The 51,498-nt window shown below is 59.6% G+C and carries 50 protein-coding genes, 2 tRNA genes and 2 pseudogenes; 21 read left to right on the top strand and 33 right to left on the bottom strand.

Annotated elements, in window-relative coordinates:
• Positions 1-520: 520 nt before the first annotated feature.
• The 7 genes from ACYASU_RS17235 to rfbB form a co-directional block, all read right to left on the bottom strand.
• A complete protein-coding gene (locus ACYASU_RS17235; protein WP_463583477.1) occupies positions 521-988 on the bottom strand; it encodes a YiiD C-terminal domain-containing protein in 468 nt (155 codons plus the stop codon).
• Entirely contained in the window at positions 981-2,357 is a 1,377-nt protein-coding gene (locus ACYASU_RS17230; RefSeq protein ID WP_346628076.1) for a sigma-54-dependent transcriptional regulator, read from the bottom strand. The genes ACYASU_RS17235 and ACYASU_RS17230 overlap by 8 nt, the downstream gene beginning before the upstream one ends.
• The gene (locus tag ACYASU_RS17225) at positions 2,354-4,168 is read right to left on the bottom strand and encodes a sensor histidine kinase (RefSeq protein WP_192171326.1); all 1,815 of its coding nucleotides are present in this window, start codon (positions 4,166-4,168) and stop codon (positions 2,354-2,356) included. Before ACYASU_RS17225 ends, ACYASU_RS17230 begins: the two co-directional genes overlap by 4 nt.
• Before the next feature lie 89 nt (positions 4,169-4,257).
• Positions 4,258-5,139 (bottom strand): dTDP-4-dehydrorhamnose reductase, encoded by an 882-nt coding sequence (rfbD, locus tag ACYASU_RS17220; RefSeq protein ID WP_463583476.1) that lies wholly within the window; start codon positions 5,137-5,139, stop codon positions 4,258-4,260.
• A complete protein-coding gene (rfbC, locus tag ACYASU_RS17215) occupies positions 5,136-5,681 on the bottom strand; it encodes a dTDP-4-dehydrorhamnose 3,5-epimerase (RefSeq protein WP_463583475.1) in 546 nt (181 codons plus the stop codon). Before rfbC ends, rfbD begins: the two co-directional genes overlap by 4 nt.
• On the bottom strand, positions 5,678-6,553 hold the full coding sequence (rfbA, locus tag ACYASU_RS17210; RefSeq protein ID WP_282365720.1) for a glucose-1-phosphate thymidylyltransferase RfbA: 876 nt from the start codon (positions 6,551-6,553) through the stop codon (positions 5,678-5,680). The genes rfbC and rfbA overlap by 4 nt, the downstream gene beginning before the upstream one ends.
• On the bottom strand, positions 6,550-7,629 hold the full coding sequence (rfbB, locus tag ACYASU_RS17205) for a dTDP-glucose 4,6-dehydratase (protein ID WP_346628074.1): 1,080 nt from the start codon (positions 7,627-7,629) through the stop codon (positions 6,550-6,552). The genes rfbA and rfbB overlap by 4 nt, the downstream gene beginning before the upstream one ends.
• A gap of 294 nt (positions 7,630-7,923) precedes the next feature.
• Here rfbB and ACYASU_RS17200 point away from each other — a divergent pair, with 294 nt between their 5' ends.
• From ACYASU_RS17200 to ACYASU_RS17170, 7 genes are all read left to right on the top strand, one after another.
• Positions 7,924-10,842: an aminotransferase gene (locus tag ACYASU_RS17200; RefSeq protein WP_463583474.1), complete on the top strand. Its 2,919-nt coding sequence runs from the start codon at positions 7,924-7,926 to the stop codon at positions 10,840-10,842.
• 162 nt (positions 10,843-11,004) lie between these two features.
• On the top strand, positions 11,005-12,111 hold the full coding sequence (gene aguA / locus ACYASU_RS17195; RefSeq protein WP_463583473.1) for an agmatine deiminase: 1,107 nt from the start codon (positions 11,005-11,007) through the stop codon (positions 12,109-12,111).
• 180 nt (positions 12,112-12,291) lie between these two features.
• Positions 12,292-12,522, top strand: a complete 231-nt coding sequence (locus tag ACYASU_RS17190) for a hypothetical protein (RefSeq protein ID WP_192171319.1) — start codon at positions 12,292-12,294, stop codon at positions 12,520-12,522.
• A gap of 243 nt (positions 12,523-12,765) precedes the next feature.
• Positions 12,766-14,034, top strand: a complete 1,269-nt coding sequence (locus ACYASU_RS17185) for an OprD family porin (protein WP_463583472.1) — start codon at positions 12,766-12,768, stop codon at positions 14,032-14,034.
• 143 nt (positions 14,035-14,177) lie between these two features.
• Entirely contained in the window at positions 14,178-14,954 is a 777-nt protein-coding gene (locus ACYASU_RS17180) for an AraC family transcriptional regulator (protein ID WP_463583471.1), read from the top strand.
• Between the two features lie 136 nt (positions 14,955-15,090).
• A complete protein-coding gene (locus ACYASU_RS17175; RefSeq protein ID WP_133773621.1) occupies positions 15,091-15,264 on the top strand; it encodes a DUF1427 family protein in 174 nt (57 codons plus the stop codon).
• A 39-nt stretch (positions 15,265-15,303) separates the two neighbouring features.
• Entirely contained in the window at positions 15,304-16,263 is a 960-nt protein-coding gene (locus ACYASU_RS17170) for a quinone oxidoreductase family protein (RefSeq protein WP_463583470.1), read from the top strand.
• 36 nt (positions 16,264-16,299) lie between these two features.
• Here the strand turns inward: ACYASU_RS17170 and ACYASU_RS17165 are convergent, their stop codons facing one another.
• The 14 genes and pseudogenes from ACYASU_RS17165 to ACYASU_RS17100 form a co-directional block, all read right to left on the bottom strand.
• Positions 16,300-17,049 carry a substrate-binding periplasmic protein gene (locus ACYASU_RS17165; protein ID WP_463583469.1) on the bottom strand — a complete coding sequence of 250 codons (750 nt, stop codon included), beginning with the start codon at positions 17,047-17,049 and terminating at the stop codon, positions 16,300-16,302.
• 142 nt (positions 17,050-17,191) lie between these two features.
• Positions 17,192-17,512 (bottom strand): hypothetical protein, encoded by a 321-nt coding sequence (locus ACYASU_RS17160; RefSeq protein WP_037016364.1) that lies wholly within the window; start codon positions 17,510-17,512, stop codon positions 17,192-17,194.
• Positions 17,513-17,684: 172 nt separating this feature from the next.
• Positions 17,685-18,176 carry a P-loop nucleotide/nucleoside kinase family protein gene (locus ACYASU_RS17155; RefSeq protein ID WP_463583468.1) on the bottom strand — a complete coding sequence of 164 codons (492 nt, stop codon included), beginning with the start codon at positions 18,174-18,176 and terminating at the stop codon, positions 17,685-17,687.
• A 469-nt stretch (positions 18,177-18,645) separates the two neighbouring features.
• Positions 18,646-20,040: a nucleotide-binding domain-containing protein gene (locus ACYASU_RS17150; RefSeq protein ID WP_463583467.1), complete on the bottom strand. Its 1,395-nt coding sequence runs from the start codon at positions 20,038-20,040 to the stop codon at positions 18,646-18,648.
• An 11-nt stretch (positions 20,041-20,051) separates the two neighbouring features.
• Complete coding sequence (locus tag ACYASU_RS17145; RefSeq protein WP_463583466.1) at positions 20,052-20,618, bottom strand: Pycsar system effector family protein; 567 nt, start codon at positions 20,616-20,618, stop codon at positions 20,052-20,054.
• Between the two features lie 144 nt (positions 20,619-20,762).
• A pseudogene (locus tag ACYASU_RS17140) lies at positions 20,763-21,037 on the bottom strand (hypothetical protein).
• Positions 21,034-21,369 (bottom strand): annotated as a pseudogene (locus tag ACYASU_RS17135) (integrase domain-containing protein); the annotation flags it as partial. The pseudogenes ACYASU_RS17140 and ACYASU_RS17135, both read right to left, overlap by 4 nt.
• Before the next feature lie 97 nt (positions 21,370-21,466).
• The gene (locus tag ACYASU_RS17130; RefSeq protein WP_463583465.1) at positions 21,467-21,757 is read right to left on the bottom strand and encodes a DUF6124 family protein; all 291 of its coding nucleotides are present in this window, start codon (positions 21,755-21,757) and stop codon (positions 21,467-21,469) included.
• Between the two features lie 466 nt (positions 21,758-22,223).
• A tRNA-Thr gene (locus tag ACYASU_RS17125) sits at positions 22,224-22,299 on the bottom strand.
• Positions 22,300-22,594: 295 nt separating this feature from the next.
• Complete coding sequence (locus ACYASU_RS17120; RefSeq protein WP_463583464.1) at positions 22,595-23,800, bottom strand: methyltransferase; 1,206 nt, start codon at positions 23,798-23,800, stop codon at positions 22,595-22,597.
• A gap of 195 nt (positions 23,801-23,995) precedes the next feature.
• Positions 23,996-24,685 carry an ABC transporter permease gene (locus ACYASU_RS17115; protein ID WP_463583463.1) on the bottom strand — a complete coding sequence of 230 codons (690 nt, stop codon included), beginning with the start codon at positions 24,683-24,685 and terminating at the stop codon, positions 23,996-23,998.
• The gene (locus tag ACYASU_RS17110) at positions 24,682-25,377 is read right to left on the bottom strand and encodes an ABC transporter permease (protein ID WP_463583462.1); all 696 of its coding nucleotides are present in this window, start codon (positions 25,375-25,377) and stop codon (positions 24,682-24,684) included. The genes ACYASU_RS17115 and ACYASU_RS17110 overlap by 4 nt, the downstream gene beginning before the upstream one ends.
• A gap of 67 nt (positions 25,378-25,444) precedes the next feature.
• Positions 25,445-26,209, bottom strand: coding sequence for an ABC transporter substrate-binding protein (locus ACYASU_RS17105; RefSeq protein ID WP_192171305.1), 765 nt, complete (start codon positions 26,207-26,209; stop codon positions 25,445-25,447).
• A gap of 13 nt (positions 26,210-26,222) precedes the next feature.
• Positions 26,223-26,996, bottom strand: a complete 774-nt coding sequence (locus ACYASU_RS17100; protein WP_282365670.1) for an ABC transporter ATP-binding protein — start codon at positions 26,994-26,996, stop codon at positions 26,223-26,225.
• Between the two features lie 495 nt (positions 26,997-27,491).
• Here ACYASU_RS17100 and gabP point away from each other — a divergent pair, with 495 nt between their 5' ends.
• Positions 27,492-28,883: a GABA permease gene (gabP, locus tag ACYASU_RS17095; protein ID WP_282365668.1), complete on the top strand. Its 1,392-nt coding sequence runs from the start codon at positions 27,492-27,494 to the stop codon at positions 28,881-28,883.
• Positions 28,884-28,990: 107 nt separating this feature from the next.
• Here gabP and ACYASU_RS17090 read toward each other — a convergent pair whose 3' ends face one another.
• The 3 genes from ACYASU_RS17090 to ACYASU_RS17080 form a co-directional block, all read right to left on the bottom strand.
• Positions 28,991-29,512: a cytochrome b gene (locus tag ACYASU_RS17090; protein ID WP_463583479.1), complete on the bottom strand. Its 522-nt coding sequence runs from the start codon at positions 29,510-29,512 to the stop codon at positions 28,991-28,993.
• A 111-nt stretch (positions 29,513-29,623) separates the two neighbouring features.
• Positions 29,624-30,118, bottom strand: a complete 495-nt coding sequence (locus tag ACYASU_RS17085) for a hypothetical protein (protein ID WP_463583461.1) — start codon at positions 30,116-30,118, stop codon at positions 29,624-29,626.
• A 64-nt stretch (positions 30,119-30,182) separates the two neighbouring features.
• Positions 30,183-30,842 (bottom strand): hypothetical protein, encoded by a 660-nt coding sequence (locus ACYASU_RS17080; RefSeq protein ID WP_463583460.1) that lies wholly within the window; start codon positions 30,840-30,842, stop codon positions 30,183-30,185.
• Between the two features lie 332 nt (positions 30,843-31,174).
• Here ACYASU_RS17080 and ACYASU_RS17075 point away from each other — a divergent pair, with 332 nt between their 5' ends.
• Positions 31,175-31,594, top strand: a complete 420-nt coding sequence (locus ACYASU_RS17075) for a glycine zipper domain-containing protein (RefSeq protein ID WP_463583459.1) — start codon at positions 31,175-31,177, stop codon at positions 31,592-31,594.
• Positions 31,595-31,835: 241 nt separating this feature from the next.
• On the opposite strand, the gene ACYASU_RS17070 is transcribed toward ACYASU_RS17075, so the two are convergent.
• The 4 genes from ACYASU_RS17070 to ACYASU_RS17055 form a co-directional block, all read right to left on the bottom strand.
• Positions 31,836-31,911, bottom strand: a tRNA-Phe gene (locus ACYASU_RS17070).
• Positions 31,912-32,013: 102 nt separating this feature from the next.
• Positions 32,014-32,286, bottom strand: coding sequence for an oxidative damage protection protein (locus tag ACYASU_RS17065; protein ID WP_192130801.1), 273 nt, complete (start codon positions 32,284-32,286; stop codon positions 32,014-32,016).
• Positions 32,283-33,350, bottom strand: coding sequence for an A/G-specific adenine glycosylase (mutY, locus tag ACYASU_RS17060; protein ID WP_463583458.1), 1,068 nt, complete (start codon positions 33,348-33,350; stop codon positions 32,283-32,285). Before mutY ends, ACYASU_RS17065 begins: the two co-directional genes overlap by 4 nt.
• Before the next feature lie 136 nt (positions 33,351-33,486).
• Positions 33,487-35,715: an AsmA family protein gene (locus tag ACYASU_RS17055; protein WP_463583457.1), complete on the bottom strand. Its 2,229-nt coding sequence runs from the start codon at positions 35,713-35,715 to the stop codon at positions 33,487-33,489.
• Positions 35,716-36,045: 330 nt separating this feature from the next.
• On the opposite strand from ACYASU_RS17055, the gene ACYASU_RS17050 reads away from it, so the two are divergent.
• From ACYASU_RS17050 to ACYASU_RS17020, 7 genes are all read left to right on the top strand, one after another.
• Positions 36,046-37,707 carry an OFA family MFS transporter gene (locus ACYASU_RS17050; RefSeq protein ID WP_346628011.1) on the top strand — a complete coding sequence of 554 codons (1,662 nt, stop codon included), beginning with the start codon at positions 36,046-36,048 and terminating at the stop codon, positions 37,705-37,707.
• A gap of 292 nt (positions 37,708-37,999) precedes the next feature.
• Complete coding sequence (gene hisB / locus ACYASU_RS17045) at positions 38,000-38,593, top strand: imidazoleglycerol-phosphate dehydratase HisB (protein ID WP_065987388.1); 594 nt, start codon at positions 38,000-38,002, stop codon at positions 38,591-38,593.
• On the top strand, positions 38,593-39,231 hold the full coding sequence (gene hisH, locus ACYASU_RS17040) for an imidazole glycerol phosphate synthase subunit HisH (protein ID WP_122534019.1): 639 nt from the start codon (positions 38,593-38,595) through the stop codon (positions 39,229-39,231). The genes hisB and hisH overlap by 1 nt, the downstream gene beginning before the upstream one ends.
• The gene (locus tag ACYASU_RS17035) at positions 39,231-39,491 is read left to right on the top strand and encodes a DUF2164 domain-containing protein (RefSeq protein WP_463583456.1); all 261 of its coding nucleotides are present in this window, start codon (positions 39,231-39,233) and stop codon (positions 39,489-39,491) included. Before hisH ends, ACYASU_RS17035 begins: the two co-directional genes overlap by 1 nt.
• 92 nt (positions 39,492-39,583) lie before the next feature.
• Complete coding sequence (hisA, locus tag ACYASU_RS17030) at positions 39,584-40,321, top strand: 1-(5-phosphoribosyl)-5-[(5-phosphoribosylamino)methylideneamino]imidazole-4-carboxamide isomerase (RefSeq protein ID WP_282365563.1); 738 nt, start codon at positions 39,584-39,586, stop codon at positions 40,319-40,321.
• Positions 40,322-40,491: 170 nt separating this feature from the next.
• Positions 40,492-41,262, top strand: a complete 771-nt coding sequence (hisF, locus tag ACYASU_RS17025) for an imidazole glycerol phosphate synthase subunit HisF (protein WP_282365561.1) — start codon at positions 40,492-40,494, stop codon at positions 41,260-41,262.
• 202 nt (positions 41,263-41,464) lie between these two features.
• Positions 41,465-42,220 carry a substrate-binding periplasmic protein gene (locus ACYASU_RS17020; protein ID WP_463583455.1) on the top strand — a complete coding sequence of 252 codons (756 nt, stop codon included), beginning with the start codon at positions 41,465-41,467 and terminating at the stop codon, positions 42,218-42,220.
• 34 nt (positions 42,221-42,254) lie between these two features.
• Here ACYASU_RS17020 and ACYASU_RS17015 read toward each other — a convergent pair whose 3' ends face one another.
• The 4 genes from ACYASU_RS17015 to gpmI form a co-directional block, all read right to left on the bottom strand.
• Entirely contained in the window at positions 42,255-43,016 is a 762-nt protein-coding gene (locus tag ACYASU_RS17015) for a divergent polysaccharide deacetylase family protein (RefSeq protein WP_463583478.1), read from the bottom strand.
• 40 nt (positions 43,017-43,056) lie between these two features.
• Positions 43,057-44,388 (bottom strand): S41 family peptidase, encoded by a 1,332-nt coding sequence (locus ACYASU_RS17010; protein ID WP_192171289.1) that lies wholly within the window; start codon positions 44,386-44,388, stop codon positions 43,057-43,059.
• A 30-nt stretch (positions 44,389-44,418) separates the two neighbouring features.
• Entirely contained in the window at positions 44,419-45,741 is a 1,323-nt protein-coding gene (locus tag ACYASU_RS17005; protein WP_463583454.1) for a murein hydrolase activator EnvC family protein, read from the bottom strand.
• A 138-nt stretch (positions 45,742-45,879) separates the two neighbouring features.
• Entirely contained in the window at positions 45,880-47,415 is a 1,536-nt protein-coding gene (gene gpmI, locus ACYASU_RS17000) for a 2,3-bisphosphoglycerate-independent phosphoglycerate mutase (protein ID WP_346628007.1), read from the bottom strand.
• A gap of 161 nt (positions 47,416-47,576) precedes the next feature.
• Here gpmI and ACYASU_RS16995 point away from each other — a divergent pair, with 161 nt between their 5' ends.
• The 4 genes from ACYASU_RS16995 (at position 47,577) to ACYASU_RS16980 (ending at position 49,860) form a co-directional block, all read left to right on the top strand.
• Positions 47,577-47,990 (top strand): rhodanese-like domain-containing protein, encoded by a 414-nt coding sequence (locus ACYASU_RS16995; RefSeq protein WP_192171481.1) that lies wholly within the window; start codon positions 47,577-47,579, stop codon positions 47,988-47,990.
• 1 nt (position 47,991) lies between these two features.
• On the top strand, positions 47,992-48,246 hold the full coding sequence (gene grxC, locus ACYASU_RS16990; protein ID WP_192171286.1) for a glutaredoxin 3: 255 nt from the start codon (positions 47,992-47,994) through the stop codon (positions 48,244-48,246).
• A 76-nt stretch (positions 48,247-48,322) separates the two neighbouring features.
• Positions 48,323-48,817: a protein-export chaperone SecB gene (gene secB, locus ACYASU_RS16985; protein WP_192171285.1), complete on the top strand. Its 495-nt coding sequence runs from the start codon at positions 48,323-48,325 to the stop codon at positions 48,815-48,817.
• A gap of 278 nt (positions 48,818-49,095) precedes the next feature.
• Positions 49,096-49,860 (top strand): hypothetical protein, encoded by a 765-nt coding sequence (locus ACYASU_RS16980; RefSeq protein WP_463583453.1) that lies wholly within the window; start codon positions 49,096-49,098, stop codon positions 49,858-49,860.
• 52 nt (positions 49,861-49,912) lie between these two features.
• On the opposite strand, the gene trmL is transcribed toward ACYASU_RS16980, so the two are convergent.
• Complete coding sequence (gene trmL / locus ACYASU_RS16975; RefSeq protein ID WP_463583452.1) at positions 49,913-50,368, bottom strand: tRNA (uridine(34)/cytosine(34)/5-carboxymethylaminomethyluridine(34)-2'-O)-methyltransferase TrmL; 456 nt, start codon at positions 50,366-50,368, stop codon at positions 49,913-49,915.
• Between trmL and ACYASU_RS16970 the strand changes: the two genes are divergently transcribed.
• Complete coding sequence (locus ACYASU_RS16970) at positions 50,367-50,807, top strand: hypothetical protein (RefSeq protein WP_192171283.1); 441 nt, start codon at positions 50,367-50,369, stop codon at positions 50,805-50,807. The two genes, trmL and ACYASU_RS16970, sit on opposite strands and share 2 nt — an antisense overlap.
• Positions 50,808-51,498 lie beyond the last annotated feature (691 nt).

Below are 51,498 nucleotides of genomic sequence, written 5' to 3'. Positions count from 1 at the left end.
GCTGTGTCTGCTGCGAGAAAGCGCGGTGTCAGAAGACGCTGCAGATGTCTCTGCTGAATACGGATTGTGGGAGCGAGCTTGCTCGCGAATAGGCCGTTATATCCACGCAATGTTCAGCGGCTGGAATGCCGTCTTCGTGAGCAAGCTCACTCTTACAGGGGCTGTGTCTGCTGCGAGAAAGCGCGGTGTCAGAAGACGCTGCAGATGTCTCTGCTGAATACGGATTGTGGGAGCGAGTTTGCTCGCGAATAGGTCGGTATATCCACGCAATGTTCAGCGGCTGGAATGCCGTCTTCGCGAGCAAGCTCACTCCTACAGGGGCTGGGTCTGCTGCGAGAAAGCGCGGTGTCAGAAGACGCTGCAGATGTCTCTGCTGAATACGGATTGTGGGAGCGAGCTTGCTCGCGAATAGGTCGATATATCCACGCAATTTTCAGCGGCTGGAATGCCTTCTTCGCGAGCAAGGTGGAGCGCCACCCCGGTCACTCCTACATGGGCAAGCCGTGTCGGGCAGCTTTGTTCAGCGATGCAGCACGAACTGCCCGACGAATTCCACTGCCGTTTCTTCTGATCCATCAGCCACGATCCGGGTGTGCAGCGTCAGGCGCGCACGGCCGCGTCGGTGGTAGAGCTTCACGAATCTCTCCCAGCTCGCTTCATCCGGTGCGTCGCAAATGGCGATGCCATCGCGGGTGACTGGCAGGGGATAACTGATCTGGGCGTCCTGAATCACAATGTGCCCGTCGTCGATCCCGGCTTCCTTGAGCCGCAAGTACAGCCAACCCCAGCCCGCCAGCACCGCGCCGCAGTACAGGCTGCCGCCGAACAAGGTGTTCTTGTGATTGACGTTGGGCGCCAACGGCAGGTGCAGGCGCAGTTGATGGTCTCGCCAGCCCAGCACCTTGACGCCCATCTCCCGGGTGAGGGGAATGTCCCGGTGCAACACCGCTTCCAGGCCTTCAGCGGAAAGACAATCCCGATCAGTCATTGTCGTCGGACCCCGCGCCGTTGAAAGTCAGCCCGTGCTTGCGCAGTTTGTCGTGCAGGGTTTTGCGTGGCAGGCCCAAGGCTTCGGCGAGGCTGCGGACCGAGCTGTGCGGACGGGTCAGTTCGGCGGCGATCAATGCTCGCTCGAACGCCTCGACCTGCTCGCTCAGCCCGCCATTGGACGCCACCAGATCCGGCTGCGCCTCGCCTTCCAGTTCCAGCTCAAGGCCCAAGGCAAAACGCTCGGCGGCGTTCTGCAGTTCACGTACGTTGCCGGGCCAAGTGTGACGCAGCAGCAGCGCCCGATGCCCCGGCTGCAATTCATGGCGGGGCAGACCGTGGCGCAAACTGGCGGTGTCGGCGAAATGCTGGAACAGCACCAACGCGTCTTCGCCACGCTCGCGCAGCGGCGGAATGCGCAACGGCGCGACATTGAGGCGGTAATACAAGTCGGGCCTGAAACGCCCTTGGTCCGCCGCCTGGCGCAGGTCTTCTTTGGTCGCTGCGATCACCCGGATGTCCAACGGGATCTGCTGATTCCCGCCCAGCCGCTCAACCACGCGCTCTTGCAGCAAACGCAGCAGCTTGACCTGAACGTCCATGCTCATGCTTTCGATTTCATCCAGAAACAGCGTGCCGCCGTTGGCGAATTCGAACTTGCCGATGCGCCGCTTTTGCGCGCCGGTGAAGGCGCCCGACTCGTGGCCGAACAGCTCGCTTTCCACCACCGACTCGGCCAGCGCCCCGGCGTTGATCGCCACGAACGGACCATTACGGCGGTTGGACAAATCGTGCAGTGCGCGGGCGACCACTTCTTTGCCGGCGCCGGTTTCGCCAAGAATCAACACGTCAGCCTTGGTCGCCGCCAGCGCGCCGATCTGATCGCGCAGGCGCTGGATGGGGGCGGATAACCCCACCAGTCGCGTGCTCAGTTGCTGACGGTCGCTGAGCTCGAGCCGCAAGCTCCGGTTGTCCAGCACAAGCCTGCGCAGCGCCAGGGCGCGCCGAACGCTGTCGAGCAGTGCGTCGCTGGCAAAGGGTTTTTCCAGAAAATCGTAGGCTCCGGCGCGCATGGCCTGCACCGCCAGCGGCACGTCGCCGTGTCCGGTGATCAGCAGCACCGGCAACTCCGGATCCTGGGCGTGCAGATGGTGGAGCAGTTCGAGGCCGTCGATGCCCGGCATGCGGATGTCACTGACGATTACCCCCGGCCAGTCACGCTCGATGCGCGCTTGCAGGCCTTTGGCGTCGCTCAGCGGCAGGATTTTCAGGCCGGCGAGATCGAGCGTCTGGCTCAGCGCCTGACGCAGGTGCGGGTCGTCGTCGATCAGCACCACCTGAATGCGGCTGTCGATGGCGTCGGTGCTCATGCAGATAAGTCCTCAGACGGTTGAAGGTTGACGCCCGAGGCGCCGGTGCGCATCCGCAACGTCAGCAGCGCACCGCCTTCCGGGTGATTGGCGAACAGCAGCTCGCCGCCCAGTGCGCGCATCAGCGTATCGCAGATCGCCAGGCCCAGGCCGAGCCCTTGGGTGCGCGTCTTGGTGGTGAAAAACGGCTCGCGGGCGTGCTCCAGCGCTTCTCTGGAAAACCCCGGGCCGTTGTCGCGGATGTACAGATTAACGCCCTCGGCGTTGTACTCGGCGCTGATCCACAATTTGCGCGGTGGGCCTTTCTCGGTCAGGGCATCCAGCGCATTCGCCAGTAGATTCCCCAGCACCTGACGCAGCCGCGTCTCGCCGGCCTGCACCCACAAGGTCGCGGCGGGTAAATCGCGGATCAATTCCACTTCCATCGCGCGCCGACGCTTGGCGAGCAGGGCCAGCGCATCGTCCAGCGCTGGCTGCAGCGCCACGCTTTCAGGCGCATGCCGGTCACGCCGGGCGAAGGCGCGCAGGTGCGCAATAATCGACGCCATGCGCCCGGTGAGTTCGCTGATCAGCTTGAGGTTGCCGCGGGCGTCTTCGGTGCGCTGATGATCGAGCAGCACTTCGGCGTTCTCGGCGTAACTGCGAATGGCCGCCAGCGGTTGGTTGAGTTCATGGCTGATGCTCGCCGACATCGTGCCCAGCGCTGACAGCTTGCCGGCCTGAACCAGTTCGTCCTGGGCGCGAAACAGTTCCTGCTGCGCCTGCTCGCGTTCGAGAACTTCCTGACGCAGTCGCTGGTTGACGCCTTCCAGATCGCAGGTCCGCTCGGCGACTCGCACTTCCAGCTCCCGGCGCGCCTTGGCCTCGAAGTTGATGCGATCCAGATAATGGCGGCGGCGCTGCATCATCAGCCCCAATAGAAGCATCAGCACCAGCAACGCACCACCGCCAATGGCAACCACCGTCCGCACCGGCCTCGACACCAGCATCTGGGGGGCGAGGATGTTCACGCTCCAGCCGGTCTCGTCGATCTGCTGGGTTTGCTTGAGCCAGCCGTTTTCATCCAGCTGCAGCGGGCGCGGATCGCGGGTCGGGTAGGGCTGGATGGCGACGATGGCCTGCTTTTCTTCCTCACTGAGCGGGCGCGTGGCGCGGAAACGCCAGGCCGGGTTGGAGGTCAGGATCACCACGCCGTTGTGGTCGGTGACGAGCAACTGTTCCGGCGTTTTGCCCCACAAGGTTTCAGTGAGGTCCAGATCGACCTTGACCACCAGCACACCGATCACAGTGTCGCCGTCGCGCACGGCTGCGGCGAAGAAGTAGCCGCGTTTGGCTGACGTTGTGCCCAGGCCGAAAAAGCGGCCGAGATTGCCAGCCATGGCATTGCTGAAATACGGGCGGAAGGCGAAGTTGCGGCCAACGAAGCTGTCGCGTTTGTCCCAGTTCGACGCGGCGAGGGTGTCGCCATTGGGCGCCATCAGGTAGATCACCTCGGCGCCGGTCTGCCGGGCGGTGTTCATCAGCAGCACGTTGGCCTGGGCTTGCGCCTGTTTGTCCTGGGGGTTCGCCAACATGGCACGCAGCCCGGGCAGGTCGCCGAGAATCTGTGGCAGAACTTCATAGCGGTGCAGCGTGCCCAGCAGGTTGGCGACGTACAGGTCGAGGGTCTGGCGATTCTGGCTCAGCAGCTCATTGCGGTAATAGTGTTCGGCCAGGCGTTCGAGCGGCCACAGCAACGGGGCGAGGATCAGCGCCAGCAAGGCAAGGCTGCGCCAGCGAGGGCGGCGGGGAAGGGCGTTAGTGCTGATCATGGAATCGCCGGTGGGTTCGTTGCGGTGTAGAGCGGCTGCGGATGATTCAGTATTCCGCAGCCGCTCAACATCGAGTCGACCCATTATGCCTACCGCTGCTGCGCTAAGCACTCCAGCAACGCATCGTGCCAGTCGGGCTGGCTGACGCCCCACTCGCGCTGCAACAGGCTGCAATCCAGGCGCGAATTGAGCGGGCGTGCAGCCGGCGTCGGGTAAGCGCTGGAAGCAATCGGCTCAAGGGTCGCGCAGGGTTTGCCGCTGTTGATCAACTGCTGACCAATGGCTTCAGCGAACCCGAACCACGACGTCTCGCCGCTGGCCGTCAGGTGATAAACACCCCAGGCGCCTGGCGCACCGTCAAGCCAGCGTTCGATCAGCGCACCGGTGCTGGCGGCGATGGTGCCGGCCCAGGTGGGTGCGCCGATCTGGTCCGCAACGATCGACAGCTTCTCGCGCTCCTGCAACAAGCGCTGCATGGTCAGCAGAAAGTTGCGCCCGGTCAGGGAGTACACCCAGCTAGTGCGCAGAATCAGGTGCTGCCCGCCCGCTGCGGCGATAGCCCGCTCGCCCGCCAGTTTGCTGCTGCCGTAGACGCCCAGCGGATTCGGCGCGTCGGACTCAACCCACGCGCCAGCCTTGCTGCCGTCGAACACGTAATCGGTGGAGTAGTGAATCAGCGGAATGCCCAGTGCCGCAGCTTCTTCAGCGAATACACCGGGGGACGTCGCGTTAATGGCGAAGGCCAGGTCCGGCTCGCTTTCGGCCTGATCCACTGCCGTGTGCGCGGCAGCGTTGATGATCAGGTCCGGCTTGATGTCGCGAACCACCGGGCGGATGGATTCCGGCTGACTCAAATCCAGCTGATCACGGCCCAGCACGATCAGCTCACCCGTGTTCTGCAGGCGTTGCTGCAGCGCATGGGAGACCTGGCCGTGTTGCCCGCTGATCAAAATGCGCAGCGGCGCACTCACGGGAACAGGTCCGCGTCTTTCAGGAGCTTGCCGACCTGATCCTTGGCCGACAATTGAGGTGCTTCGCTCAAGCCCCAGTCAATGCCCAGCTCAGGATCGTCCCAGCGAATGCAGCGCTCGGCCGACGGCGTGTAGTAGTCGGTGGTCTTGTAGAGAAACTCGGCGTAGTCGCTCAACACCACGAAGCCGTGGGCGAAACCCTTGGGAATCCACAGCTGGCGAGCGTTCTCGGCAGACAGCTCCAGACCGAACCACTGGCCGAACTGTGGCGAGCTGCGACGGATGTCGACTGCGATGTCCAGCACGCTGCCGACGGTCACGCGCACCAGTTTGCCCTGTGGGTTGTCGATTTGGTAATGCAACCCGCGCAGGACACCTTTCTGCGAGCGCGAGTGATTGTCCTGAACGAACTGATCGGCGACGCCGGTGGCCTCGGCAAAGGCCCGGGCGTTGAAACTTTCGTAAAAGAAGCCACGCTCATCGCCGAACACCTTGGGTTCGATGATGAGGACTTCAGGCAACTTGCTGGCAACCACTTTCACTGACTTTCCCCTGCGATCTTGAACAGGTACTGACCGTAGCCGGTCTTGCCGAAATAGTCAGCCCTGTTCAACAGGTGGGCGCGGTCGATCCAGCCGTTCTGGTAGGCGATTTCTTCCAGGCACGCGACCTTCAGGCCCTGACGGTGCTCAATGGTTTGCACGTATTGCGACGCGTCCAGCAGGCTGTCGTGAGTACCCGTATCGAGCCAAGCGAAGCCGCGGCCAAAGCGCTCGACGCGCAGGTCGCCGCGCTTGAGGTAGGCGTTGTTGACGTCGGTAATCTCCAGCTCGCCGCGCGGGGACGGCTTGACGTCCTTGGCGATCTGAATGACTTCGTTGTCGTAGAAATACAGACCGGTCACGGCGTAGCTGGACTTCGGCGCCTTGGGCTTCTCTTCGATGGACAGCGCGTGGCCGTGCTCATCAAAGTCGATCACGCCGAAACGCTCTGGATCCTTCACCCAGTAGCCAAACACGGTCGCGCCGGAGGTGTTGGCCGCCGCACGCGTGAGCTGCTCGCTGAAGTGCTGACCGTGGAAGATGTTGTCGCCGAGAATCAGGCACACCGAGTCATCGCCGATGAATTCTTCGCCAATGAGGAATGCCTGCGCGAGGCCGTCCGGCTTGGGCTGCTCCTCGTAATGAAAGCGCACGCCGAACTGACTGCCGTCACCCAGCAGCGCCCGGTACTGCGGCAGGTCCAGCGGCGTCGAGATGACCAGGATGTCCTTGATCCCGGCCAGCATCAGCACCGAGATCGGGTAATAGATCATCGGTTTGTCGTAGATCGGCAACAGCTGTTTTGAGACCCCGAGGGTGATCGGGTGCAGGCGTGTGCCCGAGCCGCCGGCCAGTACAATTCCTTTAGTCATGCGATCAGTTCCTTCACGTTGGTGCCCAGGCGTTCGCCCTTATAGCTGCCGTCTTGCACGTTGCGGCACCATTCAAGATTGTCGAGATACCACTGCACGGTTTTGCGCAGGCCGGATTCGAATGTCTCTTCCGGTGTCCAGCCCAGTTCGCGCTCGATCTTGCTGGCGTCGATGGCGTAACGCATGTCATGGCCCGGGCGGTCGGTCACGTAGGTGATCAGGTCCGCGTAGTGGGCCACGCCTTTGCGCTGTTCCGGTGCCAGCTCTTCGAGCAGCGCGCAGATGCCGCGCACGACGTCGATGTTCTTTTGTTCGTTGTGGCCGCCGATGTTGTAGGTCTCGCCGACCTGGCCCTCGGTTACCACCTTAAGCAATGCGCGGGCGTGGTCTTCGACGAACAGCCAGTCACGCACCTGCAAGCCGTTGCCGTACACCGGCAGCGGCTTCCCGGCCAGGGCGTTGAGAATCACCAGCGGGATGAGCTTCTCGGGGAAGTGGAACGGGCCGTAGTTGTTCGAGCAGTTGGTGACGACCACCGGCAGCCCGTAGGTGCGCTGCCAGGCGCGAACCAGATGGTCCGACGCCGCTTTGCTGGCCGAATACGGCGAGCTTGGCGCGTAGGGCGTGGTTTCAGTGAACAGATCGTCCACGCCGTGCAGGTCGCCATACACTTCGTCCGTAGAGATGTGATGGAAGCGGAAAGCTGCGCGCTCGGCTTCGGGCAAGGTCAGCCAATAGCTGCGGGTCGCTTCCAGCAGGCTGTAGGTGCCGACGATGTTGGTCTGAATGAACTCCGACGGGCCGTCAATCGAACGGTCGACGTGGGACTCAGCCGCCAGGTGCATGATCGCGTCCGGCTTGAAGCGCGCGAGGACTTTGCTCACCGCAGCCTGATCAACGATGTCTTCTTGCACGAACTCATACCGAGTGTTGTTCGCAATGCCCTGCAGCGACTCAAGATTCCCGGCGTAGGTCAGCTTGTCGAAATTGAGGACGTCGTGATCGGTGTTGTTGATCAGATGACGGATCAGCGCAGAGCCGATGAAGCCGGCGCCACCGGTAACAAGTATTCGCATGGATAAACCTTCTTCCCTGGAAAGACGTAAGACGATAAAGGCGTAGGACGATGGAGCATAGCTTGTGGGGCCTTGCTGACTGACGCAAGGAGCAATCCGCCAACAAGCGATGAAATTAATTGATGGCCCATGGCAATCAGCGCCATTAAACCGCCGCGGATGTTTCACGGGCTTAACGCCTGGCCTATCTATCGGTCCGTTAACGCATTTCTTTATTGGCAAATGGCGCGGGGTTGATTAACGGTCGCGCAACTGGCGATATTGTTCGCGCCTTTCTCTCTCAGGACTCCTTTCATGTCGCTCGACACCTTGATTCGCCGTTCCAGCCTGCCATGCCCGGACGTCGACGCCGTGCATGCCGGTGAATGGCTGGCGACGTATTACGGGCTGTCGGGAACATTAAAGGAGTTGGGCAGCCATCAAGACCGAAACTTCCTGCTGGACTGCGGGGACGGACGCCGTTTCGTCCTGAAGATCTGCCATGGCGCTTACTCAACCACCGAGCTTGCGGCCCAGCATGCAGCGTTGCGGCATCTGGGTGCTGAGCCGCAGGTGCGCGTTCCGGCCGTGATGCCAGGGCTGAACGGTGAAGACTTGTTGTCTGTCGATCACAACGGCAACGCCGTGCACCTGCGCGTTCTCGAGTTTATCGACGGACAATCACTGGCCCACGTCGCCCATCTGAACCGGCACGTCGTGACCGGATTGGCGCAGCTCTGCGCCCGTGTTGATGTCGCGCTGGCCGGTTTCGAGCACCCAGGTCTGGACCGTGTGTTGCAGTGGGACCCGCGGCACGCGTTTGCGTTGATTGAGCATCTGCTCCCGGTCATTGCCGATGCCGACAAGCGCGCCTGCATCGCCGAGGCCGCCGAGCAGGCCCAGGCCTATTTGCTGCCGCTGGTGGCGTCGCTGCCGGTGCAAGCCATTCACATGGACATCACCGAGTACAACGTGGTCTGGGCTCGGGACGCCCATCGCCAGTGGCAGCTTCAAGGGCTGATCGACTTTGGCGATCTGGTCCGCACGTGGCGCATCGCCGACCTCTCGGTGACCTGCGCCGCGCTGCTGCACCATGCCGAGGGGGATCCTTTTTTCATCCTGCCCGCCATTCAGGCTTACCACCAAATCAACCCGCTTCAGAGCGAGGAGCTGCTGGCGCTGTGGCCGTTGATCGTCGCGCGCTCGGCTGTTCTGGTCTTGAGCAGCGAGCAACAGGCGAGCATCGAGCCAGACAACGGTTACATCCAGGCCAATCTGGCCAGCGAGTGGAACATCTTCGACGTCGCCACCTCCGTGCCGATTGCGCTGATGGAAGCGGCGATTCTCGACGCGGTGGGTGAGTGGGAAGCGGACGAAGAAGCCGAGGCGTTTTCGCCGCTGTTGCCGAGTTTGAGCGGGCAAGGTTTTACCCTTATCGATCTGGGTGTGCTCAGCGAGCATTTCGTGGCGGGCAACTGGGAACACAGTGGCATCGACGAACAACTGCTGAAAGACGCGGCTCAACACCACGGCCTGGCGGCCAGCCGCTATGGCGAATACCGGCTGTCCCGCACGCTGCCGGACAGCGCGAAAGAGCCGGACACCTTCGCGCTGCACACCGAATTGCAGATCCCCCACGGCACCGCTGTCCATGCGCCATTTGCCGGGAGCCTGCGTCACACCGCCGACGGCGCGTTGCAGTTGGTGGGCGCGGAAGTGAGTCTGCGCCTGTGGGGCGTGCGTTCTGATTTCGACTCCGGCGTCGAGTTCGACGCGGGCGACGTGATCGGGCAGGGCGGCGGCGCGTTGATCGTGCAGCTGTGTTCGGAGCCGGACGTGAGCCCGCCGCTGTTCACCACGCCTTCGCGGGCAGCCGCCTGGCGTGCGTTGTGTCCGTCCCCCAAAGGGCTGCTGGGTTTTGATTGCGATGCGCCCGCACTGGCAGATTCCGCCGCGTTGCTCGCCCGTCGCGACGCCAGTTTTGCCCGTTCGCAAAAGCATTATTACCAAGCCCCGCCGCAGATTGAGCGCGGCTGGCGCAACCACCTGATCGACCTGCAGGGCCGTTCTTATCTGGACATGCTCAACAACGTCGCGGTGCTCGGTCATGGCCATCCACGCATGGCTGAGGTTGCGGCGCGGCAGTGGTCGCTGCTCAACACCAATTCACGCTTCCATTACGCGGCGATCGCCGAGTTTTCCGAGCGGCTGCTGAAGCTGGCGCCCGCTGGCATGGACCGGGTGTTTTTGGTAAACAGCGGCACCGAGGCGAATGATCTGGCGATTCGTCTGGCCTGGGCCTACAGCGGCGGCCGCGACGTCCTGAGCGTGCTGGAGGCTTATCACGGCTGGTCGGTAGCGACAGATGCCATCTCGACATCCATCGCCGACAACCCGCAAGCGCTGAGCACGCGTCCCGACTGGGTCCATCCTGTGGTCGCGCCCAATACCTATCGTGGCGAGTTTCGTGGCGCGGACAGCACGCCGTTCTACCTGCGCAGCGTAGACGCGCACTTGACCGCGCTAAAGGAGCAAGGTCGGCAAGTGGCGGGCTTCATCTGCGAACCGGTATACGGCAACGCCGGCGGGATTTCGTTGCCGCCGGGTTATCTGCAGCAGGTGTACGACAAAGTCCGCGCCCAAGGCGGGGTGTGCATCGCCGATGAAGTGCAAGTGGGTTACGGCCGTCTCGGTCATTACTTCTGGGGCTTCGAAGAGCAGGGCGTGACGCCGGACATCATTACCATGGCCAAAGGCATGGGCAACGGTCATCCCCTCGGCGCCGTCATCACCCGTCGCGAGATCGCGGAGGCGCTAGAGGCCGAGGGCTATTTCTTTTCGTCGTCCGGCGGCAGCCCGGTGAGTTGCCGCATCGGCATGGCAGTGCTCGACGTCATGGAGGAAGAAAAGCTGTGGGAAAACGCCCGCGTGGTGGGCGGCTATTTCAAGGAGCGCCTGCTGGCGCTGATCGACAAACATCCGCTGGCCGGGGCCGTCCATGGTTCAGGGTTCTACCTGGGGCTTGAGCTGGTTCGTGACCAGGAGACGCTGGAGCCTGCAACCGAGGAAACGGCCTACTTGTGTGATCGTCTCCGTGAGCTGGGGATCTTCATGCAGCCTACGGGGGATCATCTGAACATCCTTAAGATCAAACCGCCAATGGTGACCAGCCGCCGGAGCGTGGACTTCTTTGTCGACAGCGTGTCGAAGGTGCTCAGTGAGCTGGAGAGTTGAGTGGGCTGTCCCAGCCTTGAATTGGCCGATATATATCGGTGTAAATTGCCACGGCAAGCGCAGGAAGCTTGATTAATGTTTTTAAATCCGATTTTTATCGTCTATAACGTCTCTCTTATTTTGCTGTAGACGCCCTCGTCGTTTCATGGAGTTCTGATTACTGTGACCACTCTCAACAGCACCCCCCGCGCCGATGGCTTCTACATGCCTGCCGAGTGGGCGCCGCAGACGCAAACCTGGATGATCTGGCCCGAGCGCCCTGACAACTGGCGTCTGGGCGGCAAGCCCGTGCAGAACGATCACGTCGCAGTGGCCAAGGCCATCGCCCGTTTCGAGCCTGTCACCGTTGGCGTCTCGGCCGCACAGTACGACAACGCCCGCGCACGACTGAATGTGCCCAACATTCGCGTCGTCGAGCTGAGCAGTAACGACGCTTGGGTGCGCGATAGCGGCCCTACCTTCGTTATCAACGACGCGGGCGAGGTTCGCGGCGTCAATTGGGGCTTCAATGCCTGGGGCGGTTTCGACGGCGGGCTTTACGCACCGTGGAACCTGGATGAACAGGTCGCCAGCAAAGTGTTGGAAATCGAGCGCTGCCCGCGCTATGTCACCGAAGGTTTCGTGCTGGAAGGCGGTTCGATCCACGTCGATGGCGAGGGCACGCTGATCACCACCGAAGAATGCCTGCTCAATCGCAACCGCAACCCGCACTTGTCCCGCGAAGACATCGAAGCCGTGCTGCGCGATCACCTGTCGGTCGAAAAAATCATCTGGCTGCCGGATGGTTTGTACAACGACGAGACCGACGGGCATGTGGATAACTTCTGCTGCTACGTACGCCCCGGTGAAGTGTTACTCGCCTGGACAGATGATCCGAAAGACCCCAATTTCCCGCGCTGCCAGGCAGCGATGAAGGTGCTGGAAAATGCCCGCGACGCCAAGGGACGTCCGTTTGTCGTACACAAGATGCCGATCCCGGGTCCGCTGTATGCCACCGAAGAAGAGTGCGCCGGGGTGGATCAGGTGCACGGCAGTCAGGAGCGCAACCCATCGGTGCGTCTGGCCGGCTCGTACGTGAATTTTCTGATCGTCAACGGCGGGATCATTGCCCCGTGTTTCGACGATCCGATGGATGACACGGCCCGCCAGATCCTCCAGCAGCTGTTCCCGGAACACGAGGTGGTCATGGTCCCTGGCCGCGAAATGCTACTGGGCGGAGGCAACATTCACTGCCTGACGCAGCAGCAACCGGCCCCCCACCGGGGCTGAGTTGGTTCGCTTCTTGCTGTCATCAAGCCCATCAGACGATGGGCTTTTTTATGGGCGGACGGTTTCCGGTCAGCCGTAGGAAGATGGGATCCCAGCGGTGCGTAAATGCCCCCGCAAGGTCGTCCGTCTGTAACAAAAGCTCCGTAGATTTCGCAGTCCACGACATAAGAGGTTGTCCTTATGAACGCAGGTCATGAGTTGCGAGTGACTCGAGGTTTTTCTGCGAGCAGTGAAGCACGGCAGATGATGGCGGACTGGTTACGGACGACCCGGATCCCGATGGTGCCCATGCACGACGAACAGGCGCTGAAACAACGGGGCGATTTTCGCAAGATGCTAACGAAGCGGTACCCCAGCGGGCTGATCAACGACGCCGAGATCGAAGCGTTGCTGGGCGTGCTCCACAGCTGACGAAGTTAGAGCAACAGGCATTACAGGGCCTCCGTTTGACTCCCATCAAATTGACACCATCGGCAGACGGGGGATAGCATTCGCGCCTCCACCGCCTGTGGCCTAGCGCCATGTACGTGCATCAGTAGTCCACTGCGATGATTTCGTGCGGGCTTCCGGAACGGTTCCAGTCCCGGAAGACGCAACTGCCCACCCGGGGCATTTGCCACAGCGCGCGATTAATCCGCTCACAAGGACAACAAGATGAAACAGCGTATCGGCCTGCTCGCTCTGGGCATCCTCGCCGCCACTCACGCCATGGCGGACGGTCAGGCAGATTCCAAAGGATTTGTTGAAGACAGCAGCCTGAAGATCAATCTGCGCAACGCCTACATCAATCGCGATTACAAAAACGGACCGCAGGACCGCTCGGAATGGGGTCAGGCGTTCATGGCCGGCTACACATCCGGTTTCACCCAAGGCCTGGTGGGCGTTGGCGTTGACGCTTTCGGTCTGTACGCCGCGCGTCTGGACGGTGGCAAGGGCAAGAGCGGCGCGGGCGGCATTGATTTCTTCAAGCAGGGCGACAGCGGCAACGCGGCGGACGACCTGTCGCGCTTTGGCGGCGCGGTCAAATTCCGGGTGTCCAATACCGAACTGAAGTACGGCGACATGATGCCGGAGCTGCCGGTACTCAATTACGACAACTCTCGCCTGCTGCCTGAGTCGTACACCGGCACCATGATCACCTCCAAAGAGATCAAGGGCCTCACGCTGGTGGCCGGCCGCTTTACCGCCGAAACCCGCAAGAGCGCCGAAGGCCGCGACAGCGGTGATCTGAAGAGCATCAACGTCTACGGCGGCAGCTACAAATTCACCGAGGCCCTCAGTGCCGCGTTTTACGCCTCCGACGACGAAGACGTGCTGAAGAAGCAGTACGTGAACCTGAACTACGTCTGGGCGATGCCGAAAGATCAGTCGCTGACCTTCGATTTCAACGGCTACAAGACCAAGCTGGACAAAGACTTCGCCGTCGACGACGCCCGCGACAACAAGATCTGGAGCCTGGCGGCGACGTGGGCGGTGGGCATCCACTCGTTCACGATCGCGCATCAGCGCAGCACCGGCGAGACCGGTTACACCTACGGCGGCTACCGCAACGCAGGCGGCACCGGCGATGGCGGCAATACCATCTACCTGGCGAACTCCTACTGGTCGGACTTCAACGGCAAAGACGAGCGTTCGTGGCAGGTGGGCTATGGCGTAAACCTGGGCACCGTTGTGACTCCAGGCCTGAGCTACCGCGTGGCCTACGTGCGCGGCGACAACATCGACGATGGCAGCGGTCGGGGCCGTGGCGAAGAGCGCGAATTGTTCAGCCAATTGACCTACGTGGTCCAGAGCGGCCCGGTCAAAGACCTCTCGGTACGCCTGCGCAACTCGTTCCTGCGCGTCTCCAACGATGTGGATCAATACAACGTTGGCGGTAACGAAACACGGATCTTCGTCGATTACCCGATCAACGTGTTCTGATGTCGATCGGCTGAAGAGCTGACTGATTTACCCTGACGTCCCAGTCGCAAGATCGGGGCGTTCTGCTATGAGCCTTCACCGCACTGGCGATCCTGCCCGCTCTGCCGCTACCATCGCGGCATCCCACTCCAGCCGGTTTCATCATGGCAATCGCCGCGCCACCCGACCTCTCCAATACCGCCGTCCCCGTGCAGCCTTTGTCACGGACGTATCCGCGCGGCTTGTACATCGAGCCCCATGAGCATGAGTGGGGGCAGGTGCTGTACGCGATGTCGGGCGTGATGTGGGTCGAGACGCCCAACGAAGCGCTGGTCGTGCCACCACAGCGCGCGGTCTGGTTGCCGCCCGGCGTGCCCCATGGCATCCGCGTGGTGTCGGATCTGGAAATGCGCAACATCTACCTGCGCCCGGCGCTCGCCCGAACCCTCGACACCACGGTTCAGGTCCTGGAAGTCGGTCGCTTGTTGCGCGAGCTGATCGTCGGTCTGGTGGCCGAGCAGGACAAGGAATCGGACTACTACGATGCCGTGGTCAATCTGGCGTTGCTCGAACTCAAGCGCGCCCGGCGCTCGCTGCTGAAAGTGCCGATGCCCGATGACAGCGACCGCCGGCTGATGAACGTCTGTCAGGCGGTGATGATCGAGCCGTCCATCGACGTGTCGTTCGAGCAGCACGCGGAAAACGCCGGCGCCAGTGTGCGAACGTTGTCGCGGCTTTTCCAGGCAGTGCTCGGCATGGGCTTCGCCGAATGGCGGCGGCAGGTGCAACTGGCGACCTCGGTGGCGGAGATCATTCAGGGCGTGCCGGTCAATGCCATCGCCCGTTCAATGGGGTATTCACCGAGCAGCTTCAGCGACATGTTCCGCCGCGAACTGGGCATGGCGCCTTCCCAGTACCCGGTCATTGATCCATCCCACTAGCGCCTGCGCCGACTCTGTCCGAAATTCAGAAGCACTTGGCCGGTAGCGCTCGCCGGCCCTCCTTACACTCTGGTCATCGCTTAACGCAGTCGCGCCGCCGCCATCGAGCTGCGCGTCCCACGCACCGGAGTTTGTCATGAGCTACGTCATTTCCCTCGCAATCGGTATCGCCGTCGGGTTGCTGTATGGCCTGCTGGACTTCCGCTCACCGGCACCGCCTCTCGTCGCACTGGTTGGCTTGCTCGGCATGCAGGCCGGTGAATGGCTATGGCCAGTGGGCAAGCAGTTCTTCTCCAACCTGGCCTCCTGAATCGACGACCTCCCTTTCCCCACTTCGGATGAACCCATCATGAAAGCACTGCAATTCTCCCGCACCGGCGACCTGGCTGCGCTGGAAGTCGTCGATCTGCCCACGCCTGTCCCCGCGGCCGGCGAAGTTCTGGTGCAGATCAAAGCCGCAGGCCTGAACCCCAGCGACGTCAAAAACGTCCTTGGCCGCTTCCCCTACACCACGATGCCGCGCATTCCGGGTCGTGACTTCGCGGGCGTGGTCGTTGAAGGACCGCAAGAACTGATCGGCAAGGAGGTGTGGGGCACCGGCAAGGAGATCGGCTTTGTCCGCGACGGCTCCCACGCGGGCTACATCACGCTGTCGGCCAAGGGCGTGGCGATCAAGCCGGCGTCGCTGAGCTTCACTCAGGCCGCCAGTCTGGGCGTCCCGTACACCACGGCGTGGGACGCACTTGAGCGCAGCCTCGTGCAGGCCGGCACTCGGCTGCTGGTCATCGGTGCCAATGGCGCAGTGGGAAGCGCCGCCATCGCACTGGCGAAAGTGCGCGGCGCCCAGGTGCTGGCGGCGGTGCGTAAAACGGACCAACTGCAAGCGCTGCAAGAGCAAGGCTTCAACGCGATCCAGCTCGACAAGCCAGAAGACCTGGGTGCTCAAGTGAACGCTGTTTTTCCAGGCGGCGCCGACGTGATCTTCGACACCACCGGCTTCTGGCTGCCGGCGGCTGTCCCTGCATTGGCGCAATTCGGTCGCATCGCAATCATCGCCGCGCCGGTGGACGGCCACGTGCAATTGCCGGCGCTGGCGCTGTACCGCAAGGGCGGTTCGGTGGTTGGGATCAACTCGCTGCTGTACGGCGTTGAAGCCTGCGCGCGAATGCTTGAACAGTTCGGCAAGCAGTTCGACGACGGCACCTTGCCGCGGCCGACCGGGCTGCTTGAGTCTCCACTGGAAGAGGGCCTGGCGCGTTACGCCGAAGTCAATCAGGGCGGCGCCGACAAGGTGATTCTGCTGCCGTGACAGACGAGCATGGGCGTTAGTGCAGGGCTGACCCGATCACTGGACGGGCAGCCCTTTCAGATAGTCATGCTGAACGCGTTTGATCGACCCGTCTGCCTGAAGCGTGTCGATCGCTGCCTTCAGCTTCTCGACCATCTGGGGGTCGCAGTCCTTCGAGCACGCCAGATACAGATCGGCGGTCATCAACGCTCGGCTCATCATCAGCGGGCGATCGCTGATCTGCTTCCAGATGTAGAGCGTTTCCGGGACGCCGTTAAACCACGCATCTACCCGGCCCTTGAGCAGCATCAGCGCCGGGTTCTCGCCGATCTTCAGCGGATAAATCTGAGCCGCTGAAAAACCTTCCTCACGTAGACGCGTCTCCTGCGCCGAGCCACTGCCGACAGCGATCATCTTGAAGGTCTTGCGCGCCTCTTCAAAACTCTCGACGTGACGATCAAGGCTGAAAAACGCCCGGTCCATCGTCATCAGCGGAGCGATCCAGGTGAAGCTGTCTTCCCGGCTTTGAGTGCGGGTCAGCGGCGCAATAAGCTTGTTCGCCCCAAGCGCCACATCGCGTTGCGCGCGCGGCCACGGCGGCGACAGCAAGTGAGCGGAATACCCCGCCATCGCCATGGCCTGAAGGCTGATGTCGCCCGCGATCCCGTGCCGGTCGCCTTGACTGTCCATCGTCAGTGGCGGCGCTTCGGCCACGAACAAGTCGACGGTCGGCAGCGCAAACGCTGCTGACGAGCACGCCAACAGCGCGCTGGCCGCGCAATGGATACAGCGGGAAATCCATTTCATGGCAGTCATGCTCAAAGGGAATAGGGCGCCGGGACAGTCCTTGTGCCAGGTGTGTTATCCAGTCTGGCATCGGTTTGTCATCTCTGCCGGGCGCAGTGCGCATCCAGCGTCGATTCCGGGGGAATATTTGAGCGAAGGCGAATTAGGTCTTGTTGTGCTCATTGGTGTAGCGCCCGCTCAGCACCCAGCCACATTCCAGCAACGTCTCGATCCAGTCCTCGTACGAGTCGTCCACGTCCAGCAGGTTCATGAACTGGTCCTCGATATGGCACCGAAAGGTCTGCTCCTCGACGTTCCACTCCACATCCCGAATCCGCCAGACGCGTTGCATCGGCAGCTGAATGTTCAAGCCATGAAAGGGGACGAACGGCAGCTCCACTTCGTAGAGCAGCTTGGACCATTCGGACGAAATCTCCGGGGTCTGGTGGGTCCAGACATACTTGATCAATCGGACTTTGTGCACGGTTGGGCCTTCTATCGTGATTCTGATGGCGGGTCGCTGTCCTGACGCAGACGCGAGGGCCCGTTGGATGGGTATACGTTACTCGATGGGGGCGGGATGGGGGAGGGGGCGCTTTGAATCTAACGGACGCCATTTGAAGCTGACGGTTTGGTTCTCTCATGGAGGCAGTCGTTTAGGCGTGATCCCGGTGAACGACTACGTTGAGCCCTTCTTCCATATCTGGGGCGACAAAGTAGCTGGTGATCAAATCGAACTCAGCGTCAGTCGCTGCGAAGTCATGTTCGCCGCGCTCGTTTCTGAGGTGCAGCCGGGCCCGGCAAGTTTCGTCGTCGACGTCGATGAAATGAAGGCTGTGAGAGGCTTGGGCGGTATCCGCCAGACTGCGTAACCATTGGCGGTCTGCGGGAGTGTTGGCGGGGAAATCAAGAACCACATTGATCCCGGCCTTCAGCATGTCGATGACCAGAGGACCTACGACATCTCGGAGTCTTCTTGAGAGCGTTACGTAGTCGGCGACCGAGTGGATCTGGTCTGGGTAGAGCCTTGAGAGCCAACGGTCTTCGGTCAGCAGGATCGCTGCGTGTTCGGTTTTTATAGAATTAGCTAGGGTGGATTTCCCGGATGCGATTTTTCCGCACAGGAGGTGGAGTTTGGGGTTGGCCATGGAGACGCGTCCTTATGTCGAAGCACGATGATGCCCGTGGATTGGGGCCGGGACAATGAGGGGCTGTGTCGACTGAGGCCCTGTCATTTGGTTATGGAACGCGCAAACAAAATAGGCCTACCTTTCGGTGAGTCTCTTTGCTGAATCTGGTGCGGCACCAGGAGTCGAAGTCTGTAATAACTATCTGATTTTCATAGATTTTTTAATAACTTATACTTCATTCTATCCCTAAAACTATCCTTTGGCAGTCGCCTGATGTTTGACATGCGCGGCATAAGACGGACTTTGAACATATGGCCGATAGATGACAGCGTACCCTTCTTAAAGAACCGGACGGTTGCGGGGGGCAGCAGGCTGCCCCCCGCTGAGCTTGGCGTAGGGAACTATCGGTCAAAAACTGCCTTGGATCGTGGTCTCATACCAAGCAAAACCTAATAACAACACTGTCTGGGAAAAGGCTGCTCAAAAGCTATCTGATATATACTCCGATAATATCTTTAAAAATAACAGCCCCCTTAGCATCAGTTACTACAGCTTCCATGGTATGCAACCCGCGATACGCTGTCGAATCCGTATGGATCTGAGGGGCAGCCCTAAAGAAACTTGTCAAATAGTTGTTGTCTTTAATAACTGAAGTTTTTGTAATAGGGAAAGTCCCTCGCTGCCCTTTCAGCTGAGCTTCTGTACCATGATTTCGCTTTGTCAACTTCAGCTCGAGGGGGAAGTCTTGGCTAGCATGAACCGACTTGTCAAATATAACTTTGAATTTAAGGCTGAGGTTTTTGTTGAGCATTCTTGAAATCGACGGGTACTCAACCAAAGTATTTCCATCTGCAATGAAGCACTTAAAAGATATGCCAGGGCATGACACCACCATCGAGTTTGGATGCGATTCTTTTAGCTCAGTTGCAAATGGTAGCAAATCTCTATACTTAGCATGATCCAGCTCCCTTACCTTGTATGTGTGAACCCGTCCTTCTCGATCCGTATATGACTTAGGGAGATTCGGCAGGGGGATAGTTTCTATCTCGCCGTATTTATTTTTTTGGGTGCGAGTTCTGATTTTTGTGTAATCCTCAGGAAGATCAATTTCTTCCATGATACTTCGACCAAGCATCGATTTGTTCTTGCCAGCGATACCTTGAAGCTTCGCCGCAACATCTACAAAGAAGGATGTTGGAGTTACTTCGTAAACTCCTCTAAATCCGTAAGACGCCCACAACACGTCATCGTGAGAGCCGTAGTCCAAGCCAATGCGAAAACCCAAATAATCTGCCTTGGGATTCTGAAAATATTTCTGCTCAAGAACAGGAATGATGGTTCCCGTCATCAAGGACTCAAGAACTGAAACGCAATTAATAGCATTAATTATGCTGTCGTCTTTATCCTGTGCTTTACCTCCAAAGAAAGCTAGCAAGGCGTCTCCCATAAACCGATGAACATGCCCGTCCATGGCTCGCACGGTTTCAGCTGCAGCTTTCAAAATCGTATTCTTGATAGCCACGACTTCATGAAGCTCATATATAAAAGTAAGTCTTGTTGAGTTTTTTATATCTAGAAAAAGCGAGCAGATGTAATGATTCTCCTGGTCATCAGTTTCCGCGAGATGCACAAAGTCAGGATGAGTTCCAATTTTACCTTGGTTAACTCCATCCCTTCTAAACGAAGTGCGAATATCCTGCTGGATTGCTTCCTGATCAAAAGCATCTGATGTCGCTAGTGATTTTTCAACATGTTCATTCAAGCTTTCCATTGATGCGCGCCCCAGCGAAGCATCCATTGCGAAAGACTTATTTTTATTGCTCTTCTTTATTTCCGAATCCAACATCCGGGCAAAAGATTCTCTTGAAATACTTCTCTTCAACACAGATCCCTCTACGAAAAAGCATTAATAACAAAAGCTACAAGAAATACTGAGACACACAAAAAATGAACACACAGAACAACGGACAATTTTTGTATGATCCAAAATTTTCGGTCGACAATTTTTGCCAAAGTAAATACTTGGCCACTCAAATCATTTAGGTAGTCTTCATCAGAGACTTCAATGATTCGTTTTGCGTAACCATCAGAACCGCTTTTAGCGCCTGCTATATCTCCATAAAAAATTAGCGACTCTCCTCTGTTTTTTTTTGGACTACTAAATGTCACAGGGAATATAGTAAAGCATGCCATTAGCATACAGGTAACAGCGGCAATCAAGCTAAAACAACCAAACAAGCCAATGCACACGATAATTTGAGTTGTATTTGCCACTTCCAGCTTACCAAGCAAAGCAAATATTAGTGCAATTACTGCCGCGCAGTAAGACATGATAATTGTACACTTGGTGTTGGTCGTGCCAATGTAAACATCTATCCGTTTAATTACCTCAAACTGATTTTTTATCTTTTGCTCTATAACCTTGCTCAAATCATCACCTTGCTGCTTACAATCAGTCATGGATTTCCCTATGATATAACTGGGAGGTTAGGTCGAAGCGCAATAATACATAGCATATACCGAAGCTGTAGCGACGATAGCTCAGCGCCATCACCACGTCTAGCGATGGTCAATGGGTCTTCTTCTCTTGACTAATTTGCTGCTTTAGAGATTGAAAATCCATGACGCTTCTAAACGTCGAGCAAGCAGCCGGACAGTCAGCAAGTAGTAGTATCGCGTAGCGTCGCTGTGTTGACGCATGCGATGTTCGAGAAACCAAGCCAAATTTTTTCTTTGCCAAGCCCAAGGTGTTTCTCGCTGCCAGCGCTCTGCAATTGCAGCCTGGATGATCTGCGCCTGCCGCAAATGACGTTGCCGTGTAGCGTGGGACCCAGTCAGCACCCCTGCTAGAAACAACCCATATCGAATGGCTTACTCATGCTCGCCCACCAATGTAGGCCGCGACCACGTCGATCCGACAGTGCCCTAGCTCATAGCTGATTTGTCTCCGGGCCTCATGATCAAGATTTCTATCTAGCTGAAAACATCGACCGCCGTTGAGAGGCGCGCGGTGTTGGGTGATTTGCTCATAGCGCTCACATGCGTACGCCGCTCGTAGCTCATGAAAGCCTTTGAGCTTGTGTGCGTGCAGGGTATCCCTCGCATGGCGGATGACTTGTTACAGAAGGTTCACGTAGCTTTCATCAGGCGCAACCAGGTTGCAGCTACCGGGAGGCGACGCCTGCCGTGCAAACCCAAGTGCACCTCGAACACAGCAGCGGTAGGAGCGCCCGTCTCTTTCCGGGAGAACGAGACGGGTGAAGGTTGGCGCAGGGAAATGCCTACGCGAATAGATCGCAGTAGGGCAGCTACAAAGACGAACCGCCCACCTTGGCGATCGACACCTCAATCAACGCCCGCGCTGCATCAAGCTGATGCACCACCAAGCGCGCCAACGGGCGGAATTCCAGCGTGCAGTTATCTGCGACTTCGTAGGCGGTGGCTGCGGCGCAGGCGAGGTATTCGGAGGCGGTGAGCAATGCGTCCTCAGCTCTGACGCCGGGCTTGACCGAGAACAGGCTCAGGTTGCCGAGGTTGGCGTTAGTGCAGGTTGATTGGGGGGCGGGTGTTTCGGGTGGGTGAGGGGTGGATCTGATCATGGTGTCTCTCCTGACTTGGATGAGACCGACACCGTTCGCGACTAAACGAATGGGTGGCGGCTGTACGCGGGTTAGTCGACCGGGAAGTCAGGCACCCGGCGCACCCGAAGGTGCCCCTCGTACAGCCACCATAAAAGGACAGAACCGATGTCGATGACAGCGGCTCAGGTTATGGGGCGTTACGCGCCTGACGTGTTCGGGCGACTAAACCCGGTCGTTGTTCGCAACGACAAGCGGGAAGGTAGTCGCCGGATCAGACACGTTCAAGCGGTCGGGAGGATATCGCTTAATTTCAGAAGCGTCCTACGGGATTTCGGACTTTTTGTGGGGGTTGGGCGGGGAGGTAGGACGGTAGTGCGGCGGAGGGCGCTTTCGCGGGCAAGCGCGCGCCTACGCGGATTGGCAGTGTGGCATTTGGCACAAACAAAAAAGGCCCACCTTTCGGTGAGCCTCTTTCGCTATATCTTGGTGCCGGCACCAGGAGTCGAACCCGGGACCTACTGATTACAAGTCAGTTGCTCTACCAACTGAGCTATACCGGCGTTGTGGGCGCTGATTATAGGGATTTGATCTGGCGAGTAAAGCCCTAATTTCAGTTTTTTCGCGGCCCTTATGCCGGAAGGTGATAACCGTTATTCACATTCCGCACAAACCGAAGGCGACGATCGGTCAGATTCAGGAACCATTCTCAATCGTTCGCAAGCTACTGTTTTAGCGCCAATTTTATGCTGGCCAAAAAATGAACAAATGGTTACATCCCCTCCAAAGCAGGATTTCCGGGCGTTCGCTGGAATTTAATCAACAGACTTATCCACAGGCACGTGCGTCAAAAAATGCTCAAGGCCGTTCTGCAAGAATGAGCAGATTCCGCGGAGTGACTTGGCTGTCGCAGAAGGTGCCGATGCGTACGTCGTACCCGCGTTCAGTCAGATAAAGCGCGCGGTCGAGGATGAGCCACATTTCCAGCGGTCGGCGGAAGAGGTTGCGCAGCAGTTCGAGGTTGCGCACTTCGGCCAAGCGCGCCCATCCCGCTGCTTCAAGGGCGGTCCAGTCCTGACTGCCGGGGGAGGGCAGTTGCTTGAGTTCGGCGAGGTCGCGGCAGTAGTCGGCGTAGGGTTTGTCGAGCCAGGCGCTGGGCAGCGAAGGCGTTGGCAAATAGTCGTCGACGCCGCGTAGCTGTCGCTGCAGCAGGTCGAAGCCGAGGCGTCGGGCCATGGAGGTGTCGCGTTGGCGGCGTACGCGGGCGCCAGCGGTGACGGTTTCGCTGAGGGGCAGGCCGAGGTCATCGACTGAGAGCGTAAGCGCGGACGCTTGGCCCTGCTTGGAGATCGGAACATAGCGCTCACCGGCGATGCGGTTGTAGCAGCAGGGCGCGATGGCCAGTTGTTGGCAGTGGGCGTCGCTGGCAAGGTGCATGAGGCGCACATGAAGATCGCCGCAGGCGTGGAGGGCGACGGGCGTGTGATGGGCTTCCAGGCGCGAGCCGGCATCGTTGGCCATGACGTCTTGATGCAGATGGTCCGCGGTGATGCCCAGTTTGTCGCTGAGTTGCCGTCCTGCTTCAACCAGGTGCGCGTCGTATTCCAGGCAGGTCAGGGCTTGGCCACCATGGGCGAGGCGCCGACCTAGATGGCCTTTGCCCGAGCACCAGTCCAGCCAGTGGGTTGGCTGCCGCTGGAAGCTCAAGCTGCTGGCGAAGGCTTCGATTTGCTGCCATTTGCGGCCGGGCACGTCGACGCTCATGCGCGATGGCACAGGCTCCAGGCTAACGGGGGGCAACGCGTCGATCTCGCTTAACGCCTTCGACAGCGAGGCCAACTGAGCAAAGGGCTGCGGCGCATCGAGCTGTTCGGGATGGTTGTGCGCAGTTTCTGCCTCTTCGAGCGAACGTTGTCGCAGCCAGCGTGATAGCTCCGGGTGCTGCGCTTCCCACGGCAGGTGGCGATGGGTGAAGGGGCGCGGGCGCCACAGGGCCTGATGCTCTAGGAGGAAGGCATCGAGCGCGGTGAATTGGGATTGGAGTTGGGCGGGTGTGAGTGGCATTGGGTTATGGCAGTTGAGCGGTGATGTGCAGCATACGGTGATTCAGGGGCAGGGCAGCGCTCATCAGGCATGGAAATCTATGGCGGCTGAGCTGCCGCCTTCGTGAGCAAGCTCACTCCCACATGGACCGTGTTTAATGCGCGAAACCCCGGCGTCTGAACGACGGGGGATCTCCGCTAGGATGCGCCTCGGTCCTCACCGCCCTTGGCTGGCATCCACCCGCAAATACCGCTCCAGCAGTTTGAAGCCTTGCACCAGCACGAACGACATCACCAGATAGATCAACCCGGCGATGAGGAAGGTCTGCTCCGGCATGTAGGTCCGCGCGTTGATGGTGCGGGCCATGCCGGTGATGTCGAGCAGGGTCACGGTGCTCGCCAGCGCGCTGGCCTTGAGCATCAGAATGACTTCGTTGCTGTACGCGGGCAGGCCGATGCGTGCGGCGCGGGGCAGGATGATGTACAGCAGCGCTTTGCCTTTGGACATGCCCAGTGCGCGCGCCGCTTCGATTTCGCCGGGCGGCACGGCCTGAATGGCGCCGCGCAGGATCTCGGCGATGTAGGCGGTCGTGTGCAGCGTCATGGTCAGCGCCGCGCAGAAGAACGGATCGCGCAGGTACGGCCAAAGCGGACCTTTGGTGACGACCTCGAACTGCGCCAGGCCGTAATAGACCAGAAACAGCTGCACCAGCAGGGGCGTGCCACGGAAAAAGAAGATGTAAGCGTAGGGGAGCGCCCGAACGTAGGGGTTACGGGAAGCGCGGGCGATGCCCAGCGGAATGGCAAGGATGAGGCCGGCAATCACCGCGACGGCGACCAGTTCCAGCGTGACGGTGGCGCCGTGCAGCAGTTTCGGCAGCCATTTGAGGACGAATTCCCAGCTCATGACGCGCTCCTCGCAAAGCCCACCGAAGCGCGTTTTTCCAGCCACGCCAGGCCCATCATCGACAGCGCGGTCATGCACAGGTACATCAGCGCCGCGACCATATAAAAGGTGAAAGGCTGCTTGGTGGACGTAACGGCGATCTGCGCGTGACGCATGACCTCCTCAAGCCCGATGACCGAGACCAGCGCGGTGTCCTTCATCAGGATCATGAACAGATTGCCCAGCCCCGGCAGTGCAATGCGCCACATCTGCGGCATCACCAGCTTGAAGAAGATGCGCGAGCGCGACATGCCCAGCGCCAGCCCGGCCTCGCGATGGCCTTTCGGGATCGACAGCATGGCGCCACGAAACACCTCGGTGGCGTACGCGCCGAAGCACAGGCCCAGGGCAATGACGCCAGCAGCGAAAGCGCTCAGCGACAGGTTCGGAATATCGAACAGCTTGCCGATCGCCCGCATCGAGCTGACCGTGCCGAAGTAGATCAGCAACACCCACAGCAATTCGGGGATGCCGCGCACCAGCGTGGAATAGGTGCCGCCCAGCCACTGCAAGGCACGATTCGGCGACGTTTTTGCCAGCGCCCCGAGCAGGCCGAGGACGAGACCCAGGCAGAGGGCCGACAGCGCAAGTTGGAGGGTCATCAGCATGCCGGCGGCCAGGGCCGGGCCGAATCCATAGAGATCGAAGTTCATGGCGTTGTTTGTCTAAAGGACAGACGCCGCCGTCTGCACGAGCAGGCGGCGGCGATGGTCAGGCAGGTCAGAGGATGCTGAACGGAAAATACTTGTCGTTGATCTTCTTGTAGGTGCCGTCGGCGATGATTTCTTTCAGCGCTTCGTTGAGCTTGTCGCGCAGCGGATCGTCTTTGCGCACGGCGATGCCGATCTTGTCGTCAACCGGCAGCGCGTCACCCTTGAACTCGAAGCTCTGGCCTTCCTTGCCTTTCAGCCACTCGTAGCTGGCGTATTTGTCGCCGAGCAGTGCGTCGAGGCGGCCCGAAGCCAAGTCGAGAAAGGCGTTTTCCTGGGAGTCGTACAGCTTGACGGTCACGTCGTCGCCCCAGTTGTCTTCCAGCCACGTGCCGGACAGGGTTGCGCGTTGGGCACCGATGGTCTTGCCTTTCAACGTCTCCTTGATCGCGGCAAGGTCGCCACTGAGGTTAGTGGTTTTAGGCGCGACAAACTGCAGCTTGTTGGAGTAGTACGGAATGGTGAAGTCGACCGCCTGCTTGCGTTCTTCGGTGATCGACATCGACGAGATCAGGAAGTCGAACTTCTGCGCGTTCAGTGCGGGAATGATGCCGTCCCAATCGGAGGTGACGGTTTCACAGGTCACTTTCATCTTCGCGCACAGCGCGTTGCCGATCTCGACGTCGAAGCCCACGACCTGACCGCTGGCGTCCTTGTTGTTGAACGGCGGATAGGCGCCTTCGATGCCCATTTTCAGGGTGTCGGCAGCAAAGGCGCTGGATGCCATGGCCAGGGTGGCGGCAGCGGCCAACAGAATGTTTCTCAGGGTCTGCATCGATGTTGCTCCGTTAGCGATTGCTGGACATGAATTGTTTGCAGCGCGCCGACCGTGGGTCATCGAAGACCTGGTCTGGCGAACCTTGTTCTTCTACCAGCCCTTGGTGCAGGAAAACCACTTCGCTGGACACCTGCCGGGCGAAATTCATTTCGTGGGTCACCATCAACATGGTTCGGCCTTCTTCGGCCAGGCCACGAATAACACTAAGCACTTCCTGCACCATCTCGGGATCGAGGGCAGACGTGGGCTCATCGAACAGAATGACCCTGGGCTGCATCGCCAGCGTGCGTGCAATGGCGGCACGTTGTTGCTGGCCGCCCGACAATTGCGCCGGATAGGCATGACGCTTGTCGGCAATCCCCACTTTGGCCAGCAGCGCTTCGGCAACTTCAGTGGCCTCGGCCTTGCTCTGCCCCAGCACGCGACGCGGCGCCTCGGTGATGTTATCGAGGACGGTCATGTGCGGCCAGAGATTGAAATTCTGAAAGACGAAGCCGATCTCGCTGCGCAGGCGGTTGATCTGACGGTTGTCGGCAGCGATCAGTTCACCCTTGCGGGTGGCTTTGAGCTTGAGCTCTTCGCCGGCAATGAGAATCTGCCCCTGATGGGGATTCTCCAGCAAATTGATGCAGCGCAGCAGCGTCGACTTGCCTGAGCCGGAGGAACCCAGAATCGAGATCACGTCGCCATCGCGCGCACTCAGCGAGATGCCCTTGAGCACGTCGAGTTCGCCATAGCGCTTGTGCAGATTGCGGATTTCCAGGGCGGGCGTGGCCTCGGCCATGTTCAGTCCTCGTGTGTTCGGTGGGCTCATCGGTTGACCCGTTACACGCTACTTGGCAGTTGCAACTGGCGCATCGCGCGAAGGCTTATGAAGATGAGCTTGATGGGCGCCGGCTCAGAATGCCTTTGCGCAAAAAGGGCGCGATGGTGCCAGCTTTAACCGCCGTGGGGAAGGGTGTTTCGGCCACGGGCGCGATCGGCGGCCGGTCTTGTGCGCTTATTTGGTGCCGTTTCGTTTTAAATGTGTATTTTCGGTGCGGCCAATCGTCTCCCTCCTGTTGCGCTCGGTAACGTTTCCTACACGACTGGCGAATTGCTATTGCATTCATGGACTTGCGGAAATCGTCTGGAACGGCCGTATCCCGCTGCGACGTCGTATCTGAAACATCCTGGCGTAATTCTTGCGTAAAAAATAAATAACAGAGCTGTTGTGTTCTCTTTACGAAGAGCCGCCACACGTCCTGATCCGTACAAAAATCCTTCTAAGGTTGGTTCCATGAGCAGCACACCCAACGCTTCAAACCTTGAACAAGGGCTCAAACCGCGGCACATCACCATGCTGTCGATCGCCGGCGTAATCGGCGCCGGCCTCTTCGTAGGCTCCGGTCACGCGATTGCCGAAGCCGGACCGGCCGTACTTCTGGCCTACGGCGCCGCAGGTACGCTGGTGGTGCTGGTGATGCGCATGCTGGCGGAAATGGCCGTCGCTTCGCCTGACACCGGTTCTTTCTCGACCTACGCCGATCGCGCAATCGGGCACTGGGCCGGCTTCACCATCGGCTGGTTGTACTGGTGGTTCTGGGTATTGGTCATTCCGCTGGAAGCCAACGCCGCCGCGACGATTCTCCACGCGTGGTTCCCGAACGTGGCGATCTGGGCGTTCACGCTGGTGATCACCCTTCTGCTGACCGCGACCAACCTGTTCAGCGTGAAGAACTACGGGGAGTTCGAGTTCTGGTTCGCGCTGATCAAGGTCATTGCGATCATTGGCTTCGTGCTGCTGGGCATTGCGGCGGTGTTTGGTCTGCTGCCGAACAGCCAGGTCAGCGGCGTCAGCCACTTGTACGACACGCAGGGCTTCCTGCCTAACGGCATGGGTGCGGTGCTCGCAGCGATGCTGACCACCATGTTCTCGTTCATGGGGACCGAGATTGTCACCATCGCGGCAGCTGAATCGAAGAATCCCGGTCAGCAAATCACCAAGGCCACTAACTCGGTGATCTGGCGGATCTGCCTGTTCTACCTGCTCTCGATCCTCCTCGTCGTCTCGCTGGTGCCGTGGAACGACAGCCGTCTGGCTGAAGTGGGCTCGTACCAGACCGTGCTTGATCTGATGGGCATTCCGAACGCCAAGCTGATTGTCGACATCGTCGTGCTGGTCGCCGTGACCAGTTGCCTGAACTCGGCGCTGTACACGGCTTCGCGCATGCTGTTTTCCCTCGGCAAACGTGGCGACGCGCCTGCTGTTTCCCAGCGCACCACCAAAGCCGGCACGCCTTACTGGGCAGTGCTGCTGTCGACCGGTGCCGCGTTTGCCGCCGTGTTCGCCAACTACGTCGCACCCGCAGCAGTGTTCGATTTCCTGCTGGCAAGCTCGGGCGCGATCGCGCTGCTGGTGTATCTGGTCATCGCCGTCTCCCAGCTGCGTATGCGCCGCAAGCGTGAAGCAGCAGGCCAGGCCATCGACTTCCGCATGTGGCTGTTCCCGGGCCTGACCTGGGCGGTGATCGTGTTCATCGTCGCCGTACTGACCATCATGCTGTTCCAGGAAGGCCACCGCATGGAAATCATCGCCACCGGGCTGCTGAGCATCCTGGTCGTGGCGGCCGGTTTGATCGTGTCGAACCGTCGCAAGGCGGGGAAGGCAGGGAAGGTTGTGCTGAATTGATGGGGGAGTGAGTCGGTTGTGACCGACCGCTGTCGAGAAGCCGCTATCAGGGATGATGGCGGTTTTTTTTGTCTCGACGGTTGGGTCACGGTGGGAGGTTCAGCGTCTTAGCTCATCCTGGCCAGCACCGATCTCCCCCGCACCTGATGCAGCACCACCGCCGCCAGATGCAGCGCCACCAACCCTGCCAAAACGGCACACAGAACGTGATGCACCTGATGCAGCTCCAGCAGCATGATTTTCGAGTGGATGAGCTGTGGCAGCGGCACCAGCGCCAGCAGCATGACCGGATGGCTCATCATCAGCACCCCGGTAATCAGCACGCCAGCCACCACCGCATAGATCGCCTTGTGCGCAGCGCTCGCCAGTCGCGCCTGGATGTTTTTAGCGGAGTGCCGCGCAGGGGCTTTGATCGCCAGCCACAACCGCCAGACGAAAAACGGAATAAACAGGCTGGTCAGTTGCGGGTTGAACGACTCAACCCACTGCCGAAATGGCTCGTTCTGATCCAGTAATGCCACGCCGAAGCCGCTGAAGGTCGCCCACAGGATGACGGCTGCAGACAGCCAATGCAGGAAAATTCGGGTTCGGGAGTAAGGGCTCGTTTCGCCTGAAGCCGGTTCAGGCAAAGGAGTGTTTGGGAGTGTCAAAACGGCCAGCCTTTAGTTGAGAAGGAGTTGCATTCTCGTAATGGCGCAAAGCTACCGTTTTGACCGGTGTCATGTAAATCAAAAAACGTTTTAAGAACGCCCGCCTGCTGCCTGTGCATTCTTTTTCTGCAGGATCATCGACGCTTCGTTGTAGGCGGTCTGGAAGGCGTCGCTGCCGATCCATTCAACGGCCGAGTCTTCGTCTTCCTCATGGAAGAGCCCGCGGTAGGTGATCAGCAGGCCCATCATGAAGTCGGTCGCCGGCTCTTCATCTTCTTCAGCGATCACCAGCTCAAGCACCGGGTATTGCAGGAAGACTATGCACAGCGCCAGCAAACTTATCGATTCAGCCTGCTTCATCGCTTCGAACAGGTCGTCGAAATCCGCCGGGTCGAAGCCGTTCTCTTCGATGTCTTTGAAATCGAACGTGCTCAGGTCGATCTCGACGTCATCAAAGGGCTCGTTGACGAAGGCATGATTGAGCACCGGGTGAATGACGCTCGGCCGGGCCTTGCCGGAACGGTTCTGCTTGGCCTTGGCCTTTGCCCGTTGGGCGCGTTTTTGCTGTTTGTCGGGGGAGGCCATGACGGCGGTTCCTTGTGCGGTGCAGCCATTCGCATGGCCCAGGATCATCGGGCGGGTATTGTATTCAGTCTTGTGAGGGTTCGTCGTACTTGTTGCGGTCGATCCCCAGCATCTCCATTGTGGATTCCATCTCTATCTCGCCGAGAACGGCGCGGAAGGCTTCATAGAAATCGTCGTCGTGAATGCGCGCCCTGACGGTCGCCTCATCCAGTCCGTGGGCCCACATCATGTAGGCGCCCAGCGTGTTCACCAGGACGTCGAGGTAGTTGTCGAAGTCGATGTCGTAGAAAGCGTGGGCCGCTATCGGACCTCTGGCGAAGGCATCGAGTAGATCGAGGAAACTTTGCTGCTCGGCACGCTTGAGCACTTCGTAATGGGCGAGGCGTTGTTCATGAGACGGCTCTGGCGCAGGGGACTGATAGACCTCCGTCAACAGCATTTCGTCCTCAGTGATCGACATCCCGATGTCCTCGCCCCTGATCACCGCCGCCATCGCCTCCCGCTCTTCCTCGTCCATTGTTTCGAGGATGTCGGGCTCTACGAAATTCTTGAGCAGGGTATCGTCGTCGAGCAGCGATGTGTCGTCGTCCGAGAAGAAATCAGGCATGAAGTAATCCGGGACGATCGGGTTGGGCGTCTGCGGGTGCTGGCGAGCGACTCGCTGCTCTTTGGCTTTGGTCTTGGCGCGCTTGGCTCGTTTCTGTTGCTTGCTGACAGATGCCATCACGAAGTCCTCTAGTCGGCTCAAGCCTGCAATGTTAATAAATCACGCCCAATAAAAAACCCCTGAATATTTCGATGCAGGGGTTTTTCGGTATTTATGGTGCCCGGAGACGGAGTCGCAAGGGGTAGGTCTGAGTGGCTATCCATCCCGGCGCTGGCCACCCGCCAGCAGTTCTACCCTATCAAGATTTAACGACGGCAGCCGATGTGTGGGTATGAGCATCCCGCTGGACATACTCTGAGTTGAATCTCCCTTGCCCAGTCCAGCACCGTTGTTTTAGTCCTGCTCGATGCTTCTCCGAGAGGCTACTTCACCCACTTGAGATTGAATCCATGCGAATCACTGTACCGGTACTACTTTTAGGAATGCTTGGCGCTCAATGCGCGCTGGCGGCTGGGGATGGAACATCCGCAGTGGGCGGAGGCATAGGCGGTGCGCTTGGGAATGTCATTGGACAGCAAATGGGTGGAAGCACCGGCGCGGCGGTTGGTGCTGGTGTCGGCGGAGCCGCTGGCGGGGCTTTGGGCGCCAAAAGAGGAAGCAAGACCGAAGCGGCTATCGGCGGGGGGCTGGGATCAGCGGGTGGGTCTGTCATTGGTAACCAGTTGGGTGGCTCAACAGGGTCAACCATAGGTGCCGGCTTGGGCGGCGCTGCCGGAGGCGCAGTGGGTAGCAACTTGGCAGATGACGGCGGCAACAATCGATCTCACGGCAAGCGACATGGGCACAAGAAAAACAAGCATGATCGATAGACCGGCGATCTGCTCCCATACCTCCAATCGAGCGACTTGAGCGACGACACAGCGCGATTGTCGGAGACGCCGGCCAGCACCTCGGCGTCTTCACGCAGATCCGGCTCTGAGCTCACGAATCCATTCACATCTATCCGGGATTACATGGAAACGGTAGGGAACCGTGAAAAGCAAAAAGCCCACACGAGGCGGGCTTCTTGTGTGTTTTCAGGTGTGCTTGGCATCACCTGAAAACGAAAGGTGGTGCCCAGAGACGGAATCGAACCGCCGACACGGGGATTTTCAATCCCCTGCTCTACCGACTGAGCTATCTGGGCAACGGGGCGCATTAAACGTGTTTTTCAGGAGGTCGTCAAGCATGGTGTCGAAAAAAATCTGAATTATTTCCTCCGCTTACGACGACCACTGTCTGCAAAGGCTTATTCGGCAGGGGGAACGTAGCCGTCGGCCTTGGCGTATTCCTCGCCGGACAGGTATTTGTCCATCTCGGTCTGCAGGAATTTGCGATCTTCGGCGTTCATCATGTTCAGGCGGCGCTCGTTGATCAGCAGGGTCTGGTGTTTCTGCCAGTCGCCCCAGGCTTTCTGCGAGACATGGTTGTAGATGTCTTCACCTTTGGCGCCCGGGTACGGCGGACGGTCCAGGCCAGGCAATTCTTCTTTGTATTTGCGGCACATCACGGTGCGGGTCATGAGGACTCTCCTGCATTCAATACGTCGGCTGCGTGTTTCAGCAGTTTCTTCACCGGGGCGGCAAGGCCCAGGCGCGGCGGGGTGGCGAGGTTATACCAGAGCCAGTCGTCCTCGGCCACGTGATGGGCGGACTCACGGACCCGGACCAGCCAGGGCTCGATGCTTAGCTGAAAGTGGCTGAAGGTGTGGATCAGGCCCGGCAAGGCTTGATGCTCGCCCAGCTCGAGGGCGTGCTGATTGGCCAGATGCTGCATGTCGTTGAAGTCGTCCAGTTCCGGCAGGCTCCACAGTCCGCCCCACAGCCCGGTCGAAGGGCGGCGATAAAGCAGAATCGCGCCTTCGTGGTTGGCGAAGATGGGCATCAAGGTGCGTTTTTGCGGCACGACCTTGCGCGGCTTCGGGATGGGATAGCGGGTTTCCTGGCCGAGCATGTGCGCCTCGCAACCGCGCTCAAGGGGGCAGAGCAGGCAGCTGGGTTTGGTGCGGGTGCAGAGCGTGGCGCCCAGGTCCATCATCGCCTGGGTGTAGTGATTGACCCGGCTGTGCGGCGTGTAGCGCTCGGCCGTGGCCCACATCTGCTTCGCCACCTTGGGCTCGCCGGGATAGCCTTCCTGGGCGGTGAAGCGGGCGAGTACGCGCTTGACGTTGCCATCGAGGATCGGCGCGCGCAGGCCCATGCTGATACTGGCAATCGCGCCTGCCGTCGAGAGGCCGATACCGGGCAGCTCGACGAGCTTTTCCACGTCGCGGGGAAACTCACCGCCGTGCTCGGCCACCACGATTTTCGCGGCTTTCTGCAGGTTGCGCGCGCGGGTGTAGTAGCCCAGCCCGGTCCACAGATGCAGGACCTCATCTTCCGGCGCTTCGGCCAGAGCCTGCACCGTGGGCAGCGCTTCCATGAATGTGCCGAAATAGCCAAGCACCGTGCTGACCTGGGTTTGCTGCAGCATGATTTCCGACACCCACACCCGGTACGGGGTGATGTCGTGTTGCCAAGGAAGATCGTGACGGCCGTGGCGGTCGTACCAGTCGAGAACGGCGGAGGAGAACTGCTCGGGTTGCATCAAGGCTTCCGGTGATCAAAAGATGTTGGGTTGCTATATACGTTGCCAGACGCCGCGCTGTCGGAGGCCAGCCAAAACTGAATGTGGGAGTGAGCTCACTCCCACAACTTAACGGCGCGGCGCCTGTTAGTCAGGGTTAACGCTTGAACAATCCCTTGATCGCATCCTTGAGCTCGGGGCTGACCTTGTCCCCCAGCTTTTCATCGATCTTGTCGCCAATCCGGTCGCCTGCCAGTTTCGCGGCGACTTTGCCCAAGCCGTCGTTATCCAGACGACAGGCCTTGGCGCCCATTTCGAGCGGGCCACGGCAGAGCACCGGCCATTCGATGCCGACAAAACGCGGGTTCACTTCGCAGGCCGGATCCGGCATGTCGCTCTTGTCGCCTTCGATGATCACGCCGACGCGGTAATTCATGCCCATAACACGCAGGTCGATGTCGCCATCGCCGTTGACGGTCAAGCCCGGTGTGCGAACTTTCAGGTCCGGGTTGCTGGCGACGCCGTTGCGGAACACCAGGTTGCCATTCAACTGCTGGAAGGGCGTGTCCTTGCCGCGCGGTTCGCCACGCAAGCTCTTGCGGTTGAGCGTCGAGATGCCACGGCACAGCTGCTGCTCAAGGTTGGCATTGACTAGCACGCCGTCGTTCAGCGCAAAACTGGCGGTGCCGTTAAGGCTCTCGACCAATGCCTTCTCGCTGTTGCCTTTGGCGGTCACATCGCTGGTGAGGTTGAGCAGGCCGCGCAGAGGCGGCGTGGTGCCCTGGCTCTGAATGAAGTGCTCCACCGGCACCTTGGCGATATGCGTCTGCACGCTGGCCAAGGGCACTTCGGGACGCGCGTCGAGATTGCCTTTGACCTCCAAATTGCCGTTGTACAAATCGCCGCGCAGGCTGTCGACCGTGATCACGCCATCGAGCGCAGAAGTCTTCAGCGCCGCATTCTGGATCGGCAGTTTTTCCAGCGTCAGCTTGCCGAAGCTCAGGTCGGCGTCGACATCCAGTTTGCGCAGGCGCTCGAGGGGCAGCAGCTTTGCGTCGCTCCAGGCACCTTGGGTCGGCTGGTTTGGCAGCGGCGAAGTGCCCGAGGCCACCATCGCTTCGGCCTCGGCACCTTGAACTTCTGCTCTGCGCGCGGCGCCGGCGCTCTTCGCCTGTTCACCTTCGGGCACGCGGTAGCGGTCGGCGTTGAACGTATCGGCTTTGAGTTGAAGGCGCAGGGACTGTTTGGCGAAGTCTTCCACAGCGACGTGGCCGGTGATGGTGCTGTCGTCGAGTTTCACCGTCAGGTCATCCAGCGAGACGCTGTTGGGCGTTGCAGCGATGCGGGTGACCAGTTCCAGTTTGTTCAGGCTGCCGTCACCAAGGGCTGGCGCAGGCTGGCCGATGTTGTCGAGGAAGTCGCGCAGGTTGAACTGGGCAATCGAAATGCCGCCTGTGAGCTGCGGCGTCTTGTCCAGATCACGTACATGCAGCTCGCCGATGGCGCGCAGTTGATTGGCGGACAGCTTCAGATTGGTCCATTCCGCCACGTTGGCGGACATGTCTGCCAGCAACTGGCCCTGGGCCGAGAACGTCAGCGTCTTGCCCTGGAGCGGATCGCCCGTCACATCGCCGGAGAAACGCATGTCGTCGAACTGGTAACGCTTGAGCACGCGATCAAAACGCAGCTTGCCGGTCAGTTCGGTTTTGGTGCGCACGACGGGTTGGTTGGTGCTGAGGAAGGCGGTGAGTTTCAGCGGGATGTCAGTCGCGTTGTGGATCGGCCCCGTGCTCAACTGGATGCTCTCGGCGCTGAATTGCCGGGCCTTGGGAATATCGTTGAAATCGATCCGCGCGTTGTTCACGGTCAGGCTGTCGATGTCCAGCTTGAGCGGCTGCCACTGCTTGTCGGGCTTGGCCGACGCGGTATCAGCTGGCGCATCCGGCGTGGCGGGGGGCTGGGCTGGATTGGCCGCGGTGGCAGGCACTTTGCCGATGTCTTCCCAGTTGCCGTGGCCGTTTTCGTCGCGGGTCAGCGTCAGGTTGAGGCCCTCGACGCGCACGTCGCTCATCTGCACTTCCTTGCGCAGCAGCGGCAGCACACGCACGGACAGCCCGAGCATCTGCAAGTCGGCGAAGGGTTTGGTCGGCTCGCTCAAGGTGGCGACGCTGGCGTCGTGCAGCTCCAGGCCCAACCACGGAAACAGGCTCCAGCCAATATCGCCATTGAGCGTCAGCTCGACATGGGCGCGATCGCGAACCAGTTTTCGAATCTCGTCTTTGTAGTCGTTGGGATCAAAAAAGTGGGTCAAGGCAAAGCCGAGAGCCACGATGATCAGCAACAGCCCGAGAAGGGTGAGCCCCAGGATTTTGCCGAACGCTTTCATGGGCGAGTCCTTGTGTCGAGTCGTTCAAAATTTAGCCCGCGAGTATAGCGTTCTCAGGCAAGCACCGGGTTTTGGATCGCCACCGACGCCGTCGTTCGAATTGGCGGCGCCCCGCACAGTGACAAACGGCGCGAAAAAGGTAATAGCAGAATGCTTTCTTTTGGGCTGCAAATGGTAATCTCGCGCCATTCGCCAGCCTTGCTGCGTCGAATTGTCACGTAAAGAGATGTCCTGCCGATAAACCACCGAGGCCTGCGTGCTTTAAGAGTGGTGGCGGAACTATGTCGCTGTTCTTGCGGGATACAACTATAAATTGGGGGCAACAATCAAATGACCACGAGCACTGTTCTGGGCGGTACTGCCGCTCAGCCTGCGTTCTTGTCCAAAGAGCGCATTATCGCCAAACGCGGTTTCAACCGTTGGCTGGTTCCGCCAGCTGCATTGGCAATCCACCTGTGTATCGGCATGGCCTACGGCTTCTCGGTGTTCTGGCTGCCGTTGTCCAAGGCAATCGGCATCAAGACCGCTGTTGCCTGCCCGGCTGACATGGGTTTCTTCGAGCAAGTCGTTTCGTCCAGCTGTGATTGGCCGATCTCCATGCTCGGCTGGATCTACACCCTGTTCTTCATTTTCCTGGGTTGCTCCGCAGCCATCTGGGGCGGCTGGCTGGAACACGCAGGCCCGCGCAAAGCCGGTGTCGTCTCGGCACTGTGCTGGTGTGGTGGTCTGCTGATCTCGGCCCTGGGCGTTTATACGCACCAGATCTGGCTGATGTGGATCGGCTCGGGCGTGATCGGCGGTATCGGTCTGGGCCTGGGTTATATCTCGCCGGTTTCGACGTTGATCAAGTGGTTCCCGGACAAGCGCGGCATGGCGACCGGCATGGCGATCATGGGTTTCGGCGGTGGCGCGATGGTTGGCGCTCCGTTGGCAACCGCACTGATGAGCCACTTCGCTACGCCTGACAGCGTTGGTGTATGGCAGAGCTTCGTGGTGATGGCGGTGATTTACTTCATCTTCATGATTGGCGGCGCACTGTCCTATCGCGTTCCGCCGACCGGCTGGAAACCTGAAGGCTGGACCGCTCCGGCGAAGAAAGCCAACAGCGCGATGATCACCAACCGCCATGTGCACGTCAGTGTTGCGTGGAAGACGCCTCAGTTCCGTCTGGTTTGGCTGGTGCTGTGCCTGAACGTTTCGGCAGGCATCGGCATCCTCGGCATGGCTTCGCCCCTGCTGCAGGAAGTGTTCGGCGGCAAGCTGCTGGGCACCGATCAGCCGTTCGGCCAACTGGATGCCTCGCAACTGGCGGCCATCGCGGCGATCGCGGCCGGCTTCACCGGTCTGCTGAGCCTGTTCAACATCGGCGGTCGTTTCTTCTGGGCTTCGTTCTCGGACTACATCGGCCGTAAAGCCACCTACTTCGTGTTCTTCGCGCTGGGCTTCTTGCTCTACGCCTCGGTGCCGACCCTGGGCCACTTGGGCAGCGTTGCGCTGTTCGTGGCGGCGTTCTGCGTCGTGCTGTCGATGTACGGCGGCGGTTTCGCGACCGTTCCGGCTTATCTGGCTGACCTGTTCGGTACGCAAATGGTCGGTGCGATCCATGGTCGTCTGCTGACCGCATGGGCGGCCGCTGGCGTGCTCGGCCCTGTGCTGGTGAACTACCTGCGTGAGTATCAGTTGAGCCACGGCGTTGCACGGGCCGATGCTTACGACATCACCTTGTACATCCTCGCGGGTCTGCTGGTGCTGGGCTTTATCTGCAACCTGCTGGTTCGTCCGGTGGCCGACAAATACTTCATGACCGACGAGCAATTGAAGGCTGAACAAGCCATCGGCCACGATGCCGGCGCCGACCACAGCACCTCGCTGGAATGGAAAGCGGACCCGAGCACCAAGCCGTTGGCGATTCTGGCCTGGCTGGCAGTGGGCATTCCGTTGGCGTGGGGCGTGTGGATCACTCTGCAGAAAACTGCGGTGCTGTTTCACTAAAACCATGGCGGGATCGGTCTGAAGATTTCAGGCTGAACCCGTTAGTGTGAGGGTGGGGGCGAGCTTGCTCGCGAAGGCGGTCAGACATTCGACAGATATGTCGAATGTAAGGACCTCGTCGCGAGCAACCTCGCTCCCACTTTTTTTGCCGAAATGTATTCGCTTGTACACACATGTCTATCGCATGCAGGCCGCATTCCCTCGGTCCGGCATTGCTCGCTTCATGTTTCTGTTTCCCTGCCACACGCCTATAATGGCCGCCTTTTCGCCCAATGATTTTGCGGAGCTGGTGATGGCCGAACGTATGGTGTTCGTCGAGCGCGACACTCTGGAAACCCAGATCAAAGCCTCGATCAACCTGGATGGCACAGGAAAGTCCCGATTCGACATCGGCGTTCCTTTTCTTGAACACATGCTCGACCAGATTGCCCGTCACGGGCTGATCGATCTGGACATCGAATGCAAAGGCGACCTGCATATCGACGATCACCACACCGTGGAAGATGTCGGTATCACGCTGGGGCAGGCGTTCAGCAAAGCCATCGGCGACAAAAAGGGCATCCGTCGCTACGGCCACGCCTACGTCCCGCTGGATGAAGCGCTGTCGCGCGTGGTCATCGACTTCTCCGGACGGCCCGGCCTGCAAATGCACGTCCCTTACACCCGCGCCACCGTCGGCGGCTTCGATGTGGACCTGTTCCAGGAGTTCTTCCAGGGTTTCGTCAACCACGCCAATGTCACGCTGCACATCGACAACCTGCGCGGCCACAACACCCACCACCAGATCGAAACCGTCTTCAAGGCGTTCGGCCGTGCGTTGCGCATGGCGGTAGAGCTGGACGACCGCATGGCTGGCCAGATGCCGTCGACCAAAGGCGTGCTGTAATGCAGACCGTTGCCGTTATCGACTATGGCATGGGCAATCTGCACTCGGTGGCCAAGGCGCTGGAGCACGTCGGCGCCGGTCGCGTGCTGATCACCAGCGATGCCGACGTCATCCGTGAAGCTGATCGAGTCGTGTTTCCCGGTGTTGGTGCGATTCGCGACTGCATGGCGGAAATTCGTCGCCTGGGCTTCGATGCTCTGGTGCGTGAAGTCAGCCAGGACCGTCCGTTTCTCGGGATCTGCGTCGGCATGCAGGCGTTGATGGAGCGCAGCGAAGAGAGCGGCGGCGTTGATTGCATCGGCACTTTCCCCGGTCAGGTGCGTTTCTTCGGCAAGGACCTCCACGAAGACGGCCAGCATCTGAAAGTCCCGCACATGGGCTGGAATGAAGTGGCGCAGGCCGTGGATCACCCGCTCTGGGCCAACATTCCGGACATGGCGCGGTTCTACTTCGTGCACAGCTACTACATCGAATCGCCGAACCCCCAGCAGATCGTCGGCCGTGGCCATTACGGTCACGACTTCGCCGCTGCATTGGCCGATGGCTCGCGCTTCGCCGTGCAATTCCACCCCGAGAAGAGCCATACCCATGGCCTGCAGTTGCTGCAGAACTTCGCGGCGTGGGACGGCCGCCGGTAATGAGCAAGAAGACCAAACCGCCGATTCTGACCCTCACTCCCGAACAGGAGAGCGAGGCGTGCCACACGATCAAGCGGTTCATGGAAGACCGTTTCGAGCTGGACATGGGTTCGTTCGAAGCGGCTGAAATTCTGGAATTGTTCACCCGCGAGATCGCGCCGCATTACTACAACCGGGCGATCTTCGATGTTCAGACGCACCTCAAGGAGCGTTTCGAAAGCATCGAAAGCGACCTGTGGGCGTTGGAGAAAAGCAGCTAGAAGCGGCAAGTTTCAAGCTGCAAGAATGGTTAGATGCGCAGACTTGCAGCTTATAGCTCGCGGCTCGCAGCTCTTTTGACGAAGGAAAAAGAATGCTCATTATTCCCGCGATCGACCTTAAAGATGGCGCCTGTGTACGTCTGCGCCAGGGCCGGATGGAAGATTCCACGGTGTTCTCCGATGATCCGGTGAGCATGGCTGCCAAGTGGGTCGAAGGCGGTTGCCGTCGCTTGCACCTGGTGGACCTGAACGGTGCGTTCGAAGGCCAACCAGTCAATGGCGAGGTCGTGACGGCGATTGCCCGTCGTTACCCGAATCTGCCGATCCAGATCGGCGGCGGTATCCGCTCGCTGGACACCATCGAGCACTACGTCAAAGCCGGCGTGAGTTACGTGATCATCGGCACCAAGGCGGTCAAGGATCCTGACTTCGTCGCCGAAGCCTGCCGCGCGTTCCCGGGCAAAGTGATCGTGGGTCTGGATGCCAAAGACGGCTTCGTTGCCACCGACGGCTGGGCCGAAGTCAGCACCGTGCAGGTGATCGATCTGGCCAAACGCTTTGAAGCCGACGGCGTCTCGGCCATCGTTTATACCGACATCGCCAAAGACGGCATGATGCAGGGCTGCAACGTCCCGTTCACCGCCGCGCTGGCCGCTGCGACCCGCATTCCGGTGATCGCCTCGGGTGGCATCCATAACCTGGGCGACATCAAGGCGCTGCTCGACGCAAAAGCACCGGGCATCATCGGCGCAATCACCGGCCGTGCGATCTATGAAGGCACGCTGGATGTGGCTGAAGCACAGGCGTTTTGTGATTCGTACAAAGGCTGACTGCCACGCCCCCGTGTAGGAGTGAGCTTGCTCGCGATAGCAGTGTGTCAGACGTATGTTTGCTGACTGACCCGGCGCATCGCGAGCAAGCTCACTCCTACAGGGACGTGCTTCAAATCAGAATGTTGTGATGTTGGGCAGATTCCCAACCGTTTTCGGAGAACCGGCCCATGGCCCTCGCCAAACGCATCATCCCTTGCCTGGACGTCGACAACGGCCGTGTGGTCAAGGGCGTGAAGTTCGAGAACATCCGCGACGCCGGTGATCCGGTCGAGATCGCCCGGCGTTATGACGAGCAGGGTGCCGACGAGATTACCTTCCTTGACATCACCGCCAGCGTTGATGGCCGCGACACCACGTTGCATACCGTCGAGCGCATGGCCAGTCAGGTGTTCATCCCGCTGACCGTGGGTGGAGGCGTGCGCACCGTGCAGGACATTCGCAACCTGCTCAACGCCGGTGCCGACAAGGTGTCGATCAATACCGCTGCGGTATTCAACCCTGAGTTCGTCGGCGAAGCCGCTGCCCGTTTCGGCTCGCAGTGCATCGTTGTGGCCATCGATGCCAAGAAGGTCTCGCTGCCCGGTGAAACAGCGCGCTGGGAAATCTTTACCCACGGCGGTCGCAAGCCGACGGGCCTGGACGCGGTGATGTGGGCGAAGAAGATGGAAGACCTGGGCGCTGGCGAAATCCTGCTGACCAGCATGGATCAGGACGGCATGAAGAACGGTTTCGACCTTGGCGTGACCCGGGCGATCAGCGATGCCCTTGGCATCCCGGTCATCGCATCGGGTGGTGTGGGCAATCTTGAGCATCTGGCCGCCGGCGTGCTGGAAGGCCACGCCAGCGCCGTGCTGGCAGCAAGTATCTTCCACTTCGGCGAATACACCGTGCCAGAAGCGAAGGCGTACATGGCGGCCCAAGGGATCGTGGTTCGCTGAGGCGCCTCCGGCCGTTCAGCCGCTGAATATCGGCGGCCGCTTAGCATTCTTCGCGGGCAAGCTCGCTCCCACATTGGGGGGGGTGCGCCGCGGCGGGGTCATGACCGACCTGCTCCGAAAACGACCATGCCTACCGCCGAACTGGACTTTGCAGATCGTTAACGGCACTCTCTTGCCGTCGTCAGGGTCAGGTGCCAGGGATATGTTCAAAGGTGTTTTTCTTGCACTGATCAGCGTTGCGACGTTGCTGTCAGGAGCCGTCCGGGCCGACGATGCACCGGCCTATTCGATAGTCCTTCTGACCGAAAACTTCCCCCCTTACAACATGGCCACCGACGGCAAGAATTTCGCCCAGGAAGCCAACATCAAGGGCATCGCCGTTGAGGTGGTGCGCGAGACCTTCAAGCGTGCCGGTATTGGCTACAACATGACCCTGCGCTTCCCTTGGGATCGCATCTACAAACTGGCGATGGAAAATCCCGGCTACGGCGTCTTTGTGACTGCGCGATTGCCCGAGCGCGAAACGCTCTTCAAGTGGGTCGGCCCCATTGGCCCCGACGACTGGATTCTGCTGGCGCGGGCTGACAGCCCAATCCAGCTGAGCACGCTTGAGGCCGCGCGGTCTTACCGAATCGGGGCCTACAAGGGCGACGCCATCGCAGTGGAGCTTGCGCGTCAGGGCATGAAGCCGATCACCGTGCTCAGCGACAAAGACAACGCCAGGAAGCTGGTCGATGGTCAGCTCGATCTGTGGGCCACCGGCGATCCGGCGGGGCGGTACCTGGCGCGGCAGGAGGGCATTACGGGATTGAAGACCGTGCTGCGCTTCAACAGCGCCGAACTGTTTTTGGCGCTGAACAAAGACACCCCCGATGCCGTGGTCCAGCGGCTGCAAAGTGCGCTGGACCAACTGCGCAGAGAAGGCGTGGTCGATTCAATTTTCGCCAAATACCTCTGATCACTTCTCGGACCTCTGGCGAAGCGCCTTCGGCCTAGCGATAACGCCCGTTCTTGCCATGGCCGGCCATCGCCTCATTTCCGCGCTCAGTGACCATGTGGCGGATCTCGATCAGCTCTATACCTTGGGATTTAAGCTTGGGCAGCTCGCGCTCAAGCACGTCGAGCGTCACCGGATAGGGATGGCCGATCATTACGGCCGAGCCTTGCTTGTGAGCGAGCTTGATCGCCGTCTGAAGCTGGCCGCTAATGGCCTCTGCGGTGCGCTCGTCGTCGAGGAAGACATCCCGGGACACGCTGGCCAGCCCAATCTTCTGGGCTTCAGCCGCCGCAACGGTTTTGGCGCTGGTGCGGCTGTCGACCAGAAACAGATGACGTCGCTGCAGCTCACCTACCAGCCAGCCCATGGCCACCGGCTCAGCGGTCATGCGGCTGCCCATGTGGTTATTGATGCCAGCGGCGTAGGGGACTTTCAGCAGCGCAGCGTTCAGGCGCGATTCGAGCTCGGGCAGGGGCAGTTCGGGATGCCAGGCGTAGGGCCCGGTCGCCGGATCCATGGGCATGTGCAGCATGACCGTCTTGCCAGCCTTGTGCGCCTGGCGGGCGAAGTCGGTGGCGTGGGGGGTGTCGGGCATGATCGCCAGCGTCACGGGGCCGGGAAGGGCCAGCGCGCGGCTGTCCCGTTCAGGGTTTTGCCCGAGATCGTCGATGATCAAACTGAGATAGGCGACCTTCGGCGCTTTGCCGGCGGTCGCTGGGGATTCGACGGGCGCTGCGTGTGCAGCACCCGTTGTCACGACAAGGGCGCCAATGAGCCCGGTCAACCAGACGCGCACCTCAATTGCCGCGCGTGACACTCAAACCCTTAAGCAAGCTGAGGGCCTGGTTCATCTGGTAGTCATCGTCCTGCGGACGCGCCTTGCCAGCCTTGGCCTTGGTGGTCGGTTTGTCCGCGCCGCCGTTGCCGTTGCCCAAGTGACCGAGCAGATCGGCCTCTTTGTAGTTGTCGCCATCGGCTTCGGCGGTGAGCTTGGCGCGTTTGACTTCGATGTCCGGGTTGATGCCCTGAGCCTGAATCGAGCGGCCGTTCGGCGTGTAATACAGCGCCGTGGTGATCTTCAGCGCGCGGTCGTTGGCCAGCGGCAGAACGGTTTGCACCGAGCCTTTACCGAACGTATCGGTGCCCATCAGGATGCCGCGCTTCTGGTCTTGCAAGGCACCGGCGACGATCTCCGACGCCGAGGCGCTGCCGCCGTTGATCAGCACAACCAGAGGCACGCCTTCGCTGGCGTCGGCCGGGTCTGCCGAGAAACGCAGTTCGGAGTTGGCGATGCGGCCCTTGGTGTAAACGATCAGGCCCTTGGTCAGAAAGTGGTCAGCCACTTCGACTGCCGCCTGCAACACGCCACCCGGGTTGTTGCGCAGGTCGAGGATCAGGCCGCTCATCTTCTTGCCGTTGTCTTTGCGCAGTTTGGCCAGCGCCTTGCCGACTTCCTCACCGGTCTTGACCTGGAACTGGGTGATGCGGATGTAGCCGTAACCCGGCTCCAGCATCTGCGCCTTCACGCTCTTCACCTGAATGGTGGCGCGCGCCAGCGTCACGTCGAACGGGGTGCCGCCGTCACGTACCAGCGTGAGGGTGATTTTCTCGCCGAGCTTGCCGCGCATCTTGTCCACGGCTTCCTGCATGGTCTGGCCCTGGGTCGGCGTGCCGTTGATCTTGACGATCAAGTCGCCTGCCTCAATGCCGGCCTTGGACGCAGGGGTGTCATCGATGGGAGAGACCACCTTTACAAAGCCGTCTTCGACGCCCACTTCGATACCCAACCCGCCGAACTCGCCGCTGGTGCTTTCCTGCAGCTCCTGGAAATCTTCCGGGCCCAGGTAAGCGGAGTGCGGATCGAGGTTACTGAGCATGCCCTTGATGGCGTTTTCCAGCAGGGTCTTGTCATCTACGGGTTCGACGTACGCGGCTTTGATCCGGTCCATGACCTCGGCGAAGGTGCGCAGCTCGTCGAGCGGCAGCGGCGCCTTGATGTTCGCGGCATTGGCGGGCGCAGTGGCGGCTGGCGCAGCGGCAGGTGCGGCACCGGCAGCCTGGGCCAGAGGAGCACCGATAACGACGGCGATAGTCAGGGCCAGCGAGGTGAGGCGGGACGAAAACAGCATGTCTTACGAACTCCTGAGTGAGGTGTCGACTTATCCTTGAGTGCGACACCATTGGGCCGGATCACTAGGGCGACCCTGCTGACGAATAGCGAAATACAACGCCGGAGTGTCCTGACCGCCACCACTGTTACCGACAGTGGAGATCGCTTCTCCGGCTTTTACGACGTCACCGGCCTCTTTCAACAGGCTCTGGTTGTGACCGTACAGACTCAAATAACCATTGCCGTGGTCGAGAATGACCAGAAGCCCGGCGCCGCGCAACCAGTCGGCGAAGACCACCCGACCGCCGTGCACCGCGCGGACCTGGCTGCCTGCAGCCGCACTGATCAACACGCCGTCCCACTTGGTGCGCTCGTCATCGCCACGGCTTTCACCGAATCGCGCCAACAATCGACCATCGACGGGCCAAGGAAGTTTTCCCTTTGCTTGCTCAAAAGCGCCGCCGTACGACTGACCGGCACTGGAAACCATCGCGCCGGGCGCTTTGGTCGGGCGACGCGGGGCTTCATCGATGTCGTCCTTGATGTTGTCTTTTTCACGGCTTTTCGCCAACGCTTCCTGCTCGCGCTGCCGTTTCTCGGCCTCTTGCTGCGCGAGCAACGCCTTCTGGCGCGCCTCTTCGGCTTCACGGGCCTGGCGGGCGAGGGTCTCCTCGATGGTCTTGAGGACTTTGGTCAGGTCGGCTTGATCCTGCTGCCGCGACTGCAGCTTCTGGTCGCGAACCTTGTAGTCCTGATTCAACTTGGCCAGCGCTACCTGCCGTTCCTGGCGGACGGTATCGAGCTGGGCTTTCTGGTCATCCAGCGAGCTCTTCTGCACCAAGAGCTGCGCTTGCTGCAGGTCGATGTCTTTCTCGACGCCGGCCAGCTGGCGCAGGGTTTCATTGAAGTTGCGCAACTGCTCCAGGCGCGCCTGGCTCAGGTAATCGTAATAGGTGAGGGTGCGGGCGAATTTCTCTGGGTTCTGCTGATTGAGCAGCAGTTTGAGGTATTCCTGGCGGCCGCTCTGGTACGCAGCGCGGGCCTGAATGGCGATCAGTCGTTGTTGTTCAACGCGTGCGCTTTGGAGTTTTTTTTTCTCCTGGTCGAGCCGTTGCAGCTCGCTTTCAGTCTTTTTTAGTTCTTTTTGCAGGGCCTCCACCTGCTTTTCCAGCTTGCCCATCTCCGTTTCAGTGGAGCGCAGGTCTTTCTGAACGCCTGACTTTTCTTCCTGCAGCTGGCTCAGCGCTTTCTTCAGTTCGGTGATGTCCTGACGCGTGGCATCCAGCTGTTTCTGCGTTTGTGCGCGATCATCGTCGGCAAAGGCCGGATTGAGCATACAAATCAAAGCGAGGGTGATCAGGGCGCGAAGCATGAGGTTGGGCGATACCAGGAGTGAAGACGGGACTAGTATGCCCGGCGGTGGCTGCAAAAAAAACGCTCGGACGACTTGGCCGTCAGACATTTCATACAAAACCGGCCCGCCAGCGACTGGCGGACCGGTTCGAGAGGCTTACTTGGCAACCAGAATCGATGTGCCGGTCATTTCTTGCGGGATTTCCATGCCGAGCAGCGTCAGCATGGTGGGCGCGACGTCCGCCAATACGCCGCCATCGCGCACCTTCAGGTCACGCTTGCCGACATAAATGAACGGTACCGGCTCGGTGGTGTGAGCGGTGTGAGGCTGGTGGGTCTCCTCGTTGGTCATCTGTTCGACGTTACCGTGGTCGGCCGTGATCAGCGCTTCGCCGCCGACCTTTTCCAGCGCCTGGGTGATGCGCCCGACGCAGACGTCCAGGCACTCAACGGCCTTGACGGCTGCTTCCATGATCCCGCTGTGGCCCACCATGTCGCCGTTGGCGTAGTTGACGACGATCACGTCATAACGCTGATGCTCGATGGCGTCGACGATTCGGTCGGTGACTTCCGGCGCGCTCATTTCTGGCTGCAGGTCGTAGGTCGCCACTTTTGGTGAAGGGATCAGGATCCGCTCTTCGCCGGGGAAGGGTTCTTCACGGCCGCCGGAGAAGAAGAACGTCACGTGGGCGTACTTCTCGGTCTCGGCGATGCGCAGCTGAGTCTTGCCGTTGTTCGACAGGTATTCGCCAAGCACGTTGTGCAGGCCGGCCTTTTCGAACGCCGCGGGTGCGTCGATGTTGGCGGCGTACTTGGTCAGCGTGACGAAGCCGGCCAGCTTGGCCTGACGGCGACGGGCGAAGTCCGCGAAATCGTCTTCGACGAATACGCGGGTCAGTTCGCGGGCGCGGTCGGAACGGAAGTTCATGAACACCACCGCGTCGCCGTCTTCGACTGTCACCGGCGCGCCGATGCTGGTGGCTTTAACGAATTCGTCGTTCTCGCCTCGCTCATAAGCGGCGTCCAGCGCGGCCTTGGCGTTGTCGGCGTGGAACTCCGAAGTGCCGTCGACGATCAGGTTGTAGGCAGCTTCGACACGGTCCCAGCGATTGTCGCGGTCCATGGCGAAGTAACGGCCGATGATCGTGGCGGTGCGACCTTTGCCCAGGCGCGCGTAGGCTGCTTCCATGGTCTGCAGGTATTGATGGGCACTGCGCGGTGGCGTGTCGCGACCATCGAGGAAGGCGTGCAAGTAGATCTTGTCGGCGCCGCGCTTGGCGGCCAGCTCGACCATCGCCACCAGGTGATCTTCATGGCTGTGAACGCCGCCATCGGACAACAGGCCGAGGATGTGCACGGCCTTGCCGGCGCCGACCGCTTGATCGACTGCTTTGCAGATGGCGGGATTTTCGAAGAACTCGCCGTCGCGGATCGCTTTGGTCACGCGGGTGAAGTCCTGATACACCACGCGGCCGGCGCCCAGGTTCATGTGGCCGACTTCGGAGTTGCCCATCTGCCCGTCAGGCAGACCGACATCCATGCCGGACCCGGAGATCAAGCCGTTTGGCATGGTCTGGTACAAGCGATCGAAGACCGGCATCTTCGCTGCGTAGACCGCATTGCCGTGGTGGCTGTCGCTGTGACCGAAGCCGTCCAGGATGATCAGAACCAAAGGTTTAGGCGTGGTAGTCATGAATCCCACTCTTGGCTAATAGGTGAAGTAGAAAAAAGATCGACAGTTTAGGGACAAGTTCAAATCGGCAACAAGCTAAACGACGTCACTGCCGTACGGGCTTTGGCCGACCTTGGGTGCTGTGTATACTGGCCGACATTTTAACGCCCTGGAACCTGATGATGGTTGCTCACCTGATTGAATTTGCCACGAATCACTATTTGCTGACGGGTGCTTTCGTCATCCTGCTGGGCCTGCTGATCGCAACCGAGCTTAGCAAAGGCGGCCGCAGCCTGAGCACCGGCGAATTGACCGCTCTGGTCAACCGCGACGAAGCCGTTGTCATCGACGTCCGCGCCAAGAAAGACTTCACTGCCGGCCACATCGTCGGCGCGGTGAATTTCCCCCAGGACAAAATCCTGACCCGCACTGCGGAGCTGGAGAAATTCAAGCCTAAAACCCTGATCATCGTCGACGCCGCTGGCCAGCACGCCGGCCATACCGCACGGGAACTGCTGAAAGCGGGCTTCAACGCCGCCAAGCTGTCCGGTGGTATTTCGTCATGGCGCGGTGACAACCTGCCGCTGGTGAAGTGAAATGACTGACGTCGTCGTCTACTCCAGCGATTACTGCCCTTATTGCTCCCGCGCCAAGTCGTTGCTGGCGGGCAAGGGTGTCGGCTTCCAAGAGATCAAGGTCGACGGCAAGCCACAGATTCGCGCTGAAATGACTAAAAAATCCGGGCGTACCTCGGTTCCGCAGATCTGGATCGGCCCGGTCCATGTTGGCGGTTGCGATGACCTGTTCGCGCTGGAGCGCGCCGGCAAGCTGGATAAGCTGCTGAGCGCCTGAATTCGAACCGGGATGTGGAAACGATGGTTTTTTGCACAGCCCGGAAGCCTACAAGACCCCAATGTAAGGATCTGAGATGACTGATCAACCGAATAACGGCGCCACTTCCAACGAAGAAGAAGCACCGCAGTTTTCCCTGCAACGCATCTACGTCCGCGACCTGTCGTTCGAAGCGCCAAAAAGCCCGGCGATCTTCCGTCAAGAATGGACCCCGAGCGTTAGCCTGGACCTGAACACCCGCCAGAAGCAGCTGGAAAATGACTTCTACGAAGTCGTGCTGACCCTGTCGGTCGAAGTGAAGAACGGCGACGAAATCGCCTTCATCGCTGAAGTCCAGCAAGCCGGTATCTTCCTGATCAAGGGCCTGGATGCCAGCTCGATGAGCCACACCCTGGGCGCGTTCTGCCCGAACATTCTTTTCCCGTACGCTCGCGAAACCATCGACAGCCTGGTTGTCCGTGGCTCGTTCCCTGCGCTGATGCTTGCGCCGGTGAACTTCGACGCCCTGTACGCGCAAGAACTGCAACGCATGCAGGAAAGCGGCGAAACGCCAACGCCTACCGTTCAGTAAGCGTTGTTGCTGCAATAAAAAAGCGCCTGTGATGGGCGCTTTTTTGTGGGCGTCTGTTCTGGGCTGGATGACGACGGCCTAGTTATCTATTTACCGGTATTCTCAGGTATTCGAATTAATCACCACGGTGTTTCCAGGTTTCTGGCTAGTCGCAATTACAGTTGACGGGTTTATTTCGATTTGGTCTTTAAGAACGCTTGTATTGTTGATGACCTCTTTTACTATTAGGGAGGGCACGATTTTCTGCCCTTCCCTAACAGTCACATGGATGAGTGGTTATGAACAGTGAGAAAGATGGCGCAGTTGACGCTGACGTGGATGGGTGCAGTAATCCAGTTTTTCAGTTCTATACAAATACTGGCTATGTTAACTATCAAAGTTTACAGGAAGGAAAGCTGAGTTTTGGCTGGTCGAAGAGTGATTGGTTGGTTAATCATCCTCGAGGAAAAGTGAGCGTTGAGTTCCGTACACGCGCAAGCGGCAGCTTTTCTAGCGCCGCTGCTGAGTTCCAGAACGAAAACACAGATACAGCAACGAGTGTGCTCACCCAGGATATTGCACTTGAGCTCAGCAAAGAGGCGACTACCCCATTGATCAACGGATATATAACCTTCAACTCCAAGGTGCAGGGGGAGGAGGGTTATAAGGCTTACTCGGAAGAGAGGGTGCTATTCTTGATTGACGATCAACTGCCCGCGCTGAGCTGCGACAATATCGTTGCTGATAAAGCGGAGTTTGATCTTGATGCGACGCCTTCCGAGGATCTGGTTTTTAGACAGGCAACGCCTGATGGTAGATCAGGTACTGTGGCCCCAGTGGTGGTTTTCGGTGGTACGACTTTGTCGGTGACGCCCGTGGCTTTCAATGAGAAGTACGGAAGGATCCGGGGAGCGTTAAACATCACAATGGCTAAGAGATATTTGCGCTACTGGGTAGGTGAGGAAGTATTCGTTGGGTGCAAGTGGAGTTTTGGGCAAGGGGAGGAATACCGAGAGTACTATTCCGAAATGCGGAAGTTGAAAGTTACAGGCACCCCGGCCTGAGTGTTTTATAGCTATCGTGCGGGCCCCCGGTGTTAGCCGGGGGCTTTAGCATTTACCGGAACCCCAACTGCCGCCAGCCTTCATACACCGCCACTGCGACAGTATTCGACAGATTCAGACTGCGGCAGCCTTCGCGCATCGGCAGGCGCAGGCGTTGATCGCTCGACAGCGGATCCAGCACCTCCGGCGGCAGCCCTCGGCTTTCCGGGCCGAAAAGGAAAGCATCGCCCTCCTGGAATTGCGCATCGTGGAAAACCCGCGAGCCCTTTGTGGTAAAAGCAAACAGCCGCGGGTGGCCGATGCTTTCAAGGCAGCTCGGCAGGTCGGCGTGACGATGAAGCGTGGCGTATTCATGGTAATCAAGGCCGGCTCGACGCAGGCGCTTGTCATCCAGCTCGAAGCCCAGCGGCTCGATCAAATGCAGGCTGCAGCCGCTGTTGGCGCAGAGCCTGATGATGTTGCCGGTATTCGGCGGAATTTCTGGTTGAAAAAGGATCACGTGAAACATGCACGGCTCCGAACGAAAGGACGGGATGCATTCTACCCCTGAAGAAGACCCCAGACCGAAGCTATGGCCCAAGTTTCTGGGCTCGGTGGCGATTGTCGGTGTGATGGTCGGGCTGATGATCGGCCGCGTGACGACCCCGGACCCCATCCAGCTGCAAACCGTCGAAGTGCTGCCGAACGGCGTTGCCGTGTGGTTTAACCGCGAGCCGCAGCTTCATGGTGAACACATCGACGGTGCTGTGGCGCTGCTGTTCAACGCCCAGGGTCAGGCGCAGAAAGGCGAACTGAAGCTCAACGGCAAAGACGTACGCTGGAGGGTGCAACGAAGTGATAAGGGGCTGTTGCTGAACCTGCTGGCGGCCCGTCCTCTGCACGGCGACTGGCGCGGTGCGACCCAGGACGGGCGCTGGAGACTGGAGGTCAGTCTCCGGGAGGAATAAAAGAGGGGAATCCCCGGCCTGCCTGTACCAAGGTCCCCAAAACTGGTGATATATAACCTATTGCAGCGTGCGTGCCAGTTTTGGGAAAAGTCCGTAGGAATAATCGTAATGTCCTGCAGGAGACGGGTTTAGGGCCTTTCAGCCTGCGCCTTTTATAGACGGGTATAGGGAAAGGTTCGAATCGACTTTCGGAGTTGGATATTTGGTGAGCGTTTTTGCACGCTATTCGCGCATTGACCCGTACCGAGTGACCAAAGTGATGCACGCCAAACCGGAGCGGCAAGGTTGCTCTTAATCTCGCCGCCTTCAGTACATATGGGTACATGAATGGTCTGTAACCTCGCTGAACCCTAAATTGTGGGACCGGCTTTAGCCGGGAAGGCGTCAGGCGTTACGCCGCAAATCTATAGCGCACCTGGCGGCCGCTTCCCGGCTAAAGCCGGTCCCACTAAAAGCATCGCGTGCATGCAGTGGGCTCGCTGAACCCTAAATTGTGGGACCGGCTTTAGCCGGGAAGGCGTCAGGCGTTATGCCGCGAATCTATAGCGCACCTAGTGGCCTCTTCCCGGCTGAAGCCGGTCCCCCTAAAAGCGTCGCGTGCATGCAGTGTGCTCGCTGACCCTAAATTGTGGGACCGGCTTTAGCCGGGAAGGCGTCAGGCGTTATGCCGCAAATCTATAGCGCACCTGGC

Source organism: Pseudomonas sp. HP_12, assembly GCF_055283955.1.
The sequence above is the reverse complement of the archived record's forward strand: the minus strand, read 5'-3'. Positions and strand labels throughout refer to the sequence as shown.

Excerpts from the sequence above, each read along its gene's own strand:
- hisH (WP_122534019.1), top strand. The coding sequence starts at position 38,593 with ATGCAGACCGTTGCCGTTATCGACTATGGCATGGGCAATCTGCACTCG.
- hisB (WP_065987388.1), top strand. The coding sequence starts at position 38,000 with ATGGCCGAACGTATGGTGTTCGTCGAGCGCGACACTCTGGAAACCCAG.
- ACYASU_RS17115 (WP_463583463.1), bottom strand. The coding sequence starts at position 24,685 with ATGAGCTGGGAATTCGTCCTCAAATGGCTGCCGAAACTGCTGCACGGC.
- rfbA (WP_282365720.1), bottom strand. The coding sequence starts at position 6,553 with ATGACTAAAGGAATTGTACTGGCCGGCGGCTCGGGCACACGCCTGCAC.
- ACYASU_RS17120 (WP_463583464.1), bottom strand. The coding sequence starts at position 23,800 with ATGCCACTCACACCCGCCCAACTCCAATCCCAATTCACCGCGCTCGAT.
- ACYASU_RS17080 (WP_463583460.1), bottom strand. The coding sequence starts at position 30,842 with ATGGCATCTGTCAGCAAGCAACAGAAACGAGCCAAGCGCGCCAAGACC.
- ACYASU_RS17200 (WP_463583474.1), top strand. The coding sequence starts at position 7,924 with ATGTCGCTCGACACCTTGATTCGCCGTTCCAGCCTGCCATGCCCGGAC.
- ACYASU_RS17170 (WP_463583470.1), top strand. The coding sequence starts at position 15,304 with ATGAAAGCACTGCAATTCTCCCGCACCGGCGACCTGGCTGCGCTGGAA.
- ACYASU_RS16980 (WP_463583453.1), top strand. The coding sequence starts at position 49,096 with ATGAACAGTGAGAAAGATGGCGCAGTTGACGCTGACGTGGATGGGTGC.
- trmL (WP_463583452.1), bottom strand. The coding sequence starts at position 50,368 with ATGTTTCACGTGATCCTTTTTCAACCAGAAATTCCGCCGAATACCGGC.
- ACYASU_RS17075 (WP_463583459.1), top strand. The coding sequence starts at position 31,175 with ATGCGAATCACTGTACCGGTACTACTTTTAGGAATGCTTGGCGCTCAA.
- grxC (WP_192171286.1), top strand. The coding sequence starts at position 47,992 with ATGACTGACGTCGTCGTCTACTCCAGCGATTACTGCCCTTATTGCTCC.
- ACYASU_RS17145 (WP_463583466.1), bottom strand. The coding sequence starts at position 20,618 with ATGACTGATTGTAAGCAGCAAGGTGATGATTTGAGCAAGGTTATAGAG.
- ACYASU_RS17235 (WP_463583477.1), bottom strand. The coding sequence starts at position 988 with ATGACTGATCGGGATTGTCTTTCCGCTGAAGGCCTGGAAGCGGTGTTG.
- ACYASU_RS17225 (WP_192171326.1), bottom strand. The coding sequence starts at position 4,168 with ATGATCAGCACTAACGCCCTTCCCCGCCGCCCTCGCTGGCGCAGCCTT.
- ACYASU_RS16995 (WP_192171481.1), top strand. The coding sequence starts at position 47,577 with ATGGTTGCTCACCTGATTGAATTTGCCACGAATCACTATTTGCTGACG.
- secB (WP_192171285.1), top strand. The coding sequence starts at position 48,323 with ATGACTGATCAACCGAATAACGGCGCCACTTCCAACGAAGAAGAAGCA.
- ACYASU_RS17180 (WP_463583471.1), top strand. The coding sequence starts at position 14,178 with ATGGCAATCGCCGCGCCACCCGACCTCTCCAATACCGCCGTCCCCGTG.
- ACYASU_RS17085 (WP_463583461.1), bottom strand. The coding sequence starts at position 30,118 with ATGGCCTCCCCCGACAAACAGCAAAAACGCGCCCAACGGGCAAAGGCC.
- ACYASU_RS17185 (WP_463583472.1), top strand. The coding sequence starts at position 12,766 with ATGAAACAGCGTATCGGCCTGCTCGCTCTGGGCATCCTCGCCGCCACT.
- ACYASU_RS17155 (WP_463583468.1), bottom strand. The coding sequence starts at position 18,176 with ATGGCCAACCCCAAACTCCACCTCCTGTGCGGAAAAATCGCATCCGGG.
- ACYASU_RS17035 (WP_463583456.1), top strand. The coding sequence starts at position 39,231 with ATGAGCAAGAAGACCAAACCGCCGATTCTGACCCTCACTCCCGAACAG.
- ACYASU_RS17065 (WP_192130801.1), bottom strand. The coding sequence starts at position 32,286 with ATGACCCGCACCGTGATGTGCCGCAAATACAAAGAAGAATTGCCTGGC.
- ACYASU_RS17100 (WP_282365670.1), bottom strand. The coding sequence starts at position 26,996 with ATGGCCGAGGCCACGCCCGCCCTGGAAATCCGCAATCTGCACAAGCGC.
- rfbB (WP_346628074.1), bottom strand. The coding sequence starts at position 7,629 with ATGCGAATACTTGTTACCGGTGGCGCCGGCTTCATCGGCTCTGCGCTG.
- ACYASU_RS17110 (WP_463583462.1), bottom strand. The coding sequence starts at position 25,377 with ATGAACTTCGATCTCTATGGATTCGGCCCGGCCCTGGCCGCCGGCATG.
- ACYASU_RS17165 (WP_463583469.1), bottom strand. The coding sequence starts at position 17,049 with ATGAAATGGATTTCCCGCTGTATCCATTGCGCGGCCAGCGCGCTGTTG.
- hisF (WP_282365561.1), top strand. The coding sequence starts at position 40,492 with ATGGCCCTCGCCAAACGCATCATCCCTTGCCTGGACGTCGACAACGGC.
- ACYASU_RS17010 (WP_192171289.1), bottom strand. The coding sequence starts at position 44,388 with ATGCTGTTTTCGTCCCGCCTCACCTCGCTGGCCCTGACTATCGCCGTC.
- ACYASU_RS17105 (WP_192171305.1), bottom strand. The coding sequence starts at position 26,209 with ATGCAGACCCTGAGAAACATTCTGTTGGCCGCTGCCGCCACCCTGGCC.
- ACYASU_RS17055 (WP_463583457.1), bottom strand. The coding sequence starts at position 35,715 with ATGAAAGCGTTCGGCAAAATCCTGGGGCTCACCCTTCTCGGGCTGTTG.
- mutY (WP_463583458.1), bottom strand. The coding sequence starts at position 33,350 with ATGCAACCCGAGCAGTTCTCCTCCGCCGTTCTCGACTGGTACGACCGC.
- gpmI (WP_346628007.1), bottom strand. The coding sequence starts at position 47,415 with ATGACTACCACGCCTAAACCTTTGGTTCTGATCATCCTGGACGGCTTC.
- ACYASU_RS16970 (WP_192171283.1), top strand. The coding sequence starts at position 50,367 with ATGCACGGCTCCGAACGAAAGGACGGGATGCATTCTACCCCTGAAGAA.
- ACYASU_RS17050 (WP_346628011.1), top strand. The coding sequence starts at position 36,046 with ATGACCACGAGCACTGTTCTGGGCGGTACTGCCGCTCAGCCTGCGTTC.
- ACYASU_RS17230 (WP_346628076.1), bottom strand. The coding sequence starts at position 2,357 with ATGAGCACCGACGCCATCGACAGCCGCATTCAGGTGGTGCTGATCGAC.
- ACYASU_RS17175 (WP_133773621.1), top strand. The coding sequence starts at position 15,091 with ATGAGCTACGTCATTTCCCTCGCAATCGGTATCGCCGTCGGGTTGCTG.
- ACYASU_RS17020 (WP_463583455.1), top strand. The coding sequence starts at position 41,465 with ATGTTCAAAGGTGTTTTTCTTGCACTGATCAGCGTTGCGACGTTGCTG.
- ACYASU_RS17005 (WP_463583454.1), bottom strand. The coding sequence starts at position 45,741 with ATGCTTCGCGCCCTGATCACCCTCGCTTTGATTTGTATGCTCAATCCG.
- hisA (WP_282365563.1), top strand. The coding sequence starts at position 39,584 with ATGCTCATTATTCCCGCGATCGACCTTAAAGATGGCGCCTGTGTACGT.
- ACYASU_RS17130 (WP_463583465.1), bottom strand. The coding sequence starts at position 21,757 with ATGATCAGATCCACCCCTCACCCACCCGAAACACCCGCCCCCCAATCA.
- gabP (WP_282365668.1), top strand. The coding sequence starts at position 27,492 with ATGAGCAGCACACCCAACGCTTCAAACCTTGAACAAGGGCTCAAACCG.
- ACYASU_RS17190 (WP_192171319.1), top strand. The coding sequence starts at position 12,292 with ATGAACGCAGGTCATGAGTTGCGAGTGACTCGAGGTTTTTCTGCGAGC.